Genomic DNA, 57,671 nt, shown 5'->3' with positions numbered 1-57,671 from the left:
TGGGATCTCCGGAAGGGTGATTGTGGGTGATGATGAGGGAAACGGCGTTGCGTCGGATGGCTTCTCGGAAGATCTCTGCGGGTCGTACCAGGGTGGTGTTGACGTTCCCCACATAGATGGTAGGGATGGCGAGGATTTTTCCCCGTGTGTCTAGTAGGAGGACTCGGAGGGTTTCCTGCTCTAGGTCTGCCATGTCGGCTACCAGAAGGTAGGCGTCGTGCGCGGAGCGCACCTGAGGGCGTTCCCCGGGCGTGGCGGTCGCGACCCGGCGTCCCAGTTCCAGGGCGGCCTGGATCTGGGCGGCCTTGGCCAGGCCAATGCCTGGGATCTGGGCCAGCTCGGGGATGGGTGTTCGGGCCAGACCGGCTAGCCCTCCGCAGATCTGAAGCACTCGATGGGCCAATTGCAGGGCATTCTCTCCGCGCCGGCCGGTTCGAAGCAGGATTGCCAGCAGCTCTGCGGTTGAAAGCGCTCCAGCCCCGTGCCGGGTCAGCCGTTCCCGTGGCCGCTCGCTCTCCGGGAGGTCTTTCATCGTGATCCAGGAATGAGTGGAATGGGGCTCCATCCGGTTGATCCCTGGTTTAGGAGATGGGGTGGTTTCTTTCCATGTAGTCATGATAGCAGGAAGAGGTTTGTGGAAATGGGGGGTAAATTCCCGTAGTCCATGGTTCTTGGCTCAAGAGATTCCTGGGCTGGGCCAGCCGGGAGGCGCTGCTCTCCCATACTGTTGCTGTAAGGTCCTGTCTGAAGATTTAACTGGGGCTCTTTAGCCCGCTCCCGGTAAGCATCAGCACGATCGTGTGATCGGTTTCCCGAAGGACTTGCGGCCAGATCGTCATGGCCAGGGCACCTGTAGGCTCTACAAACAATCCATGCCGGGCAAGAGATTCCTGGGCGATTCGGATTTCCGATTCGGAGACAGCCAGGATGGCGCCTCCGGTGATCCGGGCGACTTGCAAGATTTCCGGGCCACGGGGGGGTGTGGCGATGCGCACGCCTTCAGCGATAGTTTCCCTTTCTTCGACGGGAGCGGGTGTCTCCAGACCTGTGGCGAAGGCCTGGGCCAGGGGTGCGCAGGCAGTGACCTGGACGCCGTAGAGCCGGGGGAGTTGATCGATGTAGCCGGCGGCTTGGAGCGCTTCAAAACCCAGGAAAAGGCCTAGAAAGAGCATTCCGTGTCCCAGGGGGGTGATCACAGCGTCCGGGGCTCGGCCCAGTTGCTCCCAGATTTCCCATGCGGCGGCGGCCAAACCCAGCATGGTGAAGGGATTGTAGACATGGCTGGCATAAATCCCACCTTGCTCTAAGGCCTGCATGAGCGTGGTGGTGGCTTGAGCGCGAGGTCCGGGGACTTCGACCAGATGGGCGCCTGTTATGCGTATTTGGGCTTTCTTGACGGGAGCGGCATGGGCAGGCACGAAGAGGGTGGCCTGAAGGCCCGCGCGGGCGGCGTAGGCAGCCAGCGAGGCGCCTGCATTCCCGGAGGAGTCATCCATTACATGGCGGGCTCCTAACTCCCGCAGGGCACTCAAACCGGTGGCGGTGCCTCGATCTTTATAGGATCCCGTGGGCATTATGTAATCCAGTTTGGCCCACAGTCGTGGCTCAATTGAGGACAGTGGGATGAGGGGGGTCCATCCCTCTCCCATGGTGACGGGATCCCGCTGGAAGGGCCACAGTTCCGCGTAGCGCCAGATCCCGGGCTGGCGAGGGCGGATGGCCCGATGATCGAAGGGGAGCGGGCGGGGGGGCTCCCACGGCCCGCCGCAGGGGCAGCGCCATTGGTCGAGGGAATAGGGAGTGGTCTGGCCACAACGGGCGCACCGGACGGTCCACATGGGTGAGGCTCCCTATCCTTCCAGGATGATGCGTCGGAAGCTTTCAGCAAGGATTTCCCGGCCGTCGATCGAGTGTCGGAGTCGTTCTCGCAGTCGCTGTTCCAGGACCATGGGGTCGCGGATCTGACTGGCATGGCACCGGAGGGCAGCCATCTTCAGTGCGAAGACATCCGTGATGTCCACCCAGTGGTTGGCGTATTCGGTGGTGGAGAGATAGACCTCCCGAACCCGATGAGGTTCCAGGCCCTCCTGGAGCAGTTCTGGGAAATACATCGGGTTTCCCGCGGCTGGGAAGATTGCGTCCAGGGTGGCCAGTCCGATGGCCCGATGGTCATTGTGGTTGATATAGCGATTGCCTCGGATGAGGGTTTGCGGATCCATGGTGACCACGATGTCAGGGCGGTGTTGGCGGATGATGCGCACGATATCCCGCCGCAGGTTGAGATGGGGTTCCAGGGTGCCGTCGGTATAGTTCAGGAAGATAACCTCGCGTACTCCCAGCACGGTGGCAGCCTGGCGTTGTTCATGTTCACGGATAGCGGCAAGCCGTTCAGGGGTCATGGTGGGATCATCGCTCCCTTTTTCACCCCGTGTGGCAAGGCAGTAGATGACCTCGTGTCCTTCCCGTACCCATCGGGCGATGGTACCTCCTGCGGCGAATTCGGGATCATCCGGGTGAGCCATCACAACCAGGATGCGCATGGGTGTTCCTCCTGATCCCTGGGTTTGTGGGAAGGTGTAATGGTGAGGATATCCCCTACCCTGTCCTACATAGTGGCTTTCTGCGGGAAAGTGGATGGTTATTCTCGGATCCGAAGCACTCCTTCTGTTCGCACGGTGTAGTCGTGTGGGGATAGGAAGATTTCCAAGAAGATTCGTTCGATTTCCTCAGCGATGGTAAGAAGGTTTTCCTCGGTGAAAGTTTTGCTCGGGTTGTTTTCCCGAAGGTGTGGAGGGATTTGCCATCCCATGGCGCGCAGGCGGTTTAACATGGCGGCCGAGAGTGGGCGGGCCTTGCGGCGAGGTCCCCAATCTCCACTGCAGACTTCGCCTTTCAAACCTTCTGGTGTTCGTTCAAACTGGACGTATGCCAGAGGGCGCCCTGGGATTTCAAAGACGACAACGCTTCCGGGGGGTGCACTCCGTAGTTCCTGAAGATATTGAGCGAATAGATTCAGACGTTGTTCTCGGGTAGATGCTTTCATTGCTGGCATTGCTGGGATCTATCCCTCCTTGGGCTGTTGGGCTTGTTTCCGTAATCTATATTGTAGCTCTGGTCCCCTTTGTGATTTGCTGGGTTGCAGAGGTTTCTGGTGGAGTCTCACCGAGGCTCCAGGTGGGCAGAGACTCAGCCGGGTTGAAAGAGAGGATCTTGATCATGGGTGATAGGATGAGGGGGAACATTGAGTTTCCGAGCGATCTGGTGGGAAATCGCTTCCAGATCGTCCCGGGCGAAGCCTATTGTGATGTGGAGGATCTGACCCTGAGGATCGATTACGAAAGTGGTAGGCACGTGAGTCAAGTGGTAGGCAGTGGAGCTGGCGAAGTGGTGATCTGCCAGGATGGGAAAGGATAAATCGAGCTCTCGGACGAGGTTTTGGAGGATGGGAAGGGGATCCTGGCCGATTCCCAGCAATCGCCATTCGGATGAGGGATAGGCGCGGTGCAGGTTCTCCAGGCGGGGCAGGATCAGGCGGCAGGTTGGGCATGATTCTTTGAAGAAGACTAGAACAGCTAGAGAGCCTTCTGGCTGTTCCAGGTAAGGCTGTCCATCCAGGGTGAGGCCGATCAGGAGAGGGGCGCGATCGCCTTTTCGTAGTGTGGTCATGATTCCTCCTTTTGCTCTCTTCTTGGTGAGTGGTGTCAGGAGTAGTTCCTTGGCAAAGGAAGTTTCTTTCCCGGGTTCATAATGTTCTTCGGATCAAAGAGGAGCTTGATGGCCCAAAATTTCTCGATCGTGATGGGTGGGAAGGCTTGTGAGACGAAATCCAGCTTCAGCAATCCGATGCCGTGCTCTCCGGAGAGGATGCCTCCCAGTTCCAGCGTAGCTTGGAAGATCCGGGCGGCGGCTTGGGCGACGCGTTTCATTTCGTCGGCATTTCGACGATCACAGAGCAGTGTAGGGTGGAGATTCCCGTCCCCAATGTGTCCGTAGAGAACGATCGGGATTCCGGTTTCTCGAGCGATTTGCTGGATGTAACGGACCATCTGGGGGATGCGGGAGCGGGGAACCGTGATATCTTCACTGAATTTATGGGTCGCCAGTCGTGCAATAGCAGGGGAGACTTGACGGCGGGGCTCCCAGAGATAGGCAGCAGATTCCGCGTCGTTGGCTATGCGAACCACCCGGCCGCCAAAGGCCTGAACCCCCTGGATCATCCGGGTCAGATCCCTCCGCACGGCTTCCTCCTCCCCATCCGCTGCCAGCAACAGGAGCGCTTCCGCTTCCACCGGCAACCCATAAGGGTGAAAGTCTTCCACCGCCCGCATCACCCCCTGGTCCATCAGCTCCGCCATCAATGGCAACACCCCGGAACTTAAAATCGCAACGACCGCTTCGCACGCGGATTCCAGATGATCAAAGGCCACCGCCAATGCGCCCAGCGCCGACGGCCGCGGCAATAAACGAACCATCACCTCAGTGATCACCCCCAGGGTCCCTTCCGATCCAATAAACAGATGCTTGAGATCGTAACCCGATACGTCCTTCATCACCCGACCCCCGAGCCGCAATACCTCTCCACCCGGCAGGACCACTTCCATCCCCAGCACATAATCCCGGGTCACCCCATATTTCAAGCAGCGCGGCCCGCCCGCATTGGTCGCCACGTTGCCCCCTATGGTGGACATATACAATGACGCCGGGTCTGGGGGATAGAACCACCCCTGAGCCTCCACCGCTTTCTGAAGCTCATAGGTGATCACCCCGGGCTGAACCACCGCTACACCATCCACCGGATCGATCTCCAGGATCCGATTCATCCGGGCTAGATTTAAACAGATCCCCCCCGCGATCGGCACCGATCCCCCAGCCAACCCAGTCCCTCCACCCCGCGGAACCACTGGTACCTCCAGCTCATTGGCTATGCGAAGCACCCAGACCACATCCGCGGTGGATTCGGCATGAACGACCACGTCCGGCACCCCCTCCGCCCACGTGGCATCATACCCATAAACCAGTCGCTCCACCGAATGGATCGAAATCTGATCGGGGCGCAAACGCTCCCGCAAACGCGCTACAACCTCGTCCACGGATCGATCTTTCATCTCCCCTCCACTGTCCAGGCGAAACCGTTACCCACGCCATTTCAGAGCCCAGATGCGGAAATCCCTCCAGAGAAACCCCGAAATGTGCGGGCCTGGCTTTCCTCCGCCCGAGCGCATGGCCCCTACCTCAATAAGCATTCGGGCTACGAAAGGTCAGGGTCTGGACCAGGGTGCGTAGAAGGATCTTGATGTCCAACCACAGGGACCAGTTCTCCACATACCACAGGTCATACTTGGTTCGTTCTGTGATGGAAGTGTCCCCCCGCAAGCCATTGATCTGAGCCCATCCGGTGATGCCCGCTTTCTCCCGATGGCGCTCCATATACCGAGGGATTACCCGCCGGAACTGTTCAACATAAACAGGACGCTCCGGACGAGGCCCCACCAGGCTCATATCGCCCAAGAGAACATTGATCAACTGCGGCAGCTCATCCAAGTTGAGCCGCCGCAGGATCGCCCCCACCCGGGTGCGCCGCGGATCGCCCGGCCGTGTCCATCCCGGCCCCTCCTTCTCCGCATCCGCTCGCATGGATCGGAACTTCAACATCAGGAAGGGCCGCCCGTCCAGTCCCATGCGCTCCTGAACATAGAAAACCGGTCCCGGGGAATCCAGCTTGATCAGGATGGCGATCAGCAACATCAACGGCGAGAGCAGGATCAGCCCGATGCTGGCCCCCACGATATCCATAGCCCGCTTGAGCACCAACTTCCAGCCCCGTTGGGCCACATCCCGCACCGTCAATAACGGCAACCCGCCCAAATCATCCAGGGAAGGCTGTGTAGCGATCAGCTGAAAGACGTCTGGGTAGATTTTGATGGAAAGATTGCTCCGCTCGCAGAGGGAGATAAGGTGCAGCACCTCGCCATGGGGGGCTTCCGGAACAGCAATGAGCACTTCATCCACATCCCGCGCATAGACCAGATCCGAGAGATCCTCAGCGGTTCCGATGACGGGGATCCCGGCCACCTGGGTCACGCCGTTGCTGTGCAGGGCCACCACGCCGATCACCTCGTAGCCAAACCAAGGTGCTCCCTGGATGCGGCGGATTACCGCCTCGGCCGCTTCCCCCGTCCCCACAATCAGCATACGGCTGCGATCCCAGCCCCGGGCCCGCAACGTTCCCCACAGGGCGCGCAGGAGCATCCGCCCGGTGCCGATCAACAGGATGCCCATGACCCAGGCGTAGAGAACCATCGCTCGCGGATAGTCGAAAGCAAGCAGCGTCTCCTTAAAAGCCATTGAGACGGTTGCTACCGTGAAAATCATCGCCAGGGAGAACGCCCCAGCAACCCGCGAGATCTCATCCAGACGCGAGGTCGCCCGTCCCAGATGGTATAGACGGTGGAGGAAAAACATCACCGCCGTCCATCCCAGCAAGACCCCCATCATTGGGAGATATTTCTCAAATCCCCCGATGTTCTGGGATGAATAAGGCCATGGCCATTGGGCCCGAATCCGGTAAGCCGCATAGAAAGCCAGGGCGGCCCACCCCATATCGTTGAAAAGCAAGAGCGTGTTTAACAGCCAGCGAGCACGCCTCCGATTCATTCCTCAACCTCCCGATCGCTTTCTCCCTCGCTCGCCTTGGTGCCGGGTTCAACGGGAGCATCAGGGCCAAAGCCCCTTCCTACCGGGTTATTGATCGAGGACTGCAGGACTCACTTTAGCGGCGATCCGTAACCGGATGATCCGCGTTCTTCAAATCCCGCCGCATTTCCTGCCACAACCGCCAGCCACCTTTCAACACTAGCCCGGCTCGCACCAGGAAATCCAGCCAACCCGGCGTCGCCGATCGATAATGCTTTCGATAAAAGATCCACATGGCTCGATTGAACTCGTATCGGGCCCGCGGGCTCATCCGGCTGGACGCCCGCTTGACGTGGAGGACGACGACCTCAGGATAATAGTAGATTTTCCACCCGGCCTGTTTCATGCGATACGCCCAATCCAGATCTTCCCCATACATGAAAAACGACTCATCTAGCAACCCCACCTGCATGATGGCCTCGCGGCGCACCATCATGAAGGCACCCACTACGGAATCCACTTCATATGTCTGATCCGGATCGAGGAAGGTCAGGTTGTATCGGGCGAAACGCGGGCTTTTCGGGAACATCCGGCTTAAACCGGAGAACCGATAGAAAGCCACCTCAGGGGTGGGAAAGCTCCGGCGACAGGCCAGGTCCATGGAGCCATCCGGCCGAACGATCTTGGGGCCCGCCGCTCCCGCCTCCGGATGGGCATCCAGGAAGCCCACCATCCGGGCCAGGGCGTCGGGTGGCACCTCAGTATCCGGGTTGAGCAGCAGGGCATAACGCGGTCTGGGCTCTGCGTTCGGAACCCCAAAGCCGAAGGAACGCAGGCCCAGATTATTGGCATAGGCGTAGCCGCCATTCACCGGGCTTCGGATCACCCGAACTTCCGGGAATTCCTGCTCCACCATATCCGGGCTGCCGTCGATCGAAGCGTTGTCCACCACACAGATCTCAAAAGTAACGCCCTGACTGGCCCGCACGGTCTGAAGGCAGCGCCGGAGCAATTCCCGCGTGTTGTAGTTGACGATCACCACTCCGACATCCAGATCAGGCATCGTTGGAAACCTCACTGGATCGCTTGCGGGCAAGCGCCTGGGGCTTCCCACAGGAGTTACGCCTCACAAAACCCATCCCGGAGGGATACCCTTCGAATCAGGTCGGGCACCTCATCATGATTCCGAAGCACGGCATCCCTCCGCTTTACCGCAGCTCACCCACCACCACCAGCCGGTGGGTGTCCACCAGGTAAGGATAACAGGTGATCAGGGTGACCACAGGGTCGCGGGTTGGGGCCATCACCTCGACCTGAGTGGGAAGAACGATTTGCCTCTGGACCACCACATAGCGATAAGCATGGCTTCCAGCGTAAACCCAGATCTCATCCCCTGGTCGGAGCTTCTCCAGATCGCGGAAGATTTCCCCATAGATGTCATTGTGGGCCGCCAGCACCATATTCCCTCGCTCGCCCGGATTGGCGGTCCCCGGATGATGGCCCACCCCCTTCTTCAGCGCCTCCCAGTCCGTCCCCGGGACAATGGGGGCATCCACACCGATGGATGGGATCACAATGCGGGTGGGGCTGCGAGGGCCGGGGGTGATGGGCACCGGCGTAGGGAGCGCCGCCACCAGCGCCCGCAGGTGTTCCGGGACCTCCTCAGGGTTCGGGGCAGGCCCTCCCGGCGCGGTCGGCGGGCGGTGCCCGCCTGGCAGGACCACCGCCTGAATCAGGGGCGTCGGCGAGGGGGTGATCCGGGCCGCCACTGCCTCCAACTGCATCCCCCGCATGGTCTGCCAGGAAAACAGGAGCAACGCCATCGCGCCCACCACCGCTGCGATCTCGATCGCCAGCAACAGGCGATCCCGCCATGCGGACCATGAGGGACGGGGAAGGCGAATTCGAAATCGGGGGCTGTGCTCCTCCCATTCCACTTCGGAATGATAGACCGGATCGGGAGGAAGCGACGGAGACTCCGAGGCTGCCAGCGGGGGAGGAGCGGAAGACTCCACCGGCAGACGGCCTTCCTGGATCCAGCGCTTCAAGCGGATCTCCCGCCGCCTGAGCGCCAGCGCTCGCTCGAGATCCTCAATCCGCGGCTCTTTCCCCATATCGCCTCACTGGCCCGCAGCGGTCTTCTTCTCAACCCCCGGGACGGTGGGGGAGAGACGCGCCACCTCATGCCGGGGAGTTCCCCCGGTCCAGAATCCGATCTTCCAGGCGCATATAACCCCGGATAAGATGGCCAAGGGCGAACCGGATGGGCTCCGGAGGCCATGGGATCACCCGCCGGTTCACAAAGAAGAGATCCGTGAGAGCCGTCCGACGCTCCAGGATCAGATCCCGCACGATCTGACCATTCATCGTGGTCAGGGCGACCCCATGGCCGATGCATCCCAGAGTGTAAACGGCACGACGATCCCCCAGGAAACCGATCGCCGGGGCCATGTCGACGGTCACCGAGACCGGCCCACCCCATCGGTGTTCGATCCGCACCCCGCGTAGGGATGGGAAAACGCGGGGGATGTAGGCTTCCAGCTCCCGGAAAACCCGCTCGTTCTCATCCAGGTCCATCTGTTTACCGAAAGGAACACCTACATCGCCCCCGCCCATTAACAATCGGTTGTCGGGCGTCAGGCGATAATAGTGCACCAGGTTGCGGGCGTCCTCGATCCCTTGTCGATTCCGCCAGCCGATAGGCTCGAGCCGGTCCGCGGAGAGAGGCTCCGTTAACACGATATACGTGAACGCGGGGACCTGCTTGCGCCGGAGAGGTGGGAGCAGATGGGAATACGCATTCGTGGCGAATACGAGCTTCTCTGCCCACACGGCTCCCTGTGGGGTGCGCAGATGGAAACCGTTCGGACGACGTTCGATCGAGATCACTGGAGTTCCTTCGTAGATGCGTACCCCCAGATCCTCCGCCGCCCGCTTCAAGCCGCGAACGTATTTCGCGGGATTCAGGAGAGCACAGCGGGGCTCCCACCATGCGCCCCGATACAGCGGGGAGTTCACCTGCTCTCGAACCGCCGCCGCGTCCAGCCACTCGATCCCGGTCAAGCCGAGGCGATGAGCGAGCTCGACCTCTTCCTGGATCCGCCGGACGTAAGCAGGGGAAGTCGCCACCCGCAGGAACCCGGGGCGCTCATAGTCGCAGTCGATGCGGTAGCGAGCGATCAACTCCCCCACATAATCCACCGCCTGCTCCATATAGTGATGGGCCTCCGCCGCCGCCTGGCGCCCGAAGCGCAGCGCGGTCAGGGAAAGGGTGAGGCCGAAGAGCGTCATCGCGAAGCCCGCGTTTCGCCCGCTGGCCCCATAGCCCACGAACGCCTGCTCCAGCACCACCACTTTCAACCCCGGCTCCGCCTCTTTCAGATGGAGGGCGGAGGAGAGCCCAGCGAAGCCCCCGCCCAGGATCGCCACATCTGCCCGTTCCTCGCCCGCCAGAGGCGAGTTCGGCGTGTAGGGTCCAGCTGTGAGGAGCCAGAAGCTCTCCGATCCCATGAGACGCCCCTCCCTAAACCGTTATTCCGGCCGAACGGCGACGGCGAATACTTCCCGCTCGAAAAACCAGCGGAAGGGGATCCAGTGAAAGGCGATGTGACGCAGGGCGCGAAAGATCCAACCCTCCTGCCGGTTCTGCGGCGGGGTGGCTAGCCAGACCTTGACCCGGTGGAACCCTGTCCGGCGCAAGGTCCACCACAAGCCGAGGGGGCCCTGCTCGTTCACATGGACCGCCTCATTGATCGGGACGTTGAGGGCGCGCGGGTTCGGCGGATAGAGATGCCCCAGGCCCTGAAGGGTGCGTATGAAGCGGACCAGGGGGTAAGCGTAGGCGTCATACCAGCGGTTCGGTGCGGTGTGGATGACCAGCATCCCGCCCGGTTTCAAAACCCGGTAAGCCTCCCGCAGGGCGAGGCGAAGCTCCCATGGGAAAAGGTGCTCGACCACATCGAACATCAGCACCCGGTCGAACACCCGGCTGGCGAAGGGGAGGAACTTGGCATCGGCCTGGGCGAGGCCCGCCGGAGCCTGCAGGTCCCCTGCCCGCCGCAGGAGATCCGCCGAGAGCCGGACAGCCGCTTCCGCGTAATCGATTCCGGTGGCGTAAGCCCCCAATCGGGCACAATGGCGAACAATCTCCCCCCGCCCGCAGCCCACATCCAGCACCCGCATGCCAGGCCGGACCTCGGCCACCGCAAAGGCCGCCTGGAGCCTCCGGGAGAGATGTTCCCCCTGCGTGCGCAGGAATTCCTCGTAGCCCTCACAGGCGGAGAGGAAATAATCCTCCCCATAAAGATGCGGTGGAAGAGAGGGTCCGTGATCGAAAGATGGTTTCCGAATCAAACCTGCCCTCGCTCCGGAAGGGAATCTTCAGGGGCCGACCGCAAAAGCCCTCCGGAGAAAGCCAGCGACGCAGCTTTCCCTCACTCATTATAGAGCAGGATCTGCCGGCTGGCCCTGAGCAGTCCGCCAGCCGGCGAAGGCCACCAGCCCCCATCCCAGCAGGTAAAGCCACCCCTGGAACTCCGTCGGGCGCGCCCGGCCGATCGCATCCAGCCCCCCGGGGAGCGCATGCAGCGCGGGGGCCATCACCGTGTAGAGGGCAATCAGCGTCCCGATCCCTCCGATCGCAACCGACAGCCTGTCCGGTCGGATCACTCGCCCTGCCTCGCTCCGGCGCGCCATTCGGACGCCCACCCCCATCATCAGCGCTGCGGCCAGCATCGGCGCCCAAACCGGCCCCCACCACGGCAGAGGGATCAGAAAGAGGAGATCCCAATCCTCCAGGGAAACCGGCCATCCGATGAACACTCGGAGCCAAGCATAATACAGGATATCCCACAGGCCCCAGGCATACAGGAAGAGGCCCCACCGGGCCGCAGGGGTACGACCGGCCAGTGAGCCGGCCGTGAACAGCATCACCAGGGTGGCGATCTCCCGGCCCAGCTCAATCGGGGTTAGCCAATCGGGACGAACCGGCGTATCCCGCAGCAGATCCGTGATCCCATACACCTGTCGCAAATACACGACCACGGCGCTCTCCACATAGGCCATCGCGACGGTGAAAAGGCTCAGGATCAGCAGGCGCTCCCTCCATCCGGACATCCATGCCTCCTTCCAATGATGTATGGAATCGCGCCGCTGGCTTCCCCTGGGCTTCTGGGAGCGGGGCGAGGCTCCTTCAACGCCCCGCATCGCCCCTGGGAGGATTTTCCTCCATGGCCTTTGGGGTTATGAGGAGAGGGAAGAGGATCGCTCACGAATGGCATAACCATTCGTGGAGCGCCTCCCAGATCGTCCGCGCGCATGCTTCCCAGGAGAACCGTTTCCGGTTCGCATGGCCCCGAGCGATCTGCTCCGCGCGAAAACCTGGATCCCGGGCCAGCCGCTCCAGGGCATCGATCCACGGATCCGGATCATCAGGAGGCAGAAGGAGAGCGCCCTCCCCCGCCACCTCCCGCAGGCTCCCGTTCGGGGTGCAAAGGACCGGCACGCCACAAGCTTGGGCTTCCAGAACGGGGAGCCCGAACCCTTCATACCAGGACGGATGCAGAAAGGCCTCCGCCTGGCTGAGCAATGCGCCCCGGCTTTCATCGTCCACATAGCCCGTCAGGATCAGACGGCCCGCCCAGATCGGATCCTGGCGCAGGCGCTCGAAGACGGGATCGGTCCATCCAGGCTTGCCGACGATCACAACCTGGCCCTCCCACCCCGCGGCTATCCGACGGGCGATGATCCGCAGGATCAGGCCGAAATTCTTCCGGGGATGGATCGTGCCCACCGCGATCACATACGGCCGTCGGATCCCGAAACGGCGAAGGATCGGCTCTGGATCGGCGGGGATCGGCGGGGGGTCGTAACCAGGATAAGCCACCACGACTTTCTCCGGAGGGATTCGATAAAAGCGGATGAGATCCATCCTCGTCGCCTGGGAATCGGCGAACACCACGCGGGCGACCACCGCGCTCCAGCGGGTGGAAAGATCCAGATACAGCCGCTGAAGCAACGGATGGGCTTGTGGGAAATACCGATAGCCCAGGTCATGGATGGTGACGGCGCTCGGCGGATGATACAAGGGGATCACGTGAGCGGGAACAAAGAGCACCGCCGGGGGATGACAGATCATCTCCCCGGAGAGACGGAGATGGGTCCACAAGCGGGGAAAGGAGAGCACCCGATGCTCCACCCATGGCGCATGCGGGAAGAGCCCGGGGGGCGGAGGATCCCGGAAATACAACCGGAGACGTACTCCTTCCGCCTCCGCCAAGGGGATGAGGGCTCGAACGACGGCCTGGGCATACCGCTCGACCCCAGTGGGCTGGGCCAGCGTGGTCCGACTCGCATCGATGCCAAGGATCCGTTCCCCGGCCATATCCCGCCCTCCGATGGAACGTCCTTCCGGCGGGGAAGACCGCGCGATGGCTTTCCCTATTCGAAGCATAGCATGCGTTCCGATCCCATGAACCGCTGCCCGGGTTTCACTCTGACGATGAGAGAATGAAAAGAGGTCGGCTGTCAAGGAGGCGCCCGATGAAGGGGGAAAGCCTCTGGATGGGACTGGCCACGGCCTGCTCCCGGCCGACCCCCGGAGCCGGCTTTCTGGAGCATGCTGGGGCCGAACCTTCCCTCTGAAAGGCCAGCGCCGGCCCAGATGGAGGCCCCGGGGGCGCTCCCGACCACCCCGGCGGACACCCCGGTGGGGATTTCATCGCTCGGGTGGGCGGCCTCCGGTGGGGTTAAAAGAGGGAGAGGCCGGAGAGGGCCGTCGATGCCGGTCTTTCGTTCAACGTGCGCCCGGAGTGGCGCCCCCGGTGGCTGGTGATCTCCGCCAGCCGCACCAGTGGCGGCCTGCTGGTTCCCTTCCCGATCACGCTTTCGGATCTCGTCGCGCGGGTCGAGGTCCCTCCCCGGCCTCCGGCCGGGGGACGCTGAGGGCAGAGGTCAGCTTATGCTTCCTCCATGCGGACGATCTGGCGCACCACCTCGCCGCGGGCCAGGGCGTCGAAGCCCTCGTTGATCTCCTCTAAGCGAAGGGTGCGGCTGAGGAGCAGGTCCACAGGCAGCCTCCCAGCCTGATAGAGCGCCAAGAAACGCGGAAGATCCCGACGGGGGACGGCAGAGCCCATCTAAGCGCCTTGAATGGTTCGCTCCTCTCCAACAATGCTTACCGCGGGCACGCTGAACAAGCGCTCGGGATGCGGCAGGCCGATGGTGACGGTGGTGCCGCCCCGGCGGGTGGCCTGATAGGCCTGGATCAGCACCCGCTCGTTGCCCACGCTCTCGAAGGTATAGTGGGCGCCGCCCCCGGTGAGATCGCGGATCACGGCCACCGGATCGGTCTCCTGCGCGTTCACCCCGTAGGTCGCTCCCGCCTTCCGGGCTAGCTCCAGCTTCTCCGGCCGGATATCCACGGCGATTATGGGATGGATGAAGGGATACCCTGCGGCGTTTCGGAACCGACGCGCCCCGCTGAGCAGCGTCCCCGCTATGTTGGCCCGGTTCCCGTTCTCGCACAGAACCGGACGGCCGATGGCGCAGTAGAGGCAGCGACCGCACATGGGAACGAACGAGAAGACCACGGGGTCGCCGGGCTTCAGGTCGTGAACGCCCGGGCCCACCTCCCGCACGATGCCCGCCGCCTCGTGGCCCAGGACCATGGGCATGGGCCGGGGCCGGGAGCCATCGATCACCGAGAGGTCCGAGTGACAGAGGCCGGCGGCCGCGATCTCCACCAGCACCTCCCCTGGGCCGGGCCCTTCCAGATCCACCTCCTCGACGGAAAGGGGTCGGGACTCCCGATAGGGCGCTGGCCGTCCCATCTCATACAGGACTGCCGCCTGCGTTTTCATGTCGCACCTCCAGATCGTGCGATCACGGGGCGGGGCGGATGACCACCATGTGGATATTCGTCATCTCCTCGATGGCATAGCGCACACCCTCCCGTCCGAGGCCGCTTCCTTTCACCCCGCCATAGGGCATGTGATCCGCCCGATAGCTGGGGGTATCGTTGATGATGATCCCACCGAAATCCAGGCCCTGGATGGCCCGCAACACGCGGTTGATGTCCCGCGTGAACACCGCTACCTGCAGTCCATACTCCGTAGCGTTGGCGGCCGCCAGCGCCTCTTCGAAATCCTCCGCGTCCAGCATCGAAGCCACCGGCCCGAACACCTCCTCCCGCACCACGCGCATCTCCGGCCGCACCCGGATCAGCACCGTGGGCCACACGATCGGCCCCTCCCGCCGGGCGCCCGCGACCGCTTCCGCGCCGCCGTGAAGCGCTTCCTGGATCCACCCTTCCACCCGCATGGCTTCCCGTTCGTCGATCAGCGGCCCCACATCCACCCGCTCGTCGAGAGGATCCCCCACCACCATCTCTGAGGCCGCGCGGCTGAAGGTCTCCACCAGCGGCTCGAAGATCCTCCGAACGCCATAGATCCGCTGGACCGAGATACAGACCTGGCCAGAGTTGTAGAAAGCCCCCACGGCCAGCCGCCGGGCCACCCAATCCAGATCCTTTACATCCTCGGCGACGATCACCGGCGTGGTGTTGCCGAGCTCCAGCGTGAGCTTCTTGATTCCCACCACCCGCGTCAGTCGATCCCCCACCGCCCGGCTTCCCGTGAAGCTCACCTTCCCCACGCCGGGATGCCCCGCGAGCCACTCTCCAACGGTTCCCCCGGGCCCGAAGATCAGATTGAAGCCCCCCGCTGGGATGCCAGCAGCCTCCAGCACCTGGGCCAGCCGCACAGCGGTCAGGGGCGTGGCGCTGGCCGGCTTCAAAACCACCGCGTTCCCCGCAGCCAGGGCCGGCGCGACCTTATGCGCCACCAGGTTCAGCGGGAAGTTGAACGGGGTGATGGCGGCCACCACCCCTACCGGCCGCCGCACGTAGAACCCAAAGTAGCCTTCCCCAGCAGGCACCGCATCCAGGGGGATCACCTCCCCCTCGATACGCCGGGCCTCCTCTGCGGCGATGGTGAAGGTCCAGATGGCCCGCTCCACTTCGGCCCGAGCCCATTTCAACGCCTTCCCCGCCTCGGCAGCGATCAGCCGGGCGAACTCCTCCTTCTGCGCTCGGATCCGCTCCGCCGCCCCTCGCAGGATCTCCGCCCGCCGCCAAGCGGGCAGCGACGCCATCGCCTTCGCGCCCTCCTGCGCTGCCGCCACCGCCGCCTCCACGTCCTCCCGCCGAGCCTCCGGCACGGTTCCGATCACTTCCCCCGTGTATTTGTCCCGAACCGGGATCGGCGTCCCACCGTCCGTCCACTGGCCCCCGATGAACTGCTTCGCCTCCCCAAACCGAACCCGCTCCCGAACCGCCATGATGCACCTCCCCTTCGGTTCAAGATCATCTCTGTTCCGGGGAAGCAGCCAGGTAGGCTTTAACGATTCCCCTCCCATCTCCCAGATTACCATGAATCTGCCATCCGGCCCCTCAAAAGATCCCCACCTCCGGCGGCGGGGTGATGGCCTCGCCCGGGAATGTCCAGATCGGATCGAGGATCCGGAAGGGGTAATCAGGGTGGGCTGGAGCGAGATCCTCCGCCCCCAGCGGGGGAAAGATCCCCTCCGGGAGCAGCTCGGCCTCCGGCTTGAGCTCCCGCAGAAACCGGGAGAAATCCGACCACGAGAAATAGCCGAAGGAATAATCCGGCCCCAGCGTGGTCCAGACTCTCCTCTTGTAGGACTCCGAAGCAATGGAGCGAACGCTCCACCTGATGCTCCTCACCCGTCAGATCCCCTCCTTTCGCAACCTGGCCCGCTATCGGGCCTATGGGGAGGTTCAGGAGATCCCAACGGCTGATCTCGCCTTCACCCCCGATGAGGTCCAAGCTCTTTTCACGGCCCAAGGCTACCCGCTCCCCGCGGAGCTCGCCCAGAGGCTGGCGGCGGAGACCGAGGGATGGATCATCGTGCTCCTCATAATCCTGCATCGACTTCGAGAGAGCCGGGAAGGAGCCCTGGAGACGCTCCTGGAACGGATTCCGGATACGCTATCGGATCTTTTCGATTACTTCGCCGAGGAAGCGCTGAACCGCCAGCCTCCGGAGATCCAGCGCTTCCTTCTACAGACCAGCATCCTGACAGACCTGGATCCGGAGGTCTGCGCCGCCGTCCTGGAGAACCCGGAGGATCACGCCTTGCTCCCCCTGGTTGAGGGGCGCGGGCTCTTCCTCAGCGGGAACGGGGAAGGCCGATATCGCTATCACCACCTGTTCCAGAAGTTCCTGCAGCGTCAGGCTCAGGTCCGATTGGGAAGCTTGAAACCCCTGCACCGGCGCGCCGCCGCGTTCTATCAGAAGCATGAGCAAAATGAGCCCTGAATATTAATCCGCAGGGGGAAGCAGGGGCATGCGCCAGCGAGGAAGGGGCGCGTGAGGGGATTCCCGAAGGACCAGCAGGATGCTGAGGATCACTAACGAGGCGCCGGCCCATTGAATCGGCATCAGGCGCTCTCCCAACCATCCCACCGCCAGGGCGACCGTGACCAGGATCTCCATTACGGTCAGCAGGGCGGTCTGGGTCCCTCCCAGGCGCTTGACCCCCACGAACATCCCCAGCCGCGAGAGCATGAGGACAGCCGCCATCGCGAAGATCGGCCCCATGGCGCCTGAAGGCACAGCGGGGTGCGGGTTTCCGAAAACCCACCCGGCCACCGGCGTGAAGGCCGCCATCGCCGTCAGGGCGTAGAGGGTAAGGGTCTGAGCCGGCATTTCATACAGGACCCGCTGGCTGAGCACCACGTGGAGCGCGTAGAAGCCGCTGGACAGCAACACCAGAAGCACACCGAAAGGATCCGGCATGCCCTGAAGGCGGCCTAACAGCAGAACAAGGCCCAGGCTCGCCAACAGTATCCGCAAACGGGTCAGGCCAGGGATCGGATCGCCGTTGAGGCGGCCCATCGCGGCCACCAGGATGGGATACATGGAATAGATTAAATGGGCTACTGCCGCGTCCAGGCGGTAGAGGCCCAGATAGTAAAAAACCGATCCCAGCGCATTGGTGAAGCCCACCGCCAGACAGCCCAGCAGACCAACCGGATAGATATACAGATAGCGGCGCCAGCGAGGGTGGATCAGATAGAGCGCCCAGAGGACCAGGGCGGCCAGCCCAGTGCGCAGGATGACCACCGCCGTGGGATCCGCGCCCGCCCGGTAGGCCCACTTGGCCAGGATCGGCGCCCCACCCAGTAGAATCGCGGAAAACAACGCGACCAGGATCCCCTGCCATTCCATACGGAGACCTCAGGGAGAGCGATAAAGCCGAAGGATCGCCTGGATCTGGGCCATTAGCATCCCCCGCCACGCCACCCCAATCCGCCATCCTCCCGGACATGGCACCGGCTCCAGCTCCTCGTGCCCCTTCACGGATTCCATCCCCAATCCCAGATGATCCAGCAGATAGGCGATGAGCTGGGCCGTTGCGCTCAGCTGGCGCTCGCCCGGAGGGCGCCGGCGGAAATCCCCGATCAGCCCGATGCTGACGGTTGTTGCATTATCGGTCGCCATATGAGAAACTGCCACAGCAAGCGGGTGGATCCGATACAGAATCCCCTCGGCGTCCACCAGGAAGTGATAGCTCGCCCCGGGCATCCCGAGCCGCTCCACCTGGTAAGCCGCGATCTGCAAAGGGGTGATCCCCGCCTCCGTTCCCGTCTGATGCAGGATGAGGCTTCGAATGTGCCCTAACGGGCGCAGGGGAAAAGCGGTTCCCGAACGGGTGGGGAGGCTTCCGGTCAGATCCTGCCACGCCGGCTCCGGCACCCCGGGCACCGGCATGCGGGCTTCCTCCAGGATCGGGCGGACCATCTCCCGGATCTTCGCAGCATGGGGGGAGACATGACGAACGCGCTCCAGAGCTGATCGGATCCCAGGCTCCTCACCGAAGGGAGAGCCCCCCGGGAAGAGCTCCTGAATGGCCTGGATCTGCGAGGGCCCCAGCTGAAGACGGGTGAGGAGCCACGCACAGAGGCGAGCGGTTCGCTCGATTTGCAGCGGGGTAGGATCCTGATCCGCCTGCCATCCGGCCAGGCCGATCCCCACGCTCACCCGCCCATATCCCCCCGCATGACCGGTCATCGCTTCCAGAGGGAGCGTCCAGAAGATCTGCCCGTCAGCTGTGATGTAAAAATGATAGGGGAAACCCGGTTGTCCCCCTTGCTCGACCAGGAAGGCCGCCAGGGCTTCCGGCGACAGATCCCCTGGAACCCTCAGGGGATGCAGGACCAGCCAGCGGATCACTTCTAGAGGGCGCCGTGGCCACGGCGAAGGCTTCCGACGGTGAAGGACCGGCTCCACCCATAACAGGGAAAGATGAAGACGCTGGAGATCCGCGTCGGTCCATGGGCGGGGGACGATGGGCACGGCCCGCGGATCCCCTTCCACGTTCGCATCGATGGCCCGGATCCATCCGACATGCGCATCGAACTGAGCTTGCCACCACCCTCGATCCGCGGTGGTCATCCGGGCTATCCCCCGCTGGCCTTCTGGAAGCTCCAGGATGGCCGGAGCGTGAGCGGAGGGGGCCGTGCGAAGCACCGCCGGCCGTCGCAGCGAAAGGAAGATGGGGCCCGGTGAATCAAGCGGGAGGCTCTGGGGATCCCCCTGGAGGATGAGGGCATCGCGGGGCAGCCACCCGTGACGGCCAGTCTCTGGATGGAGCCATGCATACCATTCCCGATCCTCCGTGCAAGCGAGGGCCACACCGGCCAGGCCCTGTGGAAGGGAAGCTCCCTCCATCCTTCCGCCCGGGCGATCGCAGAGCCGGATTTCCTGACGGAGGATCGCCTGGGGATAGTGCTGGAGCCCCACATCCCATCGGAAGCGCGCCGCCAGCGCCCGATCCAGATCGTCCAGCAAACGCTCTTTGCCCTCCATGAACCAGGGATCCACCCGCTGCCATCGATAGAGGACCATGCACCGAATGAAAGAATGGGGCATCTCCGCGTTCCAGCGATGGATCTCCGCATAAGCCTCCGAGATCCACCCTGTATCCGCATCCGGCCAAGGGATTGGATGCCCTTCCTGATCCCCCATGGAGGCTTCTGTGATGAAGATGGGCCGATAGCGCAGATGGGGGGGGATGGCTTCGATGAAATCGCGATACGCGCGGAAGCCACGACGACGGGCTTCATAAGGTGGGGGGAAGCGATCCTCATCCGCGATGGAATGCGGGTCCGGGCTCTGGCTGGCGACGTGAAGGGCGATGCCGTCCAGATCCTCTCCAATCGCCGTCAAGACATCGTGGAAGTAAACCACCCAATCGCCCGTGGGGTTCCCGGGATAGCGGAGCGCGGCGGTGAAGGGTGCCACAGCGGCGGGGATGACGAGATCTTCCTCGTGGCCAGGCTGGCTACGGATCTCCTCGCGGCATCGCCGGAAACAACGCGCGTAGCGCTCCGGGGTGATCCACTCGGCCGCCTCGAGGCGCCGGGCGGAGGGATCCACCCGGGCGCCGGGCTGCTGTTGGGGGTGGTTGGGCTCGTTCCCGATGACCCAAATGTGGGCGCCCGGGGATGCCGCGACGAAGCGGGCGCAACGCCGGGCAAAGGCCTCATAGCGGTCAGAGGTCGGAAGCGTGCCGTTGGGATATCGGCCGTAGTTCAGCACAACGATGACCCCGAATCCCGCCTCCGCCCATGACTGGTAGATCGAACCGCGTCCACTCATATCCCCCGGATCAGCCCCAATGGTCTCTTCGAAAACCACCCACCCGGTCACGCCGGCTGCGCGGAACCGCTCTCGCCACGGGCCCGGGTCATGGATGCCATACAAGTAAACCGGCCAGGGAGTTCGAAGCATATCCGGTCGCGCTTTGCCCGATAGGGATCTCCAAGGGTTGGGGGCGGCCTTCGGCAGCCTACATCCCACGAAAGATCTCCGATCGAAGGCGTGGCTCCTACCCCTACCTTATCCCCATTCCCATCGAGGCGCTAATGCGCCTCTCGAAGGAACCCGGCCTGCACCACAAAGCGGCGAACCCGCTCCCGGAACTCCGGTTCGAAGAGCATGGGATCCGCAGCGGTCAGGATGGCTTGCTCTACATCCCCCAGGGCTCGGAGCAGATAGCGTCGGCGCTCCCCATCCAGCTCTGCCATGACCTCGTCCAGCAACAGGACAGGGCTTTCCTGAAAGATGGAAGTCAGCCAGCGGGCAGCCGCCAGTTTGAAGGCCAGGATCGCGGTGCGTTGTTGCCCGCGAGAACCATAAAGGCCCAGGTCTACGCCGTCCACAACGAACCGCAGATCATCCCGATGGGGGCCGATCCGGGTGGTCCCCCGCCGGATATCCAGCGCACGCTCGCGAAGCAGAGCACGCCGGAAGGCTTCCCGCAACTCATCCTCCGGCAAGGTCTGCCCCCATGTCATCCCTCCCAGTGCCATCTGCCCCTCCACCTGAAAGGGATCCAGGCCGGGCACATAATGCAAGAACATGGGCTCCCCCCCACTGAGGGCTTTGTGGATATCCTCGGCATAGCGGGCGATGGCTCGCAGGGCGCGGGCCCGCTGATCCATCAGCGGGGCCCCATAGCGAGCCACCGCCTCATCCCATAGATCCAGTTGCGCGGGGTCGCCGCCCTCTTCCTGGAGCTGGCGGAGCAACGCGTTGCGCTGGGCGAGGGCACGCTGATAAGCGGTGAGCGTCCGGGCGAAGGCCGCCGAGGTCTGGGCGATCAGGAGATCCAGCAACCGCCGCCGCTCCACCGGAGGCCCTCCCACCACCTCGACATCCTGCGGGGTGAACAGGACAACCGCGGCCTGTCCGAAGAGATCCAGCACCCGATGGGGAACCCCGTTGATTCGTACCTGTTTGCGGATGGAGGCCGCCTCTGGCGTGAGGGTTGGACGGGAGGGTATGCCCCCCTCCGCCACCAGCGTGAGCTCCAAACGAACCGGGCCGTCCTTTCGCACAAATTCGGCGATCACCCGGGCGAACGGCATGGGATCCTGCCAGGCCGACCAGTGGATCAGCTCCCGATCGCTGGGGGTGCGGAACGAGTGCCCCATGGCCGCATAGGCAATGGCCTCCAGGAGGTTCGTTTTCCCCTGGGCGTTCCCGCCGTAAACGATCATCACCCGCGGTTCCAATCGCCACTCGAGCCGCGCGTAGTTTCGAAACTGAGTCAGGCTGAGCGCTCGAAGCCACATCCCGGAACGCCGCGTGAAAGATTTCAGACGTTATCCATCTCAGACTATAATCATAGCAAATCATCGGCGCTTATCCGATCGGGGCGTGCCGGAATTTACAGCGCACACTTGCAGTGAGGCGGATGACCCCTTTTCAGAATCCCGATAAGTGGGCGAAGCAACCCAGCGTCCATGGCGCAGATCGAGCAAACGGGGAGGAGGCGAGGATGGAGAAGCGCCCTCGGGATCCGACGTCCACCCTCGGCGTGCCCCGGGTCGCGCAACGGGCGGTTCCAGTTCCCCGATGGCTGTATCCTGGGAGGGAAATCCGGCGGCGCCTGGAGAGCGCGCTGCCGGTTCTCTTGCTCACCCCCTCCGTGATCGCGGTGTTGATTTTCGTCTACGGGTTCATCGGGTGGACCGTCTACATCTCGCTGACCCGATGGAACGATGTGCTGCCGGATTACACGTTCATCGGTCTGCGAAACTATGTCGGGCTGTTTCAGACTCCGCGGTTTCAGGCGGACATCCGCAACGTGGTGGTCTTCACGACCCTTTTCCTACTGGGGGCGATCGGAGTGGGCTTCTTCGCCGCCCTTTTGCTGGATCAGCGGGTGAAAGGGGAAACGTTCTTCCGCAGCGTGTTCCTGTTCCCCATGGCCATTTCCTTCATCGTGACCGGCATCGCTTGGCAATGGCTGTTCAACCCCCAAACCGGGATCAATCTTCTTCTGAAATATACGGGCTACGCTGGGCCCCTGCCGCGCTGGTTCACGGATCCTTCCATTATGTTCGGCGTGAAAGTGGGGGCGATTCAGGTAGGGATCCCGGTGGCGTTGATCCCGGTGGTGATCGCCGCCACGTGGCAGCTTTCCGGGTTCACCATGGCCATGTATCTGGCCGGCCTGCGGGGGATCCCGGAGGAGCTGCGGGAAGCTGCCCGGGTGGATGGGGCCAGCGAGTGGCAAATCTATCGCCATGTGGTCCTGCCGCTGCTCCGGCCGGTCACCCTGAGCGCCTTGATTGTGCTGGGGCATATCTCCCTCAAGATCTTTGATCTCACCGTGGCGATGACCGGCAGCGGCCCCGGGTTCGCCACGGACATGCCTGCCTACTTCATGTTTGAAACCACGTTTCGGGGAAACCATTTCGCCCAGGGAGCCGCCATCGCCACCCTGATGCTGCTCCTGGTCGCTGCTCTGATCATCCCCTACCTCCGCTACAGCTTGAGCCGGGAGACCGAGTTATGAGGCTGGGACGCGTCGGGATCTACGCGGCCTTATGGGCGCTGACTCTCTTTTATCTGCTGCCCGTTTACGTGCTGCTCCTTACGGGCCTGAAGAGCTTCGCCGAGGCAGATCTGACACGGATGTGGAACTGGCCGACCCAGCCCTCGCTGGCCGCCTTCGCTAAGGCATGGGAAAAGCTCTCCCCAAACTTCATGAACAGCGTCTACCTGGTGATCCCAGCCACTGTGATCTCTTCCTTCATCGGCTCCATCAACGGCTACATCTTGGCCCGGTGGCGCTTTCGAGGATCGGAGCTCCTCTTCCCGGCCATCCTCTTCGGCATGTTCATCCCCTATCAGAGCATCCTGATCCCACTGGTTCGTTTCCTTCAGTCCATCAACCTCTACGGCTCGATCCCAGGGCTCATCCTGGTCCACGTGGTTTATGGCATCCCCATCACCTCCCTCATTTTTCGTAATTACTATGCGTCGATCCCCGGGGAGCTGGTGGAGGCCGCCAAGATCGATGGGGCTTCCCTGCTGGGAATCTATCGCTGGGTGATGCTCCCCCTTTCCCAGCCTGGATTCGCCGTGGTGGCCATCTGGCAGTTCACCCAGATCTGGAACGATTTCCTCTTTGCGGTCACGGTGACCAATAAGCCGGCTCAGCAGCCGATCACGGTGGCGCTACAGAACCTAGCGGGGAGCCAGATCGTCGAATGGAACGTCCAGATGGCCGGCGCGCTGCTGGCCGCCCTGCCTACGCTGCTGGTTTACATCTTCCTGGGCCGCTTCTTCCTGCGCGGGTTACTCGCAGGGGCCCTGAAGGGATAGACGAGCAGCCGAACGAGCCTTCACCCGATCTTGTCGCAAAACGTCAAGGTGCGGGGTGGCTTCGCTGCCCCGCCATCTGAACTTCCCCTGCCCCATGTTGTTGTAGCATGCAGGATCCGATCAGGGGGTCTTCTGAGCCTGGGAAGGAGAAAGTCGTGGATTTGCGCCCGTGGGAAACTCGAGGATATATAAAAACCCCGGCAGGGGGCCGGGGTTCTGGTGCCCGGGGCGGGATTTGAACCCGCACGGCCTGAAGGGCCAGCGCCCCCTCAAGACGCCGCGTCTGCCTGTTCCGCCACCCGGGCAAGGCCATAGCAATTATACCCGCAGTCCATCACATCGACAAGACTCATCGCCTCCATTAGGTTTTTAATCGCCATGAGGAGGCTGACCGTGAATAGCCTACTCCGACGCGCAGGAAACCTTCTTCTATTTGCTATCCTGGCAACCGGATTGCTCGGCTCCGCGTTTCTAAGCGGGTTCGCCGTCGCATGGGGAATGCACCCAGCGCCTTCCCAGACCCGGTCCGCCGCCCCGCCCCAGGATCTCCAGCAAGCTTTCGGGATCTTCTGGGAAGCGTGGAAGCTGATTCAGGAGGAATATTACGGCGAGATCCCTTCTCCCCAGACGGTGGCCTACGGCGCTGTGCGGGGCGCCCTGCAGACCCTGGGGGATCCCTATACATCTTTCATCGAACCCAAGATCGCCCGGATCCTGGAGGAGGACGCCTCGGGACAGTTTGAAGGGATCGGGGCCTTAGTGCGCATGAACCGAGACAACAAGCTGGAGATCGTGCGCGTCTTCGAGGGCTCCCCAGCCCAGAAAGCCGGTATCCGGGCCGGGGACCTGGTGATCGAAGTCAACGGGCAATCGATCGTCGGCTACAGCATCTATGAGGCAGTGGCACTGATCCGGGGTCCGGCTGGCACCTCAGTGACCCTCACCATTGAACGGCCTGGACAGCGCGAACCCCTCCGGGTCACCGTCACCCGGGCTCGCATCACCATCCCTGTTGTGGAAGCTCGTATGCTTCCCGAAAACATCGCGTATATCCGGCTGCTCGACTTCAGCGCTCAGGCGACCCGTCAGCTCCAAGAGCAACTGAAAGAGCTGCTGGCCCAGAACCCACGGGGCCTCATCCTGGACCTGCGCGACAATCCCGGCGGGTTCCTCGACCAGGCCATCCAGGTTGCTGATCTCTTCCTGGATGAGGGGATCGTGGCATATGAGCGCACGAAGGACGGCGAGGAGCGGGTGTTCCGCTCGAAGAGCGGCGATATCGGGGAAAAGATCCCCATGGTGGTGCTGGTGAACGCCGGCAGCGCCAGCGCCACAGAGATCGTGGCCGGCGCTCTGCAGGATCGCGGTCGGGCCCGACTGATCGGCGAGCGAACGTTCGGGAAGGGATCTGTGCAGCTCGTCCACACCCTTTCCGATGGCTCCGAGCTGCGGGTCACCATCGCCCGCTGGTTCACGCCCAGCAACCGGGCGATTCACGGGGAAGGATTGAAGCCGGACATCGAGGTGAAAGCAGAGCCTGGAGCGGAAACCGGAGGGGTGGATCCTCAGCTGCAGCGTGCGGTGGAGGTCCTGCGGCAGGGGCAATGAGCCATCATGAATTGCCGGCATCCCTTCGGGATCGCCGACAGCGGGATCTCCCTGGCCCTCGCCAGGGGGATCGCCCTTTTGTCTTCCGCTTTACGGGGCAATGGCAGCTGTAGGGATCCATGCTACAGCTGCCACGTCTCCCCCCATGCGTTCAGGCGTGCCCGGTAATCGGGGCGTTCATAGCGATCCAGGGTGAAGGCGGAGGCGTAATCCGGAAGCGGCTCCCCCAGGATATGGGCGGCCAGGAGCTCCCCTGCCCCCATCGCCGCCATGATCCCGAAACCGGAGAGCGCGCCGATGAGATAGGCTCCCTCCACCGGCATCGGGCCGATCAGCGGCCGGTTCTCCGGCGTCCGGACATAGTATCCTCCGTCCACAACTGGGCGTGGCATGCGGGCCAGGTAGACCTGCAGCCCGGGGATCGCCGCCATCAGGCCTCGCAGCGCCACCTCCGGGAACAAGGGATCCTCCGGGAGCGGGAAAATCGGCTCGACCGGCCGTGCTGCGTAGGGCCAAAGCATCAACACGTAGGAGCTCTCCGCGCCACCCTCCGGCCGCAGATGGGCGCCCCCGGGCAGCTCCTCCAGCAGCTCCGAACGCCCCATCTCCCTCAGCAGCTCTCGCTCTTCTTCCGACCACAGCAACCGCTGAGGATCCGCCCAGATCACCAACGGCGCGTCCCTGGGGATCACCTGCTCCACATCCGGGAACATGACCTTCCGATGCAGCTCGCAAAAAACCGGCAGCTCAACCCCTATCATCCGGGCCACATCCGCGACAAACGGGCCTGCCGCGTTGATCAGACATCCAGCGCTCACTGTTTCCTCGCCTCCGGGGAAAGCCAGCCGGACCGCCTGGAGCCGGTTCCCTCGCACCGCAACCGCCTGGAGCGCTGCAGAGCGGAACATCACCCCCCGAGCCCGCGCCTGCTCCAAAAGCACCATGCCCAGGCCGTAAGCGCTCAGCCAGCCACACCGGCGAACGTGCAGGACGGCCAGGGTTCGTTCAGAGAGATAGGGAAAGAAACGGCGGATCTCCCGGGGATCCAGGAACACGTCCACGCCGTCGGGCAGCCCATCGAAGCCTTCCGGCGGGGATGGGAGGTAGAGAGGATCCGAGGGGGAACCTGTGTGCCGGCGGACCGGGCCGGCGCCATACCGGGCGGCCTGTTCGGCGGCCTGGAGGAGCTGTTCCGCTCGGGAGGGATCGGCGGTAGCGTAGAGGTAACCCCGACGGTTCATGCGGAAGGCGTTCCCACAGGATCGAGCCAGCTCCTCCAGGAGATCGATGCTCCGGTTCATCAGACAGACCATCGCATCATCCGGACCGGGCCACCAGTTGCGATAGGCCTCTGTCGATTTATCGCTGGTGAGACTGAGAGGCGCTCCGCGATCGATCAGAAGGATCCGAAGGGAGGGCTGGCGGAGGCTCAGATGATAGGCCGCGGAGATCCCGGCGATCCCCGCCCCGCAGATCAATACATCTACTGTCGCCATCGCCGATTCCTGAACCTCATCGAAGGGGTCTTCAAGCTGAGCGGCGGGCCTTTACCTCCTCACCCCACCTTCACCCGGCGGAATTCCCATCCCCGAGGGCTCGCTATCCAGATTCCTCCTTGTTCCCCCCATTGCGCCGACCACAGGTGCAGTTCTCCCCGTTATGGCATGGCCTCTCCGCCTTCTGCTGGAGCGCCTTGAGTTCCTCCAAAGGCTGAAGCTGATCCTTAGAAACCTCATGGAGTTGATCCCCCACCCGGACTAGAGCGGCTTCTTTCAATGGAAGCACCTCCACCACCACGCCTTCCCCGTGGGGGGTCATCACCGCCTTGCCCTTCTTCGGAAGCTCCTGCTTCGCCCGAACGTATTGCTCGTATTCATAGATCAGGCAGCACCGAAGCCGCCCGCACATCCCAGTGATATCCTCTGGGTTCAGGGAAAGACCCTGTTCCTTGGCCATTTTGATCGAGATCGGGCTGAATTCGGTCAGGAAGAGGGAGCAGCATCGGGTCTCCAAGCCGCAGGCCCCCATTCCGCCGACGATCTTGGCCACATCTCGCGGGCCGATCAACCGCAGCTCCACCTGCCGTCCCCGGTAAGCTTCCTCTAACCGCTGCCGCAAAGGCTCCAGATCGACCTTCTCTTCGGTGTGGTAAAGGAACGAGATATGCTTCCCATCGAAGGAGATCTCCACCTTCACCATCTTGATCGAAAGCCCGAGCTGGCGAGCATGGTCCCGAGCCACCACCAGGGCCTCCATCTCCTTGCGCTCCCAGTATTTGCGGATCGCCAGGTCCCGATTGGTGGCCGGCCGTTCCACCGGCCGCAGCGGTCCCTCGATCCGGCCGCTGCGGGGCATCCCTATGGAGACCACCTTGCCGAGCTGCTTGCCCCGCGGGGTCTCCACGATCACCCAATCGCCCACCTGCAGCGCATAAGGTCCGGGGTCGAAGTGATAGATTTTTCCGACTGGATGGAATCGAACACCCACCACCCGCTCGCTGGCTGAAACCATCTCTGCGGCCATTGCGATGCTCCATCCCGCATCGTGTTTCGGGCAGGAAGGCTCTGGCGCCTCGCTGTGGGCGCGCTGCCCCTTTGAAGGGAGGTCACTCAATGGCGATCCACTCCATATGGGGGATCACCAGCCGCCAGCGGACATCGAAGCGCCACAGGCCGGCCTCCCGCGCGATCCGGAAAGCTTCCTCCATCTCCTGAGGGAACACCCGCCGGTTGATCTCCGTATAGCGGGGATCCGTCTTCGCCTTCCAGGCCGGATAATATTGATCCATCAGGTTGACATAGGTGTCTCGCGAGAGCCCGGCCAGCCACCGCATGATCTCCCGGGTCTCCTCCAGAAGGCCGGGCATCACCAGGTGGCGCACCAGCACCCCTCGCACGGCCAGACCCTCCTCATCCACCCGAAGCTCGCCCACCTGGCGGTGCATCTCGGCAATCGCTTGGCGGGCCACCTCCGGGTAGTTCGCCGCCAGCAGATACTTCCGGCTTCGCTCGGGGGTCCACAGCTTGAAATCCGGCATATAGATATCCACCAGCCCTTCCATCACCCGCAAGCTCTCCAGGCTGTCGTAGGCGCTGGTGTTATATACGAGAGGCACCCGCAGGCCCATCTCGATGGCATACGGGAGCGCCTCCACGATCTGCGGCACCACGTGCTCTGGGGTGACGAAGTTGATGTTGTGGCATCCCATCTCCTGAAGCCGGATCATCAGCCGGGCCAGCTCCTTCGGCGTTAACTCCTCCCCCTCCCCCAGCTGACTGATTTCATAGTTTTGGCAAAAGACACAGCGTAGGTTGCACCAGGAGAAGAAGATAGTGCCCGATCCGCGCCAGCCGCGGAGGACGTCCTCTTCCCCGAAGTGCGGGAACGCGCTGGCCACGCGGGCGTAGCGCCCCACCCGACAGACCCCGAAGGCATTGGCCAGACGGTCCACCCCTTTGCACAGACGCGGACACACCCGGCAGGAGGGCCCTAGATGCGAAAGGGCCTCCTCTACCTTCTCCTTCAGACGGCCTTCTTCATAGGTCTTCAGATAGGCGGGGATGAACTCGCGACGGGGGATCAGGAAACGGCCGTTCCCATGGACTTCCGGCGGGATCACCCAGCGCCCCATCCCCCCTCCTTTCTCGAACCGACAGCCCAGCATCCAGAACTTCAGAGAGATGGCGAACCTGGATCGCCGCGCCCGATCGGCGGGCTCCCCACTCCAGCTGGAGCATGCAGCCCGGGTTGGCGGTGACCACCACGGAGGCGCCGGTGGCGGCGATATCGGCCATCTTCCGCTCCAGCAGCCGGCGGGACATGGCCGGATGGGTCAGGTTGTAAATGCCCGCACTCCCGCAACAGCGGGTCGCGTCGGGCAGCTCCCGGAACGTTGCCCCCTGCAGCCGGCGCAACAGCGCCCGGGGAGGCCGCCGAACCCCCTGCCCATGGCTCAAGTGGCATGGCTCATGATACGTCAGGCAGAGCCCCGGAGCGACCGGCTGGAGGTCCTCCGGCCAGATCGCCTCCAGCCACTCCGTGAGATCCCGGACTCGGGCGGCGAAAGCACGCGCGCGGTCCGCCCACCCCGGATCATCCGCCAGAAGATGCGCATATTCTTTCAGGAAGCCGCTGCACGCCGCACAATCGGCCACGATGGCATCGAGAGGTCCCAGGGCCTCAAAGGCGGCGATATTCCGGCGGGCGAAGCACCGCGCCGTCTCCCGCAGGCCCTGATCGTCCTGAGGCGCACCGCAACAAACTGGATCCGGGGGGACCATCACGGCGCACCCCAGGCGCTCCAGCAGGCGGACGCTGGCGCGCACGACGTCACCATACACCGCGTTCATCACACATCCCAGGAAGAAGCCCACCCGATAGCGCGGCGCCGGCGGGGAGGCCCGGCGCGTTAGCTCCTTTCGAACCGGACGGGCAGGCCGGGGGGCGAGATCCAGCAGCTCCCCCAGCAAGGGGAGGAAACGAAAGAGACGACGGGCGAGCGGGATCAGGCCCAGGCGCCAGGCCCAGCGAAGGGGCGCGGCGGCCCACTCCGCCGCGCGGGGCGAGCCCAGGGCGCGCTCCAGGAGCAGACGAAGCCACCATGGGCGCGGACGCTGGGCCGCGGCCGCCGCCCGGCCCGCCACGATCAGCTCCCCGATGGGGATCCCGGCCGGGCAGACCGTATTGCAGGCCCGACAATCGAGGCAATGATAGAGATGAGCCTCCACCGTCTCATCCAGGGACAGCCGTCCCTCCTCCACCGCCCGGAGGAGAGCGAGACGCCCCCGGGGGGATTGCACCTCATGGAGGGTCTCCTGGTAAGTCGGACAAACCGGGAGACAGCGAGCGCACCGAATGCAGGAAAGCAGGGCCTCATAATCCGGCCCCTCGGCCAGAGCCACTTGCAGGCCGGGAATCGGCTCGAACAGGCGAGAGGCAAAGCCACCCATCTCTTCCCCTTATAACCACCGGATTCTAACCCGGAGCCCGGAAAACCGGGAGGCAAGCATGTCTGGATCCGACATCTTCAGCCGATTCGATGAACCCAGGACATCAGGCCGTCGGTTCCAGCAGAACTTCCATCGTTCATTCTACCCCACACAGGCTGATTTTCGAAACCCTAATAGTTAACATGCCGTTGGTTTGATTTTTGTTTGGCCCCGACGGGAAGTTTAAGGAGTCCCGATGGTTCAACGATTCGCCAGGGGGAAGAAGACCGCTTACCATGAGGGTTCGGAAACCGTTCCAGAACGAGGCGCTTTCCAGACCTATAGAAGAGGCGAGAGCCACCGATGGGACGCGGCGTTCGGATCGACCGATGGCTGATCCTGATGATCCTACTGGCCTTCGCCCTCCGGCTCCATCGGATCGCCGTCCAGAGCTGGTGGTGGGATGAAGGCTACAGCACCTATCTGGCCCGTCACGGCCTTCTCACCGCCATCCGGATGACAGCGGTGGATATTCATCCCCCCCTTTACTACATCCTGCTCTCGATCTGGGGGACATTCGTCGGTTACACGGAGTTCACCACCCGTTTCCTATCCACGATCTTTGGGATCCTGACGCTTCCCCTGCTCTATCGGGTCGGCCGGGAGGGAGCGGGGCGCGCCGTCGGGCTTCTGGCCGCCGGGCTGGCTGTGCTGGCCCCCGCTTATGTGTATTATTCCCAGGAAACCCGAATGTATACGCTGTTCGCCCTGGAGTATCTTTTCACCCTTTTCCTCCTCGGCCGCTTGATGGACGCCCAGCGCTGGCCCCCCGGCCTCCTGACGGCCATGGGCCTCACTGAGGCGGCGATGATGTATACGCACTACTTCTCCGTGGTTGCCGTCATCTTCCTGAACCTGGCCGTCCTTTTCCTGCTCCTGCGTCAGCCTATCGAAGATCGCCGCTGGAATTTCCGCCGCTGGGCCCTCACCCAGGCTCTGGTGGTCCTCGCTTACGGGCCCTGGTTGCCCCCCGCCTACCGCCAGACAGGCCAGCACAGCGACGAGCGAGCCGCCTTCCCCACGCTGTTCGAGTTCCTCTCGCTGACCTGGCATTTCTTCAACATCGGCATCCGGGAGGTCCTAGGGAAGACGGGGGAGCCACCGCCGCGACCCGGGTTTGTGGCCGCCTCAGCCGCTTATGGAATCGCCTTCGCCGGCACGCTGCTGCTCGCCGGGCTGGCCGCGTGGCGCCGCCATCAGCCGGTTCCCATCCGCCCCGCCATGTGGCTGGGGGCCTTTGCCCTTCCCCTGCTGCTGGTCTTCGGCATCACCCGGTGGAAACCCATCGTCCACCCCCGCTATATCCTGATGCTCACCCCGGCCCTCCTGCTCACCGATGCTTTCCTGATGGCGACGCTCTGGCGGGAACGCCCCCCATGGCGCCTGCCCGGCCGGGCCCTGAGCGCAGCGCTGGCCCTGGCCATCGGGGCCACCTCCCTGCAGGGGCTCCAGATCGTCTACTATGATCCAGCCTTCTTCCGAGAGGATGTGCGAGGGGTGGCCGCCTATCTGAGCGCGGTCACAACCCCGGATGACGCCATTGTGGTGGATTCCGAGGAATACACGTTGCAACAATATTACACCGGGCCCTCCCCTATCCAGGGGATCAAAATGCGAGGCCGGGAGGCGGAAGGCCTGGCCGAGCTCCAGGCGATCACCGCAGGCCGACGGCGGGTCTTCCTGCTCCACTGGTTCCGTTCGGTAACAGATGACAAGCGCTTCATTCCGTTCCTGCTGGAATACGCCGGCCGGCTGATCGACCACCGGGAATTCGCCGGCTACACCCTGTGGGTCTACGAACTGGAGCGCCCGGTGGCGATGCCACCGCTGCGACCGATCTCGATCAACTTCGGGGATCGCCTGTGGCTGTCCGGGGTCTTCATGGAGACCGAGGCGCACGCCGGGGAAGGGGTGGCAATCGCCCTCCGCTGGCGGATGCCGGCGCCGATCCCGGAGAACCTGAAAGCCGCTGTCGCCCTCCTCGACGCCGGGCGACAGCGGGTCAGCGGCATGGACTGGATGCTGATGAACGACCTCCACCGCTATACGGCCCGCTGGTCCCCTGGGGAAGAGACCACCACCTATTTTGTGGTCCCAGTCCCCCTGGGCGCGCCTCCCGGGCCTTACACGCTGACCGTGACGCTGTATCGGGAACCCGGCTTGAAAGGGTTGGACATCTTGGACGAGTCCCACAACCCCGAGGGCCAGGCCCTGACCCTGGGCACTGTGGACGTGAGCCTGCCTCGTGCCATCGCCGATCCCTACGGGACGATGGCGGGAATCCCTCGTCTGGAGACCCCCGTGGCTCTGGGGGACGGCCTGCAGCTCTTAGGATTCCAGCTCCCATCTTCGCCCCTCGCTCCCGGGGAACCCATGCACGCGTGGCTGCTGCTCCAGTCAGATCGTCCGGGCCTGCCCGCTCTCCCGTTGTCCCTGGAGATCCGGCGCGGGGAGGAGATCCTGGGCCGCCAGGAAGGGGATCCGGGCTATGGTCGCTATCCAGTTTCCCGATGGATTCCCAGGCTGCCCGTTCTGGAGCGGCGAGTGGTCTGGATATCGCCTCAAGCGAGCCCCGGACCGGCGGAAGTATGGCTGCGGTGGGGAAACGGGCCTGGCGTCTCTCTAAGAACCGTAGAAATCGCCGGGCGGCCGCGCCGGTTCGAGCCACCGCCTTACGATATCCCGGTGGGCCAGCGCTTTCCTGGCGTGGCCGAGCTGGTCGGGATCTCCCTGGATCGCACCACAATCCGGGATGGGGAAACCCTGAACGTCCGCCTGGTCTGGCGCGCCCTCAACGAAGATCCCATCGAACGCCCCTATGTGGTTTCCGTGCAGGTTCTGAACGCCGGGGGACGCCTGGTCGGTCAGGACGACCGGATGCCGGCCGATGGCGCTTCTCCGACCACCTCATGGGTCTACGGGGAATTCATCGAAGATCCCCATCCGGTGGCCTTCCGCGAGCCCCTCTCCGGCGAGGGCCACCTGATCGTCGTCCTCTATGATCCAGATCGCATGCAACGAGTACGAGCAGCCGATGGACGCGATCACATCGAGCTGCCAGTGCGGGTCAGGGGAACCCCATCCCCATAAGAGGAGAAACCCATGGGCCCATCTCCCGGGGGTAGAGGTTGAGGGCCATTCCCCCTGCCCGATGGAAACTCAACTATGTGAGCCATGTTTCACTTTTTCCACAACCATGAAATGGGAAAGGCCCAATCGATTTAGCGGCGTGCCTTCCAGGAAATCGGCCAGACGACGGAAGAGACGTCCTATCCCGGGATATCGCCGCTCGATCCGGTCGAAGGCGGGGAAAATCCGCGTGTGATAGAGGATCCGGACGGGGAGGCCGGCGAAAAGGCGACGCAGGGCGCGGCCGCTGTAGGTCCGCACGTGAGGCGCCAGACGACGGCGCAAGGGATCCGGCAGGTAGTTGATGAGCGGGGTGTTCCCGAAGTGGTAACGCCCCCGCCAGTAGTGTCCATGGGTCTCAAAGGGGAACCAGCGGTTGGGACAGAACAGGAGGATACGGCCGCCGGGGCGCAGCACGCGGACCATCTCGGCCACTGCGCGGCGGTCATCGGCCACGTGCTCGATGACCTCGTGGGAAAGCACCACGTCGAACGTATTATCGGAGTAGGGAAGAGCTTCGGCGGCAGCCATGACCAGGAGGCGGATGCCGCGCGCCTGCGCCTCGCGCAGGTATGCCTCCTCAATGTCCAGCCCATAGACCTCGGGAGTGAACGCCTGAAGGGCCTCCACATACGTTCCGACCCCGCATCCATCCACCAGGACGCGGGCATCCTGGAGGGGAGCGAACTGTCGCATGAGCGTCAGGCGTCGCGCCTGACCTGGGCCCCAGACCAGGCTGGGCACCCCTCGTTGCGCGGCCTTCTCCAGCGAGATCATCCGGAGAGACCTCCATGGCTGGGCCCGGGGGATTCCGGGGCGCGATCGCAACCGGCGCCTGCTCTATTATAGAGCGGCTTCCTTGACGATGTCCCCCAGAGGATGTACCCTGACCAGGGGGCCACCAGCGGGATCGGGTATTTCGCCGTGCTCCCCGATCCCGCCCGCCCCCATGGGATCTGCGCCCCGCTATTGCTGATCATGACGGCGCTCAACTTCGGCGCGACGTTGATCGCCTTAGCCGCCTTCGGTATGGATCCGGTTGCGGTAAGCGGCTTCCAGGGGATAAAAAAAGGGGGCCACGCCGGTGACCTTCAGCATCCGGGGTGGCCCATGGGGAACTTTATGTTCGTCATCGAAGACCACCGGTTCGGATCCTCAGCATTCTGCTTCGTGGGATCCCCGCCGGGCGAGGGCTTGAGCGATCCAGCACCCAGCGCGGCCGATGCTGGCCCCCAGCAGCGGCCCGATCAGCGCCACCGGCAGGCCCACAGAATCCGGCGAGCCCGGAAGTTCTGGATAGAAGGCGCTCAGGGTCAGCAGATCCAGATAATACTTGAACCCCCATCCGAGATCCGGCAACCCCCATGCAAAAGAAACCCCATAGGCCCAGTAGAAGAGCAGCACCTGTAGAGTGAAAACCAGTGCGATCCCCCCGTAGGCCCGCAGGATCCCCTCAAAGGCCTCGCCCCAGCGACGTCCTTTCCAGATTCCGATGAGCAGAGCTACCACCCCTAATCCCAGCAACGCGTCCAGAACCCGGGCCATGAAGAAGGCCTTGATCTGGGCCTCCGTGTTGAAGACGGAGAGGGACCAGCGATAGCCGCGCCCGAAGTAAAGCCCCCACACAATCCCGAGGAAGGCCAGTGTCCCAACCAGGATAGCCCCCCGATGAGGAGGCCGGAATAGGAGCATAGCGATCAGCGCGATGAGCGCCAAACCCAGTAGGGTCACGGGGGTCCGCCCCAGGCGGTCCCGCCCGAGCCGATCCGCATACGCCCGGTCCAGCGCCCGGCTCGCCTCCCGATCAAAGGCCGGAAGATCTCCAGCTGTCCTCACAGCCGGTAGGCTCGTGGATGGGCGCCCCAGGGCCTGCTCGATCCGGTGGATCAGCAGCGTTCGCTGCTGCGCGGAAGCCCGGGCGATGGCATCCAACGCCTCCGGTGGCCCTTCCAGAGCGTCCATCAGGGGACGGCCCATTGCATGGACCGGGATGGGGATCCCCAGCAGCGCCGCAACCGTGGGCGCGATATCCGCCTGGGTCCCCTGCCCATCCACGCCCACGCGGATTCCCTTCCCGGCCATCACCAGGGGCACTTCCTTCACGATGGGTTCCCAGCCTCCATGTCCCCCGGTGTCGATGTGGCCATGATCGGTGGTCACCACTATCGTCGTCCGGCTCAGGTCCAGCGCGGCGATCAGACGGGATAGCCGTTCATCGGTCCGCCGGACGATCTCCCGATAGGCGGGGGAGGCGCCGCCGAAGGCGTGGCCGTATTCATCCGGCCCGGCGAAGTAAACCAGAATCAGACGGGCCTGCGGATCCTTCAACAGATCCAGCCCGCGCGCCAGGATCGCCTCGTCCAGGCGATCCACCGCTTCCGGCTGCTCTAGTGGCCCATCGGGCACCTCCAGGCGATCGAACCAGGGGCCGAAGAGCTTCCCCCAGCCGCCGGTGCCCGCGCCGACCACGCGAAGGCCTGTCCGGCGGGCCTCCTGGAACACCGAATCCACCGGGACGGGACCTCGGAACCAGTTGGTGGTGACGCCGCTCAGGCTCTGCCAGGCCCCGCTGCCGATGACCGTCCACCCCGGATAAGAAAGGGAGGGCTCGCCGACGCGGACCATATAACGGGCTCCGCGGGCGGCCATCTGCTGGAGAGCCGGCATCGCCCCAGCAGCTGTATCCCGGCGCAGCCCATCGATGACCACCAGGACCACGCGATCGGTGAGGGGGGGCGTGGGAGGCGGCGATGGGAGCTCCACGCCCAGATAGGGGCTCTGGTATTCCACCACGCTGTTCCAGGAGAAGAGGGCCAATCGAACAGCCCCCCAGCCGAGAGCGCTCAAGACCACCATCCCCAGAACACAGCTTCCCAGACGCTGTCCCATGAGTGTTCCTCCACAAAGGAGCGACGGGTCCCCCGCCCCCATCTGAAACGCTGGCTCCGGGTGCGGGGAAACGCCCCCGGATTCCTCTTCGTCGCCCTATGCAAGTCCGGGGAGAGGGTTTTCCGGCGCCTCTCCGGACAGGCGGTGTATGACATCCTCCAGCGCCGGTGCCGCCAGGCCGGCCTGAAACCCATGACCCCCCCACGATTTCCGGCGCACCTACATCACCTTCCTGCTGGACGCCGGCGTGGATCCCCTCCCTGTGGCCACGCTGGCCGGCCACGCGCAAGTCCAGACCACCGTCCGTTATGACCGTCGCCAGGAGCGCGCGAAGGTACATGGTAATGCAATCGCTCGGCATCCCGGATTCTGGGTGTAACCCCCCGAGAGGACAGCGAGAGCGCTATCTGAAGAGATGGGACGACCGCAGGGAGGACCCCAGGGAGACCGGGGATGGGGTTTAATACGCTCCCTCCCCCATCAAGACCCGCGGGATCGTGCGGAGCATAATCTCCAGATCGAGCAGCGGCGACCAGTTCTCGATGTAATAAATGTCCAGCAGGCACATCTCATCGAACGTGAGATCGCTGCGGCCGGAGATCTGCCAGAGGCCGGTCATGCCCGGCACGGCAGCCAGGCGCTGGCGTTGCCAGGGCTTATAGGCTTCCACCTCAGCCGGCACCGGCGGGCGCGGCCCCACTAGACTCATCTCTCCTTTCAACACATTGATCAGCTGCGGCAGCTCGTCCAGGCTCAGCCGGCGCAGGATCCGCCCAACCCGGGTGACCCGCGGATCGTTCCGGATCTTGAAGAGAGGGCCGCTGGCCTCGTTCAGCGCCCGCAGGCGTTCCTGCTCCTGCTCCGCCCCCACCCGCATGGTTCGAAATTTATACATCGTAAACAAACGACCCTCCTTCCCTACCCGCACCTGGCGGAAAATCACCGGACCCGGAGAGTCCAGCTTGATGGCCAGGGCGATCAGCGCCATCAGTGGGGCGGAGAGAAGAAGCAGAAGGGCTGCCAGAACCAAATCCATCGCCCGCTTGAGGCGGAACTGCCAGGGGGAGAAGCGAGCCTCCCGGACACCGATCAGGGGGATCCCATCCAGGTCCCGCATGTCCAAGCGGCTCAGGGCGAGCTGGAAAGGATCCGGGACGATCCGCACGGGGATGCGCCGGGCCTCACAGTGCCGGATGACCTCCTGGATCCGGTCATAAAAGGCCATCGGGAGAGTGATAATCACTTCATCCACCCGGTCTTCCCGGAGGACTTTCGGCAGATCCTCCAGGGTGCCCCGAGCGCGGAAGGGGCCGATATCCGTGCGGGCTTTCTCCGGATCATCATCTACAAACCCCACGATCCGATACCCCAGCTCCGGCCGGGCCAGGGCCGCCCGCATCACCGCTCTCCCCAGATCCCCTGCCCCGACGATCAACGCCCGCACCACGCCAATGCCCCGCCGGCGCATGATCCGCTCCGCCCGGCTTTCAAAAAACCGCAGGATCCCTAGCAACAGGACCGCCAGCAGGGCCGCTTCCAGGAACATCAACCGGGAATAGAAAAGGGACTGGGAGAAGAACACTACCGCCATCAGGACCAGGGTGCTCTTGGCCACCGCGTTCAGGATGCGATACATCTCCTCCAGCCACGGCGCCCCCATCTGGGGGGGATACACCCGGTCCAGTCGAAACATCAGCAACAGAAGAACCGTCCAGGCGATCTGGAACGGGATGTAAGCGGAAAACGGGGCATCGAAGGTGATCTCGCGGAACCATTCCCACCGGTAACGCATCAGGTAAGCTAGCGCGAAAGCGACCTGGATCACGATGAGATCCAGGCCGATGCGAATCCATCGCCACCACCACGGAATCCTTCGATCGCTTATGGAACCCATCCGCCAGCGCTCTTTCTGGGAATTTTTTCTCTCCCCCGATTCGCCACCTGAGGGGCCGCGATCGGATGGGAAGGAAGTCCGAGGGAGGGAAAGCTCCTCCAGCCCCCTCCGGGCCCCGAAGGCGTTCATGGATCCAGGTCGGAAACGGAAGGCTGCGCGATTTTATTATAAAATTCCGCGATGGCCCGCGCAGTCCTTTCCCAGGAAAACTGTTGGGCGCGCACCAGGCCGCGCGCCCGCAACATTTCCCGAAGCGCATGGTCTTGAAGCAGTGTTCGGATCCCTTCTGCCCAGCCCTCAATATCATCAGGGTCGACCAGGAAGCCGGCTTCCCCTACTACCTCCGGGAGGGAGGACGCCCGGGCGGCGATCACCGGGGTTCCACAGGCCATTGCCTCTAGCGGCGGCATCCCAAATCCTTCATACCGGGAGGGATAAGCCAAGAGAGTGGCCGCATTATACCAGAGGGGGAGCTCCGCGTCCGGTACGAATCCGATCCAGCGGGCTCGACCTTCCCGCTCCAGGGCCTGCAAGCGGGGGCGGAAAGCCGGTTTCCATCCCTGCCCGCCCACCAGGATCAGAGGAACAGATGGACGAAGTCGGGTGATGGCCTCCAGCAGAACCCCCAGGTTCTTCCGTGGCTCCAGGGTTCCCACATAAAGGATAAATGAAACCGGCAAGCCGTATCGGGCCCGAAAGGCGGCCACCTCCCCCTCCGGCAATGGCCGGAAGCGGGGATCGACCCCGGGATAGGCCACTTCGATCCGCTCCGGGGGAAGCTTCCAGAGGCGGATCAGATCCTCACGGGCCGCTTGCGAGATCGTCAGGATCCCCGCCGCCCGCCGGCAGGTCAGCCAGGTGAACAGGCGCAGATAGATCCGATTCCACGCCCGAAAAGCTTCCGGATGGCGAACGAAGCTCAGATCATATACGGTGACCACCACCGGCAGGCGAACCGTCAGCGGCGCGACGAAGGCCATCGCATGGAGCAGATCCCAACGCTCCCGGGCGAGAAGAAGCGGCATGGCCAGCTGCTCCCACAGGATCCGGACCACCGGCCGATGGGTCGGCCAGGTCGTCCGGACCCAGCGGATCCCCGGGGCTTCCGGGGCGCAGGAACGCGGCCCAATGAACGCGGTGAAGGCAATGTGGGGGGCCACCCGAGGAAGGCGTCGCAAGACCTCATCGATATACCGATGGATCCCAGCGCTGCGATAAGACGCCTCGCCGGCCAGCAGCTGGGCGTTCAGGGCGACTCGAATTCCGATAGAATGGGAAGACACGCCGTGTGCCCCCAAGACAAAACGGATTTCTTCATTATTCTATCCGGAGGGGTTACGCGACGGGCTTCCCGGGGGAGGGGCCATCCCGCTCCGAAGAGCCCATATCCGTGAGGGGAGGACTTCAAATGGCCCTTTTGCTTCGCGAAGAGGATGTGCGGGCCTTGCTGCCGATCGCCGACGCCATCGAGGCGCTGGAACGAGCCTTCCGTGCCCAGGCCGAGGGTCAGGCGACCAACGTGCCCCGCGCTCGCGTCCGCTGGCCCCGCGGTGCCCTCCACGTGATGGCCGCTGGGGGGCCAGGGATCGGCTACGTCGGCCTGAAGGCCTACACCACGGTCGGGGGGCAGGCCCGCTTCCTCGTGTTGCTGTTCGACATCGAGAGCGGAGCGCTGGTCGCCCTGATCGAAGCCGATGTGTTGGGCCGCCTGCGAACCGGGGCGGCCACCGGCCTGGCTACCCGTTACCTCGCCCGCCCGGATGCCCAAAGGGTGGGCATGTATGGAGCGGGGCGTCAGGCGGCCACACAGCTCATGGCCGTTTGCGCCGTCCGGGATATCACGGAAGCCCGAGTCTACAGCCCAACCAGGGAGCGTCGGGAGGCGTTCGCCCACCGCATGGCGGAGACCCTCGGGATCCCTGTGCATGCGGCGGATCGGCCGGAGGCCGTCGCGGAGGGGGCGGACATCCTGATCACCATCACCTCCGCCCGGGAACCAGTCCTGCGGGGGGCATGGCTGCGGCCAGGGGTGCACATCAACGCCGCCGGCTCCAACGCGTGGATCCGTCGGGAATTGGATGAGGAAGCCATCGTTCGAGCGGATTTGATCGTCATCGATTCGCGGGACCAAGGAAAAATGGAAGCGGGCGATTTCCTGGAACCCCTGGAGCGGGGACGGTTACCATGGGACCGGATCCACGAATTGAAAGATGTGGTCGCTGGGCGGGTGCGACGCACTCATCTCGATGAGATCACCCTCTTTAAATCCCTGGGTATCGCTCTGGAGGATGTGGCCGTGGCGGCCCTGGTCTATGAACGAGCGCGGGCCCACGGGGTCGGCCAACCGGTGAGCCTGGCGGAGGTCCCGTTGATGGACTGAACGCGGGAGGACGGAACCCATCCCTTGGAAAGCCCAAGGCTCAGCAGGTGTCCACCATGCCGGAGCTCCCCGAAGTCGAGACGCTGATTCGAGAGCTGCGCCCCCATGTAACGGGCCGCCGGATCTACCATGTGATCCTGCACTGGCCCGGATGTGTGGCCACTCCCACCCCTCGCCAGTTCGTCCAGCGGATGGTAGGGCGGGAGATTCAGGAGATCCGGAGGCGGGGCAAGTTCCTCTGGTTCGTCCTGGATGAGGGAGCATGGCTGGTCCACCTGAAAATGACCGGCCGCCTGTTCCTGCTTCCCGCTTCCGCGCCGGATCCTTATGCCCGAGCCGATTTCATCATGGACGACGGGCGCATCCTCCGGTTCCAGGATCTCCGCAAGTTCGGTCGTTTATACTGGATCGCGGATCCGGAGCCCATCTTCCGTCCGCTGGGGCCAGAGCCGCTGGACCCGCAGTTCCGGCCGGAGGATCTCGCCCGACAGCTTGCCGGCCGCCGGGGGCGTCTGAAGGCGCTGCTGCTCGATCAATCGGTGCTGGCCGGGATCGGGAACATCTATGCGGACGAGGCGCTCTGGCGGGCGCGGCTGCATCCGATGCGATCCGCCGACTCCCTGACCCAAGCGGAACTCCGACGCCTCTGGAAAGGCATTCGAGAGGCCCTTCTCGCGGGCCTGCGCCATCACGGGACCACCATCCAGTGGTATCGCCGGCCGGAGGGGGACAGCGGGGAGCATCAGCGGTATCTGCGGGTCTACGGGCGAGCGGGGAAACCATGCTTCCGCTGTGGAACCCCGATCCTCCGTCAGACTCTCCAGGGCCGCAGCGCCTATTTCTGCCCGGTTTGCCAGCGATAACGGAGAGCCACGGCGCCGGCCTGAAAGCGGTGAAGCTCACGTTCAGGGAGAGAGGCATGCCCATTGCGATGGGAGGAAGTCGATGCGCCATGCGGGCGATCGGCGTAGATCTGGCCTGGTCTCCACGGAACCCGACGGCCGCGGTGGTGCTTCGCTGGGATGAGGATCATTGGACTATGGAGGCCTGGGCGGAGGATCTGCGTTCCGACGCGCAGATCCTGGATTTCCTGACTCCTTATCGCGAGGCCCCATGCATCATCGGGATCGATGCGCCACTGATCGTCCCGAACGAGGAGAGTTCGCGGCCCTGTGATCGGTGGATCGCCTCCCGGTTCGGACGCCATCATGCCGGGGGCTACCCGGTGAACCGGCGCTGGCTCCGTTCCTTCGGGGGCCTGCGGGGGGAAGCCCTGGCCCAGACCCTGACGACCTGGGGGTTCACGCTACAGCCGCCCCTTCACCCAGGAGCTCCCATCCGTGCCGTCATCGAAGTCTTCCCTCACCCCGCCGCGATCATCCTGTTCGGCCTCCGGCGGATCATCCGCTACAAGCGCCTGCGCCGGGGCTCCTGGATTCGCGGGCTGCGCCGCTGGCACCGCCAGCTCCTTGCCCTAGAGCGCTTTAACCCTCCGCTGGACTGGCCGGAGACCTGGCGCACCCCTCCGCCGGAAGCCCGAACCCGGCGAAGCCTGAAAGCCTGGGAAGATCGGCTGGATGCCGCCTTTTGCGCTTATATCGCGGGCTACGTGTGGTTCCACGGCCCGGCCGGCTATGAACCGATCGGCGATCTGGACCATGGATGCGTAGTCGTCCCACGTCGTCTGGTTTGATGAGGCGGGCGGCTTCAGTCCTTACGTGTCTGCCACAACACAGCGCTCGCTTATCCCCTCGTTTCGGGCAGGGGGGTGCCTTCGGCATGCCTGCCCCCAAAACATTTGCCCCCTCTCCGCGTCCTGCAGCGCGCGGAGAGGAGAGATCTGCGGGAGGTTTTCATACACTTTCTCAGGAGGGGCGAACCGCCATGAGCGGGGAATGGCCATGCTGCGCGGAGCCGCTGCCGGAGGAAGTCCGGCGCGGCCTGGAGCAGTTCAACGCCGGGGAGTATTTCGAACAGCACGAAACGCTGGAACACGCATGGCGCGCGGAGACCCGGCCGGTCCGCGAGCTCTATCAGGGGATCCTGCAGATCGGGGTGGCCTGCTATCAGATCCAGCGGGGCAACTACGCTGGCGCATTGAAAACGCTGCGGCGCGGCCTGGCCCACCTCGCCCCGGTGCCAAATCGATGCCAGGGGATCGACGTGGCACGCCTGCGGGAGGAGGCCTTGCAGTTGTTGAGGCAGCTCGAGGAGCTAGGCCCGGAGGGATGCCAGCGGATCGATGAGCGCCAGTTCCCCCGTGTGATATTTGCACCGTAGATGCTGATCACTGGAACAAGGGGGGGGCTCTATGAAAGCCGTGTTAATGCGACGACGAGGAGGACCGGAGGTTTTGCAGGTGGAGGAAGTGCCCACCCCAAGCCCGGGGCCCGGCGAGGTGCTGGTTCGGGTGCATGCCTGCGGCCTGAACCACCTCGATCTCTATACCCGGGCTGGCGCGCAGGGCCGCAAGGCGAAACTCCCCCATGTCCTGGGCCTGGAGCCCGCCGGGGAGATCGCGGCCCTCGGGGAGGGCGTAACCGGATGGCAAGTGGGGGATCGCGTGCTGGTGGGCGCTTTCATCGTATGCGGGGAGTGCGAGTTCTGTCGCGCCGGGATGGATAATCTGTGCCAGCGGCGGAAGATCCTGGGCGTTGACCGCTGGGGCGGCTATGCCGAGTATGTAGTGGCTCCCGCTGCTAATCTGATGCCCCTGGGGCCGAACACCTCATATGAGGCGGCCGCGGCCATCCAGGCCGCCTTTGGGACCGCATGGCATATGCTGGTGAGCCGGGCGCGCATCCGACATGGGGAAACGGTGCTGGTGCTGGCCGCAGGCAGCGGTATCGGCACGGCGGCCATCCAGATCGCCAAGCACTTCGGATGCCGCGTCATCGCCACAGCGAGCAACGACGAAAAGCTGGAAAAGGCCCGTGCCCTGGGCGCCGATGTGCTGATCAATTACCGGGAACATCCGCGCTTCAGCCTGCGGGTGATGGAAGCCACCGAGGGGCGAGGAGCGGATATCGTTTTCGAGCACGTGGGCTCCGACACGTGGAAGGAAAGTGTGGCCTCGCTGGCCTTCCGGGGCCGGCTGGTGTTCTGCGGCTCGACCACCGGACGCTGGGGAGAGACCGATCTCTGGGGAGTCTTTTACAAGGAGGCAGAGATCCTGGGATCCTTTGGGGCCACCCGTGCGGATTTCCAGGCGGTGATGGAGCGGGTGGAACAGGGGATCTTCCGCCCGATCATCGACCGGATCTTCCCTCTGGAGGAAGCCGCGGAGGCTCATCGCTACCTGGAGGATCGGCGGGTCTTCGGAAAGGTGGTTCTGCGGATTCCCGGTTAAGCCTTAGGCGGTCCACAGGGCGTTCATCCGTCCGCGATCCCAGAGGGGGTGGCCCCTTCTCGGGGGAAATCCCCTGGGAAGTGGGCGGGCGCGCCTTCCGATGTGCCCGTCCACTTCACCCCCCTGGGACAGGCAGGCTCAGGCGGTGTTGCAGATGGTGCAGGATCGCCGTCTGAACGGCCTCGATCGGCTGGGACGCGTCAATGACCACCCAACGGGCGGGCTCCGCCGCCGCCAACGCCTGATATCCCTCCCGCACCCGTCGATGGAAGGAGAGCTCCAGCGCATCCAGGCGGGTCCAGGCATCCCCTGAGATCCGGCGGCGCGTTAGGCCGAGTTCCACATCAATATCCAGCAGGAAGGTGAGATCCGGCTCCAGACCACCCGTGGCGAACCGGTTCAGACGCCGCAGCTCCTCCAGATCCAGGCCCCGACCGTAACCCTGATACGCCAGGGTGGAATCTGCATAGCGGTCGCAGATCACCACCCCGCCCTCGGCCAGAAAGGGCCGGATGACCCGTTCGACCAGCTGCGCCCGGGCGGCGCAGAACAGCAGCGCCTCCACCCGCGCGGTCATGTCCGCGTGCTCGTGGGCGTGAAGCAGCGCACGGATGGCCTCCCCAACGGGCGTGCCGCCTGGCTCCCGGGTGAAGAGCACCCGATATCCTTTCCCCTGGAGGAAGCCGCTCAGCCAGCGCGCCATCGTCGTCTTGCCGCTTCCCTCCGGACCCTCAAAGGTGATCAAGAAGCCGCGCATAGCCCCTTGTTCCCGCATCAGAAGCCCTGAATCCAGTGGGCGTAAAGATAGGCCAGCATGCCGCTCCAGAGCAGGCTGTCCAGCCGATCCAGCACCCCCCCATGTCCGGGGAAGAGATTCCCTGAATCCTTCACCCTGGCTTGTCGCTTCAGAACCGAGACCGAGAGGTCCCCCAGAGTCCCCAGGCTGCCGATCAAAAGCCCCAGCAGGGCTCCGGGCCCTGCGCCCAGCTCCATGAGAAAGCCCAGAACAGCGCCCACTCCCAGGCCGGCCAGGCATCCTCCGAAGAACCCCTCCCAGGTTTTGCCAGGGCTCCACTGAGGGGCCAACCGATGCCGGCCCCATCGCCGGCCTACCAGATAGGCCCCCGTGTCGGCCGCCCAGGTGGTGAACAGCACGAAAGCCACCCACCAGCGCCCATGAGGATCCGGTAGATTCCGAAGCCAGACAAAGGAGCGCCCCAACCATCCCAGGTAAAGACCTCCGGCCGCTGTGAACGCCCAGTCCGCAACCGGATGCTCGGTGCGTCGGATCCACCAGAACCACACCAGGGCCATAGGAGGGGCCAGCGTGAGGGTCAGCTCCGCCACGCGGTGGCCGGGAAGGAAAGCCATCCCGTCCCCCAGGAAACCCAGGATCATCAGCCCGACCCAGCCCGGGGAAGGAGAGAACCCGATGCGACGGATCAGATGGGTGTATTCCCAGGCAGCCGCCAGCAGGATCAGACTGACCGTTACCGCCCACGGCCATCCGCCCCGATGAACCAGGGCGGTCAGGAGAGGGATCGCGATGAGGGCAACGAGGAGACGCTGACGCAGCACGGCTAACGCGATGGGTGAGAAGGGGCCAGTTGCTCACTGATCTGCCCGAAACGACGCTCCCGCCGGCTGTAGGCCTCGATCGCCTTCAGCAGCTCTTCCCGATCGAAATCCGGCCAGTAAACCGGGGTCACGTAGAACTCCGAATAAGCCGCCTGCCACAGCAGGAAGTTGCTCAGGCGCATTTCCCCACTGGTGCGGATGATCAGATCCGGATCCGGCAACCCGGCCGTATATAGGTAACGGGAGATCAGGGATTCATCCACCGCTTCCGGGGGGACGCCATCAGCGATGATCCGGCGGACGGCCTCAACGATCTCCTGACGTCCCCCGTAATTGAAGGCGACACACAGGATCAGCCGAGAGTTCCCCTTCGTCCGCTCGATGGCCATGCGGATCTTCTGCTGAAGCCGTTCTGGCACCCCCTCCAGGCTGCCCAGATGGCGGATCTGCACGCCGTTCCGATGCAAGCTATCCAGCTCACGATCGATCATCTGCTCCAGCAGGCCGAACAGGCCATTCACCTCATCGGGGGGGCGACGCCAGTTCTCCGTGGAGAACGCATAGATCGTGAGGATCCGGACGCCCAGGTCAGCGCACGCCTCGATCACCCGGCGCAGGTTCTCTGTCCCCGCCCGATGCCCCGCCAGTCGAGGGAGCCCCCGGGCTTTCGCCCACCGGCCGTTGCCGTCCATGATGATGGCGATATGGGTCGGGATTTTCAATAGCGTTTCCATCTGCTGACCGTTCCTCTCCCTCACAAGCCCCCTCCTTGGATGCCGACCATGGGAACCCGGGATGCAGGAGGATGAGAAGGCAAGCAGGCTCAGAACGACATGATCTCCTTCTCCTTCGCCTGGGCTACCTTCTCCGCCTCTTCGATATATCGGTCCGTAAGCTTCTGGACCTCTTCCCGGGCTTCCTCCAACTCATCGTCAGACATCTCCTTGTTTTTATGCCGAGTTCGAAGCTCCTCCAGGACATCCCTTCGGATGTTCCGGATCGCGATGCGGGTTTCTTCCAGACGCTTATGCACCAGCTTCACCAGCTCCTGCCGGCGCTGCTCCGTAAGCCGGGGCAGGACCAAGCGGATGATCCGCCCATCGTTGCTGGGGGTCAACCCCAGATCGGATTTCAGGATCGCCCGCTCGATCTCCGGCAGCGCCTTTGGATCGTAAGGCTGGATCGTCAACAAATTGGGCTCGGGGGCCCGGATGATCGCCAGCTGTTCCAGCGGAACCTGGGTTCCGTAGTATTCTACTGGGATCCGCTCCACCAGGGCCGGAGAAGCCCGCCCCGTGCGGATGCCTTTCAATTCGTCTTCAAACACCCGAATGGCCTTGCGCATGCGCTCTTCCGCATCCCGGAAAACCTGTTTCGGGATCATCGCGGGTCTTCACCTCCATCCAGGATGAACGCAAAAGCACTGAGGCGGAACGCCCGCATGAACAACGGCTTTCCCTCCGCCCGAGCAAGGGCCATCGAGCCGGAAGACCGGAAGAATCGAGCCCATCGCGAACGCCCTCGGGAAGAAACCCGCGGCGTCACCCCAATAGGCCGCCGGGGTCGCTGGGGGGCAAGGCCTGGCCTCAAGGTCATCAACTATCGATGAGCGTCCCCACAGGCTCCCCCCGCACCGCCCGTTCCAGGCTATCCGGCTGCCACAGATCGAGGACGATGATCGGCAAGTTGTGATCCATACAAAGGGACAGGGCGGTACTGTCCAGGACCTTCAGGCGCAGGTTCAGGGCCTCTATATATGTTAGTTTATCAAACTTGCGGGCGTTCGGGTTCACCATCGGATCGTCATCATATACGCCATCCACCTTGGTGGCCTTAATCAGAACGTCCGCGTGGATCTCCATCGCGCGCAGAGCAGCGGCGGTGTCCGTCGTGAAGTAGGGATTTCCGGTTCCGGCCCCCAGGATCACCACGCGGCCCTTTTCGAGGTGCCGGATCGCCCGCAGTCGGATATAGGGCTCTGCGATCGCCCGCATCTCAATGGCGGTCTGGACGCGGGTAGGCACCCCCAGGCGCTCCAGCGCATCGCGCAGGGCCAGGGCGTTCATCACCGTGGCCAGCATCCCCATCTGATCCGCGGTCGCCCGGTCCATGCGGTGAGCGATGCCATCGCGGCCCCGCCACAGGTTGCCGGCCCCGATGACAATCGCGATCTCTACCCCCATTTCCTTCACCGCCTTCAGGCGAGCGGCCAGCTCCACGGCCCGCTCCGGGCTGATCCCAAAGCCACTCGGGCCGGCCAGCGCTTCCCCGCCCAGCTTCAGAAGAATCCGGTGATATTTGGGGCCTGACATCGGAACCACTTTCCCCTCCCTCATCAGGTTAAAATCAAAGGCCGGGCCCGGGCCCGGCCTTTGATTTCACTCAACGGTCTCCCCCAGCTCATAACGGGTGAACCGGCGAACTACGATGTTTTCCCCCACCCGGGCGATGGTCTCCATGATCACCTGGCCCACCGTGCGATCCTCGTCTTTGATAAAGGGCTGCTCCAGAAGGCAAACTTCCTGGATGAACCGGTTCAGCCGGCTCTCCGCGATCTTTTCCGCAATATGAGGGGGTTTACCCTCGTTCAGGGCTTCTTTCAGATAGATCTGGCGCTCGTGCTCCAGGACCTCCGCGGGGATCTCCTCCCGTCGGATATAGCGGGGGCTGGTGGCTGCGATCTGGAGCAACAGGTCATGGGCCAGCTGCTGGAACTCGGGGGTGCGGGCGACGAAGTCTGTCTCGCAGTTCAGCTCCAGCAGCACCCCGACCCGATTGCCCGGGTGCACATAGGCGACCACCAAGCCTTCCCGGGCGGTCCGCTCCAGCTTCCGGGCCGCCCGCGCCAGGCCCTTCTCCCGCAGGTAATCGATGGCCTTCTCAAAATCCCCGCCCGTCTCCTCCAGGGCCTTGCGGCAATCCAGGATGCCAGCCCCAGTCATCTCCCGAAGACGCTTGACCATATCCACTGGGATGTTCAAGGGACCTCCCTCCCGACCCAAGGGTTTGGAAGAATCCTCAGGCTTCCAGCTCTTCGAAAGTCTCTTCTTCCTCGAGCCCCACTGCCTCCTCGTCCTCCTCTTCAGCCTCGAACACACGGCGCAGCTCCAGCGCCGGCTCCTCTTCCTCAATCTCCTCCTCCTCGATCCCCTCCGCCACGCCGGCTTTCTCGCGCAGCTGAAGACCCTCCACCACCGCATCCGCGATCAGACGGGTGACCAACTTGATCGAGCGGATCGCATCATCGTTCGCTGGAATGATGTGGTCGATGGGATCCGGATCGCAGTTGGTATCCACCATGGCGATCACCGGGATATTGAGGGCGTTCGCCTCGCGGATCGCCGTCGCCTCCCGCATGGTATCCACCACAAACAGCATGTCCGGGAGGCGCTTCATCAGGCGGAGGCCTTCGAACTTGAGGCGCATCTTTTCGTATTTCCGACGGAGGCGGATCGCCTCCTTCTTAGGCAACGTCTCCAGCCCCCCATTGCGGATCATCTCATCCAACTGGATGTAATACCGGATGCGATCTCGGATCGTGCGCCAGTTAGTGAGCGTGCCGCCCAGCCAGCGGTAATTCACATAGGGCATCTGACACCGCTGGGCCTCCGCCGCGATGGTCTCCTGGGCCTGGCGTTTGGTCCCCACAAACAGGATCACTCCTCCCTGGGCGACCCGATCGCGGACCAGGGGATAGGTGCTCTCCAGGGCGCGAATGGTTTGTTGGAGGTCGATGATGTGGACGCCGTTTCGCTCTGTGAAGATGTAGGGCTTCATCTTGGGGTGCCAGCGGTTTGTCTTGTGGCCGAAATGCACCCCCGCTTCCAGCAGCTCTTTCATCGTCACCAGCGGCATAGGCCTTCCTCCTTATGCGTTTTGATCCGCCACCCCTTCTTCCCGGCGGGAGCCGGCACACCGCCGGCACGCCCCAACCGGTCCAGGGTGTGTGGGGTCTGACACCAGCGGGGAAGTATACTACACTTCCGGGGATCCGGCCAGCCCCTTTCAATGGCGTTTTCCGCCCTCGAGCCTGCCCAAGGGAGCCAGCGCACCGCGGAAGACAGCCCCTCCTCCTTCACCGGATGGGCAAGACAGCGGCTTCTCTCCCATCCCGCACCGCTGGCTTGACCGACAGATTGACCCTTTTTATAATTTTCCTTAGGAGGAGCGTTCGAATGGTCCGGTGGCGCTCCCTGGTAGCGGTGATCGGGATCATAAGCTTGGTGGGGCAACCCCTGGCGTTCCCCCCGAGATCCTCCGCCTCCGCCCCCGAATGGAGCGCATCCTGGCCTCTGGCCTCGCTCTCCTTCCAGAGCCCATTGCCGTCGCCAACCCCACCTTCGCCTGCCCCCTCCCCGCCCCTCGAGGAGATCCCCATCACCCCCGGCACCGCCGCCCACTTCCTCGACGGACGGGTCACGGTGGAGGCGCCCCCCGCCGCCCCCATCGCCCACCTCCGCCTGGCCGTCCGGGAAGCCCGCCGCCTAAGCGCCGGCCAGGCCGGCCTCGCCCTCGTCTTCGACCTCACCGCCACTGATTCCCTCGGCACTCCCCTCACCCACTTCGCCGCCCCCCTCACCGTGACCCTCCGCCTGGGAGACTGGGTCCATTGGGCCCCCCGTCCGGATTGGCTCCGTCCCTGGGTGGGGTATTGGGACGAGCAGGGGCGCCAGTGGCAGACCCTCACCCCCACGCAGATCGACGAGACAGCGGGGGTGATCACCTTCACCACCCACCACCTGTCCGTCTTCGGCGCCGGCACCTCGGGGGTGAAGGAAAGCGGGTGGGTGCTGAATTTCCACGACACCCGGGTGGATCGCTTCGCCGGCGCCCTGCTGTGGGAATATCCCCTCGACCTCCCGCCGGGACCGGGGGGCATTCAACCCGCGCTGCGCCTCTCTTACAACAGCCGCCGGCTGGATGGGATCCTCACCTGGGCCCAATCCGATGGCCTCGGCTGGGGCTGGAGCCTGGATGTCGCCGAGATCGTGTGGCGCAACGTGCGCCGGTGCTTCGATGGAGCGAACTTCTACCTGTGCTGGGATCCGGTGCCGCTCCTGGTGGTGAACGGGGAAGCCCTGAGGTTGGTGCCGGAAGCGGGGCTGCCCGCCAGCCTCCAATATACCGGGCCGGGGAGCACGACCCATCGCTTCCGCACCGAGGATGAGCGGTTCTGGCGGATCGAATGGAAACCAGGGCCAGAGAACGGTTGGTGGGAGGTGACTCTCAAAGATGGCACCCGCTACCGCTTCGGGACCACCCCCGACAGCCGGCAGGTGTTGCGAGGTTCCATCGGACCATGGACAGGCAGCGGGTGGACGACCGGAGCAGCTACGGTGCGCTGGCGGGTGAAGGAGATCCTCTACCCCAACGGCGTCACCGTCACTTTCACCTACACCGAGCAGACCCTGGCCCAGCAGTGTGACCTGTTCAAAGCAGCAGGCTTCATTACGAGCACCGACACCTGCCACGGAGACGATCCAAACGCCGAGCGGGCCAGCTACCTCGCCCAGATCGAATACCCCGGGACCAGGGTGCGCATCCTCTGGGACCGCCGCTGGAACGGCAACGGGCCCAACGATGGCTTCGGGGCTCCGGCCTACCGCGGGGATTTCGCCTCCGCCGGGATGGCGGCCATCTTCTGGCAGACCGACGCCGTGCAGAAGGTGGTCCTGGAACGGCAGCGGGGAGACAGAAGCTGGGCCGTGGCGCGGGCTTGGTCCTTCACCTACGGGACCTTCATCCCCGAGGATGAGGGAAATAAGCGCCTGCGGATCCTCGTGGCCATTCAGGAACAGGCCCCCGAGGGGAGCGCATGGAAAGCCTTGCCTCCCTTCTCCTTCGGCTACACCGGCTACCCAAACAAGGGCATGTGCAACGATTTCCAGGAACCCTGCAGCGATTGGGCCAAGGCGCGGTTCTTCTACCCTCGCCTGACCCGCATCGACAACGGCTACGGAGGCGTCATCGAGGCCCGCTACGAGACGCCTGACGGGGGCTATTGGCAAGCGTGGAACTACCGGGTGGCTTGGCGGAAGGTCACCGACGGCCTGGGGGGTGGCTGGCAGGAAGCCTATGCCTACAGCGGCGATGATCGGGGACGATGTTATCTCTTCTGGAGCGAGGATCAGACCGGCTGCACATGGCCGGATCAATTCCGGAAAGCCGATGGCACCCGCTTGCCCACGGGAGGCCTGTTCCTGGGCTATCGAGAGGTGACCCTCACCCTCCAGGACCTCGGCGGGAACCCTTACCGGGTCGAATGGACCCGCTTCGCGCTGCCCGAAGGCCCCACCAACGACCCCTGGCCGGTCCGGGGCCGCCCGCGGGAGAGCCAGATTCGGAATCCCAGCGGCGTCGTCCTCCAAACCCTTGCCTCCACGTATGGGATCTCTCCCACCGTGGGAGGCGCGAATTTCGTCTTCCTCCAGCGCCAGGAGATCACCACCGATGGCCGCACCATTCGAACGGAATACCGCTATGACGCCTACGGTAACATCGCCGCGGTCTTCGAACACGGCTTCCTGGATGTCTCGGGGGACGAGCGCTCCACCCACCGGGGATATGTTTACAACCCCGCCCTCTGGATCGTGGACAAAACAGCCTGGGAGAACCTCTACGAGGGGATCACGGAGGACACCGGCGGGGCGGCGCTATGGAGCCAAAAGCGCTTTTACTACGATGGCGCTTCCTCCCCGACCACTCCACCGACCCGAGGCCAGCTCACCCGGATGGATCAGGGCAAAGCGGGTTGGGGCTGGGTGAGCGAACAAGCCGCCTACGATGCCTGGGGGAACCCCACCGTGATCACCGACGCCCGGGGCTTTGCCACGACCTTCGCCTATGACGCTACGGGGGTCTACCGGATTTCCGAACGCAACCCCTTGGGCCATCTCACCCGATATGAATACTACGGCGTGAACGAAGGCGACCCCAGCGCCGGGCGAGGGCCAGTGGGAGCCCTCAAGCGGGTCGTGGACCCCAACGGGGCGGCCACTGCCTACACCTACGATGCTTTCGGACGGCTGCGAACCATTGTGCGGCCGGGGGACCGCTGGGACTTCCCCAGCGAGGAGTGGCGCTACTACGACGGGGTGGATTTCCCCTTCACCGACCGTTGGCCTTTCATGGTAGTCCGCCTGGTGCGCGGAACCCCTGGGGTTGCCTGGTGCTCGGGAGGGCTGGCCACCTGGGAGCGGCTCTACTACGATGGCCTGGGCCGCCGGGTGGAGCGCCAGACCCCCGGCCCCGGATGGACCTGCTCGGGAGGGGGCCAGGAGATCATCCAGTATACCCGCTATGATGCCCTGGGACGGGCAGCTGAGGAAAGCCTCTTCTATTTTGTCCCGCAATACACCTACGCCACCACCCCGGATGGGCGGGTGGTCACCCCGTATCGGAACCCGGACCCCGGCGCCCCCCGGGTGCGCACGGCCTACGACGCCTTGGGACGGCCGGTGGCGGTCACCGCCCCCGATGGCGCCGTCACCCGCTATGCCTACGCCGACGGCGGCGTGCTGGCCCTCGATCCCAATGGCCACCAGACCTTACGGTGCACCGATGGCCTGGGGCGCCTGGCCGAGGTCTATGCGTTCAAAGGCACCTTCTCCGCCCCTACCCTCCAAGCCGAGCCGCTGGCGGTGGCCCGATATCGCTTCAACGCCCTGGACCGCCTCACCGACGCGGTGGATCCCCTGGGGAACCGGGTGCGGATGGCCTACGACCCCCTGGGGCGCAAGGTGCAGATGGTCGACCCGGCGATGGGCACCTGGTTCTACCGCTACGACCCGGCCGGCAACCTCATCGCCCAGGTGGACGCCCGCGGCTGGGCGGTGAACTTCTACTATGATGCCCTCAATCGGCTCAAAGGGAAGACCTACACCCCGAAGGTGACCGAGGGCGCCGCTTACATCCCGCCCCCGGATCCGGGGCCCTCAGGGTATGCCGTGGGCTTCGCTTACGACGAGCCAGGGTATGGGGCCTCCCTCGGGCGCAAGACCCGATCCTGGACCGCTGACGGCATCCAGCGGACGTGGGCCTATGATCCGCGGGGGCGGGTTCTCACCGCCACCCTCACCGTGGACGGTCAACCCTTCCTCCAGCGCTTCGCCTATGATGCCGCCGACCGCCTCACGCAGCGGGTGGACCCCGACGGCGAGGTCCTCCAGGTCGCCTATGGCCCTCACGGATGGCCGGTCGCCCTCACCGGGTGGAGCGTCTACGCCCAGAACGCCGCTTACAATCCCGCCGGCCAACTCACGGCCCTCACCCTGTTCGGGGGCAGTTCGCTGACTCGGACCTATGACCCGCGCACCCTGCGGGTCACCCGCATCCAGGGGCCGGGGGTGGACCTGAGCTACGGCTATGATAGGGTGGGGAACGTCCGGGGGATCACCGACGCCGTCCGTTCGGAGGTTTGGACCTTCGCCTACGATGAGCTGGACCGTTTGATCGGGATGGGCGGCCCGGTGAACGGGGCATGGACCCTGGACGAAGGGGGGCGATGGCTCCGCCGGACCGAGGGAGGGAAAACATGGATCTATGACTACGGCGATCCGGCCCCACCGGCCGTCCTCCCCGGGCCCCCTCGGGTGTATCTGCCTCTGGTGGCGAGCGCCTCCACCGTCCGGTGCCTGGGCGAGGCCTGGCATGCGACCTGGGTGGGGGAAGGGCGTGGGCGCTCGTGGCGGCTAGTTTCCGGGAGCGATGGAACGGTCCTGGGCTACGACGCCAACGGGAATGTGGTGAGCCGCACAGTGGGTGGGGTGCAATGGCGTTACGCCTACGATGGAGAGAACCGGCTGGTAGAGGTGTGGCGGGATGCGAAGCGGGTGGCGGCCTATCGCTACGACGCGGAGGGAGAACGGGTAGTGCGGGAGGTGGGCGGGGAACGGACAGTGGTGGTGGATGAGGGCTATGAGGTTCGGAATGGGATCGTGCGGAAGGTGTATCGGCTGGGGGACGAGGTGGTGGCGGTGCGGGAGGGGAGCCAGGCGGATGGGGTAGTAAGGGACCATTTGGGGAGCGTGGTGGGGTTGGTGCAGGGTGGGAGTGTGGCCGGAGGGGCGCGGTATCTTCCATATGGGGAGATTCGCTGGGAGGAAGGGGTTTGGGTCACCGACCGCCGCTTCACGGGGCAGCGGTGGGAGCCAGGCCTGGGCCTGTATGATTACCGCGCCCGGTTCTACGACCCCGCCCTGGGCCGCTTCCTGCAACCGGATCCCATCGTTCCCGAGCCGGGGAACCCCCAGGCCCTCAACCGGTATGCGTATGTCTACAACAACCCCCTCCAGTACACGGACCCGACGGGCCATTGTCCCCTGTGCGTGGCGGTAGGTATCCTCGTTCTCAAGATCATTGACTATGGCTGGACGGCCTATGACACCTGGCAGGCAATCCGCACGTGGCGCAAGACCAGTGCCTCGACCGAGGACCGCCTGGTAGCGGGGCTGACCATCGCCCTGGCCGGGCTGGAAGTGATCGAACCCGACGAATTGCTGCCTCTTTCACTGCCCCTGGATGACGTGGCCCGGCGGGGTATCACGGCCGGTTTTCGGGAAGCCCTGCTGCAAGGGGGATTGAAGGCCGGGGTCCGGTACTTGCGGGAAGTGCTGGGGGAACAGGCGCCGCGAGTCATCCGACACCTCTATAAGCAGGGAGCTTTTCGGGAGATTCGGAGCGCCGGGGAGTGGGCGGATATCCTGGGCGGTGTGCGCAAGGAAGCGGGCTTGGAGGTGCATCACCTGATCGAAAAACGGTTCGCAGAGCAGCTGGGGCTTAGAGAAACTGAGATCCCGGCGGTGGTGTTGGATCGTACTTTCCACCAGCAGGAGGTGACGGCAAGACTGTTCCAAAAGGGCGCCCTACCTACTGGTGGAGAGTACACTGCTCAGGAAATATGGAATGCCTATTGGAAGGTTTACCGCGAATTGGGTCATGAAGACTGGCTGGAGGTGATCTGGCCATACTTTGAGCGATTGGGAGTGCAGCGATGAAGCGGATTGCCTATGCAACGATCTTCCTGAAGCCCGAAGGTCAAACTCTAAGTCCGCTCGAGATTGAACAGAACCGGGAATGGGTGAAGCATCTAATCCAACGAATGGGACTGGAACAGAAACAGGTTCACGAAGCCCCTATGGGTTTCGATTTGGAAGTCGATGTGAACAGCCCGGCTTTTAGCTTGCTCTTGGAAGCGATAAGAGCAAGGCCGGATTTGGCTCCACGTTATATTAGTATCTGGCGCTACTACACTCCTTCCGAGCTGGAGGCGGCCCCGTTGTTGATCTGGCGCCTCACCAACCAAGCCATCGAAGATGACTACTATGATCTACATAAAGATGGCTACCAGGGAGGCCCCCAGGCCTCCCATCGGCGCTGTCCCGCCTGCCGGGCCGAACTGGAACAGGTGCGGGATCTAATGGTGAACGCCCGCAAGATGGGGAAGCGGGATCTCTCCCTCACCTATAGTTTCGAGATCATTCTCTCCCCTCGCCTGGCACACTGGCTTCAAGAAGCCAAGTTTACCGGCTTCACCCTGCGGCCGGTGTGGCATTACACCCGCCCTCATGAGGGCGAGCCACCGCTTTATCAGCTGGTAGTTACGCACACTCTGCCCCCCATGGCTTCACCGCCCACCCAGTTTGAGGAGGTAAAGCATTGTGCGGAGTGCGGCACCACCACCCGCTATCTGAAGCACACCCACTACTGGGGGGAGATTCGATACTACGAGGAGACCGATGTGTATTATACCCCTGAAGTCCTGGAGAATGCTCAAGATTTCAACCGTACTGCGGAATTATTTGGTGATCTTCCTAACGGGCACCCCCTAGTCCTCATCTCCCAACGGGTATACAGGTTTTTACGGGAACACAAGGTGAAGGGGTGGGAGGTGGTACCGGTGTATGAGGTGAGGAAGGGGGAGTAGTCACTCCTCCGGCGGTCGTGGGGAGGAGTAGCACCTTCACCAGCGAGGGCTTTTGCCAGGCATCTCACCAAGGCTCAAGGGCACAGGGGAGATAAGGTGCATCACCTGATCGAGAAACCGTTCGCAGAGCGGCTGGAGATCAAGGCCGCTGACATCCCCAGCATTGTGCTCACCAGGAGAGATTGGGTACGACAATATGCGATCGCCTATCACCACTTCAAGTGCCAGTCTTGATGATATCTGGAGGGCGGCACAACGGGTCTATTATGATCGCCCTGACCTTTTAGAGGCTATACGCCTTCGCCGGCTTCTGGGGGGGCTACGAACTGTTCTGCACGGTGGACGTGCTCGAGGCGTTCGAGGCGGCAGGAGTTCGGGGATATGAGGTCTGGCCAGTGCTTCGAGGCAAACGCAAGCGGGAGCCGATGCCCGGCCTGCGGCAGTTGATCGTCCCCCATGTGGCCGAGCCCGCTCTGGTGCCTGAACAGGTGGATGGAGGCCGCTTCGCCGATGAGCCCTATGTGCCAGAGCCGTGTCCTGCGTGTGGGACGCTACTATATCCCCATGTTCTGCGAGGTATGATACCTTTGCGTCGGGAGGCCTTGCGGTGGGATGTGGATTTTCAAATGACCTGGGAGTGGTTTGGGCGTCTGGGGACGGTGCCACGGCGGGAGATTTTGGTCTCCCATCGGGTGGCGGAGTTGTACATTCGGCATGGTTGGAAGGGATTGCACCTGTTGCCGGTTCGGTTAGTGTGAAGTTGAAGCATACAGCATGTTTTCGTCGCTGAAGTGAGGCTTCTCCTCCCACAGATCCGGTAGGACGGGACAACCCGGACTTCGAGTGGGTGGAGGTGGAGATGGCGCCATAGCGCTCGCGGGAAGTCGGGCGCAGACACGCACCTGAACAACAGAATCCTGTTCTCCCTCTCGTTCCTGAGACCCAGAGCGGCGGAGACCGTCAACTACTACCACCCGGGCGGACAGCGCATCGCTATGCGGCGCGTGCCGGCAGACCCGCTGGCGCAAAGGGACACGCTGTACTACCTGTTCACGGACCACCTGGCCTCCACCTCGCGCCCGAGCCCGGCAACCCCCA

At 63.7% G+C, this 57,671-nt stretch carries 46 protein-coding genes, 1 tRNA gene and 2 pseudogenes (1 of these 49 running past the window's edge); 14 read left to right on the top strand and 35 right to left on the bottom strand.

What is annotated here, in order from left to right; all coding sequences use genetic code 11:
- From radC to ACFMO3_RS00400, 16 genes and pseudogenes are all read right to left on the bottom strand, one after another.
- Window positions 1-565, bottom strand: the 5' portion of a protein-coding gene (gene radC / locus ACFMO3_RS00475) for a DNA repair protein RadC (RefSeq protein ID WP_376788464.1). Its footprint begins 146 nt before the window's first position; only the first 565 of its 711 coding nucleotides appear in the window; it begins with the start codon at window positions 563-565; its stop codon lies beyond the left edge, outside the window.
- 187 nt (window positions 566-752) lie between these two features.
- Window positions 753-1,838, bottom strand: coding sequence for a pyridoxal-phosphate dependent enzyme (locus ACFMO3_RS00470; protein WP_376788463.1), 1,086 nt, complete (start codon window positions 1,836-1,838; stop codon window positions 753-755).
- Window positions 1,839-1,850: 12 nt separating this feature from the next.
- Window positions 1,851-2,540 (bottom strand): PIG-L deacetylase family protein, encoded by a 690-nt coding sequence (locus tag ACFMO3_RS00465; RefSeq protein WP_376788462.1) that lies wholly within the window; start codon window positions 2,538-2,540, stop codon window positions 1,851-1,853.
- Between the two features lie 98 nt (window positions 2,541-2,638).
- On the bottom strand, window positions 2,639-3,043 hold the full coding sequence (locus tag ACFMO3_RS00460) for a hypothetical protein (RefSeq protein ID WP_376788729.1): 405 nt from the start codon (window positions 3,041-3,043) through the stop codon (window positions 2,639-2,641).
- 143 nt (window positions 3,044-3,186) lie between these two features.
- A complete protein-coding gene (locus ACFMO3_RS00455; protein WP_376788461.1) occupies window positions 3,187-3,666 on the bottom strand; it encodes a peroxiredoxin family protein in 480 nt (159 codons plus the stop codon).
- Between the two features lie 35 nt (window positions 3,667-3,701).
- Entirely contained in the window at window positions 3,702-5,105 is a 1,404-nt protein-coding gene (locus tag ACFMO3_RS00450; RefSeq protein ID WP_376788460.1) for an FAD-binding oxidoreductase, read from the bottom strand.
- A 127-nt stretch (window positions 5,106-5,232) separates the two neighbouring features.
- Entirely contained in the window at window positions 5,233-6,654 is a 1,422-nt protein-coding gene (locus ACFMO3_RS00445) for an undecaprenyl-phosphate glucose phosphotransferase (protein ID WP_376788459.1), read from the bottom strand.
- A 115-nt stretch (window positions 6,655-6,769) separates the two neighbouring features.
- Window positions 6,770-7,696: a glycosyltransferase family 2 protein gene (locus ACFMO3_RS00440; protein ID WP_376788458.1), complete on the bottom strand. Its 927-nt coding sequence runs from the start codon at window positions 7,694-7,696 to the stop codon at window positions 6,770-6,772.
- Window positions 7,697-7,841: 145 nt separating this feature from the next.
- Window positions 7,842-8,747 (bottom strand): sortase, encoded by a 906-nt coding sequence (locus ACFMO3_RS00435; protein ID WP_376788457.1) that lies wholly within the window; start codon window positions 8,745-8,747, stop codon window positions 7,842-7,844.
- A 67-nt stretch (window positions 8,748-8,814) separates the two neighbouring features.
- Window positions 8,815-10,143: an NAD(P)/FAD-dependent oxidoreductase gene (locus ACFMO3_RS00430; protein WP_376788456.1), complete on the bottom strand. Its 1,329-nt coding sequence runs from the start codon at window positions 10,141-10,143 to the stop codon at window positions 8,815-8,817.
- Window positions 10,144-10,164: 21 nt separating this feature from the next.
- Window positions 10,165-10,986: a class I SAM-dependent methyltransferase gene (locus ACFMO3_RS00425; protein ID WP_376788455.1), complete on the bottom strand. Its 822-nt coding sequence runs from the start codon at window positions 10,984-10,986 to the stop codon at window positions 10,165-10,167.
- 87 nt (window positions 10,987-11,073) lie between these two features.
- A complete protein-coding gene (locus ACFMO3_RS00420) occupies window positions 11,074-11,748 on the bottom strand; it encodes a hypothetical protein (protein ID WP_376788454.1) in 675 nt (224 codons plus the stop codon).
- Window positions 11,749-11,899: 151 nt separating this feature from the next.
- The gene (locus tag ACFMO3_RS00415) at window positions 11,900-13,015 is read right to left on the bottom strand and encodes a glycosyltransferase family 4 protein (RefSeq protein ID WP_376788453.1); all 1,116 of its coding nucleotides are present in this window, start codon (window positions 13,013-13,015) and stop codon (window positions 11,900-11,902) included.
- Window positions 13,016-13,589: 574 nt separating this feature from the next.
- A pseudogene (locus ACFMO3_RS00410) lies at window positions 13,590-14,492 on the bottom strand (alcohol dehydrogenase catalytic domain-containing protein).
- 22 nt (window positions 14,493-14,514) lie between these two features.
- Entirely contained in the window at window positions 14,515-15,969 is a 1,455-nt protein-coding gene (locus ACFMO3_RS00405) for an aldehyde dehydrogenase family protein (RefSeq protein WP_376788452.1), read from the bottom strand.
- Window positions 15,970-16,081: 112 nt separating this feature from the next.
- Window positions 16,082-16,375: a hypothetical protein gene (locus tag ACFMO3_RS00400; protein ID WP_376788451.1), complete on the bottom strand. Its 294-nt coding sequence runs from the start codon at window positions 16,373-16,375 to the stop codon at window positions 16,082-16,084.
- On the opposite strand from ACFMO3_RS00400, the gene ACFMO3_RS00395 reads away from it, so the two are divergent.
- Complete coding sequence (locus tag ACFMO3_RS00395; protein WP_376788450.1) at window positions 16,365-16,970, top strand: hypothetical protein; 606 nt, start codon at window positions 16,365-16,367, stop codon at window positions 16,968-16,970. The two genes, ACFMO3_RS00400 and ACFMO3_RS00395, sit on opposite strands and share 11 nt — an antisense overlap.
- Before the next feature lie 3 nt (window positions 16,971-16,973).
- Here the strand turns inward: ACFMO3_RS00395 and ACFMO3_RS00390 are convergent, their stop codons facing one another.
- The 3 genes from ACFMO3_RS00390 to recF form a co-directional block, all read right to left on the bottom strand.
- Window positions 16,974-17,882: a DMT family transporter gene (locus tag ACFMO3_RS00390; protein WP_376788449.1), complete on the bottom strand. Its 909-nt coding sequence runs from the start codon at window positions 17,880-17,882 to the stop codon at window positions 16,974-16,976.
- 9 nt (window positions 17,883-17,891) lie between these two features.
- The gene (locus tag ACFMO3_RS00385; RefSeq protein WP_376788448.1) at window positions 17,892-20,447 is read right to left on the bottom strand and encodes an N-acetylmuramoyl-L-alanine amidase; all 2,556 of its coding nucleotides are present in this window, start codon (window positions 20,445-20,447) and stop codon (window positions 17,892-17,894) included.
- Window positions 20,448-20,578: 131 nt separating this feature from the next.
- Window positions 20,579-21,793: a DNA replication/repair protein RecF gene (gene recF, locus ACFMO3_RS00380; protein WP_376788447.1), complete on the bottom strand. Its 1,215-nt coding sequence runs from the start codon at window positions 21,791-21,793 to the stop codon at window positions 20,579-20,581.
- A gap of 206 nt (window positions 21,794-21,999) precedes the next feature.
- On the opposite strand from recF, the gene ACFMO3_RS00375 reads away from it, so the two are divergent.
- Window positions 22,000-23,022, top strand: a complete 1,023-nt coding sequence (locus ACFMO3_RS00375; RefSeq protein WP_376788446.1) for a carbohydrate ABC transporter permease — start codon at window positions 22,000-22,002, stop codon at window positions 23,020-23,022.
- The gene (locus ACFMO3_RS00370; RefSeq protein ID WP_376788445.1) at window positions 23,019-23,834 is read left to right on the top strand and encodes a carbohydrate ABC transporter permease; all 816 of its coding nucleotides are present in this window, start codon (window positions 23,019-23,021) and stop codon (window positions 23,832-23,834) included. Before ACFMO3_RS00375 ends, ACFMO3_RS00370 begins: the two co-directional genes overlap by 4 nt.
- A gap of 217 nt (window positions 23,835-24,051) precedes the next feature.
- On the opposite strand, the gene ACFMO3_RS00365 is transcribed toward ACFMO3_RS00370, so the two are convergent.
- A tRNA-Leu gene (locus tag ACFMO3_RS00365) sits at window positions 24,052-24,139 on the bottom strand.
- Between the two features lie 88 nt (window positions 24,140-24,227).
- Here ACFMO3_RS00365 and ACFMO3_RS00360 point away from each other — a divergent pair.
- The gene (locus ACFMO3_RS00360) at window positions 24,228-25,442 is read left to right on the top strand and encodes a S41 family peptidase (protein WP_376788444.1); all 1,215 of its coding nucleotides are present in this window, start codon (window positions 24,228-24,230) and stop codon (window positions 25,440-25,442) included.
- Between the two features lie 122 nt (window positions 25,443-25,564).
- Here the strand turns inward: ACFMO3_RS00360 and ACFMO3_RS00355 are convergent, their stop codons facing one another.
- The 4 genes from ACFMO3_RS00355 to ACFMO3_RS00340 all read right to left on the bottom strand — a co-directional run bounded on the left by ACFMO3_RS00355 (window position 25,565) and on the right by ACFMO3_RS00340 (window position 30,391).
- Window positions 25,565-26,938: an NAD(P)/FAD-dependent oxidoreductase gene (locus ACFMO3_RS00355; protein WP_376788443.1), complete on the bottom strand. Its 1,374-nt coding sequence runs from the start codon at window positions 26,936-26,938 to the stop codon at window positions 25,565-25,567.
- A 103-nt stretch (window positions 26,939-27,041) separates the two neighbouring features.
- On the bottom strand, window positions 27,042-27,965 hold the full coding sequence (locus ACFMO3_RS00350) for a stage 0 sporulation family protein (RefSeq protein ID WP_376788442.1): 924 nt from the start codon (window positions 27,963-27,965) through the stop codon (window positions 27,042-27,044).
- 82 nt (window positions 27,966-28,047) lie between these two features.
- A complete protein-coding gene (locus ACFMO3_RS00345; protein ID WP_376788441.1) occupies window positions 28,048-29,073 on the bottom strand; it encodes a radical SAM protein in 1,026 nt (341 codons plus the stop codon).
- Window positions 28,979-30,391, bottom strand: coding sequence for a (Fe-S)-binding protein (locus tag ACFMO3_RS00340; protein ID WP_376788440.1), 1,413 nt, complete (start codon window positions 30,389-30,391; stop codon window positions 28,979-28,981). The genes ACFMO3_RS00345 and ACFMO3_RS00340 overlap by 95 nt, the downstream gene beginning before the upstream one ends.
- A gap of 342 nt (window positions 30,392-30,733) precedes the next feature.
- On the opposite strand from ACFMO3_RS00340, the gene ACFMO3_RS00335 reads away from it, so the two are divergent.
- Window positions 30,734-33,520, top strand: coding sequence for a glycosyltransferase family 39 protein (locus ACFMO3_RS00335; RefSeq protein ID WP_376788439.1), 2,787 nt, complete (start codon window positions 30,734-30,736; stop codon window positions 33,518-33,520).
- 69 nt (window positions 33,521-33,589) lie between these two features.
- On the opposite strand, the gene ACFMO3_RS00330 is transcribed toward ACFMO3_RS00335, so the two are convergent.
- Together ACFMO3_RS00330 and ACFMO3_RS00325 are read right to left on the bottom strand one after the other, a co-directional pair.
- Window positions 33,590-34,336 (bottom strand): class I SAM-dependent methyltransferase, encoded by a 747-nt coding sequence (locus tag ACFMO3_RS00330; RefSeq protein WP_376788438.1) that lies wholly within the window; start codon window positions 34,334-34,336, stop codon window positions 33,590-33,592.
- Window positions 34,337-34,714: 378 nt separating this feature from the next.
- Window positions 34,715-36,448 carry an alkaline phosphatase family protein gene (locus ACFMO3_RS00325; RefSeq protein WP_376788437.1) on the bottom strand — a complete coding sequence of 578 codons (1,734 nt, stop codon included), beginning with the start codon at window positions 36,446-36,448 and terminating at the stop codon, window positions 34,715-34,717.
- 211 nt (window positions 36,449-36,659) lie between these two features.
- Between ACFMO3_RS00325 and ACFMO3_RS00320 the strand changes: the two are divergent.
- Window positions 36,660-36,827: pseudogene (locus ACFMO3_RS00320) on the top strand (integrase); the annotation flags it as partial.
- An 81-nt stretch (window positions 36,828-36,908) separates the two neighbouring features.
- On the opposite strand, the gene ACFMO3_RS00315 reads toward ACFMO3_RS00320, so the two are convergent.
- The gene (locus ACFMO3_RS00315) at window positions 36,909-38,342 is read right to left on the bottom strand and encodes an undecaprenyl-phosphate glucose phosphotransferase (protein ID WP_376788436.1); all 1,434 of its coding nucleotides are present in this window, start codon (window positions 38,340-38,342) and stop codon (window positions 36,909-36,911) included.
- A 125-nt stretch (window positions 38,343-38,467) separates the two neighbouring features.
- Window positions 38,468-39,625: a glycosyltransferase family 4 protein gene (locus tag ACFMO3_RS00310; RefSeq protein ID WP_376788435.1), complete on the bottom strand. Its 1,158-nt coding sequence runs from the start codon at window positions 39,623-39,625 to the stop codon at window positions 38,468-38,470.
- Between the two features lie 125 nt (window positions 39,626-39,750).
- Here ACFMO3_RS00310 and ACFMO3_RS00305 point away from each other — a divergent pair, with 125 nt between their 5' ends.
- The 5 genes from ACFMO3_RS00305 to ACFMO3_RS00285 all read left to right on the top strand — a co-directional run bounded on the left by ACFMO3_RS00305 (window position 39,751) and on the right by ACFMO3_RS00285 (window position 44,071).
- On the top strand, window positions 39,751-40,722 hold the full coding sequence (locus tag ACFMO3_RS00305; protein WP_376788434.1) for an ornithine cyclodeaminase family protein: 972 nt from the start codon (window positions 39,751-39,753) through the stop codon (window positions 40,720-40,722).
- A 56-nt stretch (window positions 40,723-40,778) separates the two neighbouring features.
- Complete coding sequence (mutM, locus tag ACFMO3_RS00300) at window positions 40,779-41,585, top strand: bifunctional DNA-formamidopyrimidine glycosylase/DNA-(apurinic or apyrimidinic site) lyase (protein ID WP_376788433.1); 807 nt, start codon at window positions 40,779-40,781, stop codon at window positions 41,583-41,585.
- Window positions 41,586-41,641: 56 nt separating this feature from the next.
- Window positions 41,642-42,415, top strand: coding sequence for a DUF429 domain-containing protein (locus ACFMO3_RS00295; RefSeq protein ID WP_376788432.1), 774 nt, complete (start codon window positions 41,642-41,644; stop codon window positions 42,413-42,415).
- A 191-nt stretch (window positions 42,416-42,606) separates the two neighbouring features.
- Window positions 42,607-43,002: a DUF309 domain-containing protein gene (locus ACFMO3_RS00290; protein ID WP_376788431.1), complete on the top strand. Its 396-nt coding sequence runs from the start codon at window positions 42,607-42,609 to the stop codon at window positions 43,000-43,002.
- A 31-nt stretch (window positions 43,003-43,033) separates the two neighbouring features.
- Window positions 43,034-44,071: a zinc-binding dehydrogenase gene (locus ACFMO3_RS00285; RefSeq protein ID WP_376788430.1), complete on the top strand. Its 1,038-nt coding sequence runs from the start codon at window positions 43,034-43,036 to the stop codon at window positions 44,069-44,071.
- Window positions 44,072-44,186: 115 nt separating this feature from the next.
- Here ACFMO3_RS00285 and tmk read toward each other — a convergent pair whose 3' ends face one another.
- From tmk to rpsB, 7 genes are all read right to left on the bottom strand, one after another.
- The gene (gene tmk, locus ACFMO3_RS00280) at window positions 44,187-44,828 is read right to left on the bottom strand and encodes a dTMP kinase (RefSeq protein WP_376788429.1); all 642 of its coding nucleotides are present in this window, start codon (window positions 44,826-44,828) and stop codon (window positions 44,187-44,189) included.
- 17 nt (window positions 44,829-44,845) lie between these two features.
- Window positions 44,846-45,649, bottom strand: coding sequence for a phosphatidate cytidylyltransferase (locus ACFMO3_RS00275; protein WP_376788428.1), 804 nt, complete (start codon window positions 45,647-45,649; stop codon window positions 44,846-44,848).
- A gap of 2 nt (window positions 45,650-45,651) precedes the next feature.
- Window positions 45,652-46,383, bottom strand: coding sequence for an isoprenyl transferase (locus ACFMO3_RS00270; protein ID WP_376788728.1), 732 nt, complete (start codon window positions 46,381-46,383; stop codon window positions 45,652-45,654).
- Window positions 46,384-46,472: 89 nt separating this feature from the next.
- Window positions 46,473-47,033 carry a ribosome recycling factor gene (gene frr, locus ACFMO3_RS00265; RefSeq protein WP_376788427.1) on the bottom strand — a complete coding sequence of 187 codons (561 nt, stop codon included), beginning with the start codon at window positions 47,031-47,033 and terminating at the stop codon, window positions 46,473-46,475.
- Between the two features lie 211 nt (window positions 47,034-47,244).
- Window positions 47,245-47,961, bottom strand: a complete 717-nt coding sequence (pyrH, locus tag ACFMO3_RS00260; protein WP_376788727.1) for a UMP kinase — start codon at window positions 47,959-47,961, stop codon at window positions 47,245-47,247.
- A 66-nt stretch (window positions 47,962-48,027) separates the two neighbouring features.
- Window positions 48,028-48,630 carry a translation elongation factor Ts gene (tsf, locus tag ACFMO3_RS00255; RefSeq protein ID WP_376788426.1) on the bottom strand — a complete coding sequence of 201 codons (603 nt, stop codon included), beginning with the start codon at window positions 48,628-48,630 and terminating at the stop codon, window positions 48,028-48,030.
- Between the two features lie 37 nt (window positions 48,631-48,667).
- Window positions 48,668-49,504 carry a 30S ribosomal protein S2 gene (rpsB, locus tag ACFMO3_RS00250; RefSeq protein ID WP_376788425.1) on the bottom strand — a complete coding sequence of 279 codons (837 nt, stop codon included), beginning with the start codon at window positions 49,502-49,504 and terminating at the stop codon, window positions 48,668-48,670.
- 320 nt (window positions 49,505-49,824) lie between these two features.
- On the opposite strand from rpsB, the gene ACFMO3_RS00245 reads away from it, so the two are divergent.
- The 3 genes from ACFMO3_RS00245 (at window position 49,825) to ACFMO3_RS00235 (ending at window position 57,331) form a co-directional block, all read left to right on the top strand.
- Window positions 49,825-55,644 carry an RHS repeat-associated core domain-containing protein gene (locus ACFMO3_RS00245; RefSeq protein WP_376788424.1) on the top strand — a complete coding sequence of 1,940 codons (5,820 nt, stop codon included), beginning with the start codon at window positions 49,825-49,827 and terminating at the stop codon, window positions 55,642-55,644.
- Window positions 55,641-56,573 (top strand): hypothetical protein, encoded by a 933-nt coding sequence (locus ACFMO3_RS00240; RefSeq protein WP_376788423.1) that lies wholly within the window; start codon window positions 55,641-55,643, stop codon window positions 56,571-56,573. The genes ACFMO3_RS00245 and ACFMO3_RS00240 overlap by 4 nt, the downstream gene beginning before the upstream one ends.
- Before the next feature lie 338 nt (window positions 56,574-56,911).
- Complete coding sequence (locus ACFMO3_RS00235) at window positions 56,912-57,331, top strand: hypothetical protein (protein WP_376788422.1); 420 nt, start codon at window positions 56,912-56,914, stop codon at window positions 57,329-57,331.
- Window positions 57,332-57,671: the final 340 nt, after the last annotated feature.

The organism is Thermoflexus sp., from assembly GCF_042408815.1.
Lineage (GTDB): Bacteria > Chloroflexota > Anaerolineae > Thermoflexales > Thermoflexaceae > Thermoflexus.
This window is presented reverse-complemented; position numbering and strand designations above follow the sequence as displayed.

What these genes read in the sequence shown, in the direction of transcription:
- ACFMO3_RS00370 (WP_376788445.1), top strand. Translation starts at nt 23,019, where the DNA reads ATGAGGCTGGGACGCGTCGGGATCTACGCGGCCTTATGGGCGCTGACT.
- ACFMO3_RS00385 (WP_376788448.1), bottom strand. Translation starts at nt 20,447, where the DNA reads ATGCTTCGAACTCCCTGGCCGGTTTACTTGTATGGCATCCATGACCCG.
- ACFMO3_RS00405 (WP_376788452.1), bottom strand. Translation starts at nt 15,969, where the DNA reads ATGGCGGTTCGGGAGCGGGTTCGGTTTGGGGAGGCGAAGCAGTTCATC.
- tmk (WP_376788429.1), bottom strand. Translation starts at nt 44,828, where the DNA reads ATGCGCGGCTTCTTGATCACCTTTGAGGGTCCGGAGGGAAGCGGCAAG.
- ACFMO3_RS00395 (WP_376788450.1), top strand. Translation starts at nt 16,365, where the DNA reads ATGCTCCTCACCCGTCAGATCCCCTCCTTTCGCAACCTGGCCCGCTAT.
- frr (WP_376788427.1), bottom strand. Translation starts at nt 47,033, where the DNA reads ATGATCCCGAAACAGGTTTTCCGGGATGCGGAAGAGCGCATGCGCAAG.
- ACFMO3_RS00470 (WP_376788463.1), bottom strand. Translation starts at nt 1,838, where the DNA reads ATGTGGACCGTCCGGTGCGCCCGTTGTGGCCAGACCACTCCCTATTCC.
- ACFMO3_RS00440 (WP_376788458.1), bottom strand. Translation starts at nt 7,696, where the DNA reads ATGCCTGATCTGGATGTCGGAGTGGTGATCGTCAACTACAACACGCGG.
- ACFMO3_RS00290 (WP_376788431.1), top strand. Translation starts at nt 42,607, where the DNA reads ATGAGCGGGGAATGGCCATGCTGCGCGGAGCCGCTGCCGGAGGAAGTC.
- ACFMO3_RS00305 (WP_376788434.1), top strand. Translation starts at nt 39,751, where the DNA reads ATGGCCCTTTTGCTTCGCGAAGAGGATGTGCGGGCCTTGCTGCCGATC.
- ACFMO3_RS00270 (WP_376788728.1), bottom strand. Translation starts at nt 46,383, where the DNA reads ATGGAAACGCTATTGAAAATCCCGACCCATATCGCCATCATCATGGAC.
- ACFMO3_RS00350 (WP_376788442.1), bottom strand. Translation starts at nt 27,965, where the DNA reads ATGGCCGCAGAGATGGTTTCAGCCAGCGAGCGGGTGGTGGGTGTTCGA.
- ACFMO3_RS00445 (WP_376788459.1), bottom strand. Translation starts at nt 6,654, where the DNA reads ATGAATCGGAGGCGTGCTCGCTGGCTGTTAAACACGCTCTTGCTTTTC.
- ACFMO3_RS00415 (WP_376788453.1), bottom strand. Translation starts at nt 13,015, where the DNA reads ATGGCCGGGGAACGGATCCTTGGCATCGATGCGAGTCGGACCACGCTG.
- ACFMO3_RS00325 (WP_376788437.1), bottom strand. Translation starts at nt 36,448, where the DNA reads ATGGGACAGCGTCTGGGAAGCTGTGTTCTGGGGATGGTGGTCTTGAGC.
- rpsB (WP_376788425.1), bottom strand. Translation starts at nt 49,504, where the DNA reads ATGCCGCTGGTGACGATGAAAGAGCTGCTGGAAGCGGGGGTGCATTTC.
- ACFMO3_RS00450 (WP_376788460.1), bottom strand. Translation starts at nt 5,105, where the DNA reads ATGAAAGATCGATCCGTGGACGAGGTTGTAGCGCGTTTGCGGGAGCGT.
- ACFMO3_RS00285 (WP_376788430.1), top strand. Translation starts at nt 43,034, where the DNA reads ATGAAAGCCGTGTTAATGCGACGACGAGGAGGACCGGAGGTTTTGCAG.
- ACFMO3_RS00435 (WP_376788457.1), bottom strand. Translation starts at nt 8,747, where the DNA reads ATGGGGAAAGAGCCGCGGATTGAGGATCTCGAGCGAGCGCTGGCGCTC.
- ACFMO3_RS00345 (WP_376788441.1), bottom strand. Translation starts at nt 29,073, where the DNA reads ATGGGGCGCTGGGTGATCCCGCCGGAAGTCCATGGGAACGGCCGTTTC.
- ACFMO3_RS00375 (WP_376788446.1), top strand. Translation starts at nt 22,000, where the DNA reads ATGGAGAAGCGCCCTCGGGATCCGACGTCCACCCTCGGCGTGCCCCGG.
- ACFMO3_RS00390 (WP_376788449.1), bottom strand. Translation starts at nt 17,882, where the DNA reads ATGGAATGGCAGGGGATCCTGGTCGCGTTGTTTTCCGCGATTCTACTG.
- ACFMO3_RS00340 (WP_376788440.1), bottom strand. Translation starts at nt 30,391, where the DNA reads ATGGGTGGCTTTGCCTCTCGCCTGTTCGAGCCGATTCCCGGCCTGCAA.
- ACFMO3_RS00455 (WP_376788461.1), bottom strand. Translation starts at nt 3,666, where the DNA reads ATGACCACACTACGAAAAGGCGATCGCGCCCCTCTCCTGATCGGCCTC.
- ACFMO3_RS00335 (WP_376788439.1), top strand. Translation starts at nt 30,734, where the DNA reads ATGGGACGCGGCGTTCGGATCGACCGATGGCTGATCCTGATGATCCTA.
- ACFMO3_RS00330 (WP_376788438.1), bottom strand. Translation starts at nt 34,336, where the DNA reads ATGATCTCGCTGGAGAAGGCCGCGCAACGAGGGGTGCCCAGCCTGGTC.
- ACFMO3_RS00295 (WP_376788432.1), top strand. Translation starts at nt 41,642, where the DNA reads ATGCCCATTGCGATGGGAGGAAGTCGATGCGCCATGCGGGCGATCGGC.
- ACFMO3_RS00420 (WP_376788454.1), bottom strand. Translation starts at nt 11,748, where the DNA reads ATGTCCGGATGGAGGGAGCGCCTGCTGATCCTGAGCCTTTTCACCGTC.
- ACFMO3_RS00245 (WP_376788424.1), top strand. Translation starts at nt 49,825, where the DNA reads ATGGTCCGGTGGCGCTCCCTGGTAGCGGTGATCGGGATCATAAGCTTG.
- recF (WP_376788447.1), bottom strand. Translation starts at nt 21,793, where the DNA reads ATGTGGCTTCGAGCGCTCAGCCTGACTCAGTTTCGAAACTACGCGCGG.
- ACFMO3_RS00315 (WP_376788436.1), bottom strand. Translation starts at nt 38,342, where the DNA reads ATGGGTTCCATAAGCGATCGAAGGATTCCGTGGTGGTGGCGATGGATT.
- ACFMO3_RS00465 (WP_376788462.1), bottom strand. Translation starts at nt 2,540, where the DNA reads ATGCGCATCCTGGTTGTGATGGCTCACCCGGATGATCCCGAATTCGCC.
- ACFMO3_RS00430 (WP_376788456.1), bottom strand. Translation starts at nt 10,143, where the DNA reads ATGGGATCGGAGAGCTTCTGGCTCCTCACAGCTGGACCCTACACGCCG.
- pyrH (WP_376788727.1), bottom strand. Translation starts at nt 47,961, where the DNA reads ATGTCAGGCCCCAAATATCACCGGATTCTTCTGAAGCTGGGCGGGGAA.
- ACFMO3_RS00355 (WP_376788443.1), bottom strand. Translation starts at nt 26,938, where the DNA reads ATGGCGACAGTAGATGTATTGATCTGCGGGGCGGGGATCGCCGGGATC.
- ACFMO3_RS00460 (WP_376788729.1), bottom strand. Translation starts at nt 3,043, where the DNA reads ATGAAAGCATCTACCCGAGAACAACGTCTGAATCTATTCGCTCAATAT.
- ACFMO3_RS00240 (WP_376788423.1), top strand. Translation starts at nt 55,641, where the DNA reads ATGAAGCGGATTGCCTATGCAACGATCTTCCTGAAGCCCGAAGGTCAA.
- mutM (WP_376788433.1), top strand. Translation starts at nt 40,779, where the DNA reads ATGCCGGAGCTCCCCGAAGTCGAGACGCTGATTCGAGAGCTGCGCCCC.